We start from the raw sequence: 56,868 nt of genomic DNA, 5'->3' as shown, positions 1-56,868 counted from the left end.
GCGGCCTTCGCGATCACGCGCCGCACCGGCGAGGAACGCGTCCTGCTCCTGAAGGGCGTCGGGCTGGGGCTGCTGCTCGTGGCCGGGCGCAAGACCGGTGACACCTGGCTGCTGATCACCGCGAAGACCCGGCCGAACGTGCTCGACCCGTACGTGGCGACCGCCGACCACGCGCTGGGCAACCCGTCGTGGCTCGCGGGCCGGATCCTCGACGCCAGCGGCTCGCTCGTCCCCTACGTCATCGACCTGGTCTACGCCCAGCTCGCGGTCGCGGCGGTCGCCGTCGCCCTCTACCAGCTGCGCAACGTGGCCACCGAGCGGCGCTTCCCGCGCCACCACCTGGTGCGCACCTTCCTGGTGATCGGCCTCGTCGGACCCGCCTTCTACATGATCTTCCCGGTGGTCGGGCCGATCTTCGCGTACGGCCCCGGCACCTCGGGCACCGGTGGCGTCGAGTGGGCGGTGGCCAACGTGTGGCCGCACACGCTGCCGTCGATCGGCGTCCCGCACCCGGTCCCGTACGACGAGCTCACACCGCGCAACTGCATGCCGAGCCTGCACACGGCGTGGTCCGTCTCGATCTTCATCCACTCCCGCAAGGGCCCCAGGCTGCTGCGCTACGCGGGGACCTTCTGGCTGGTCGCCACGCTCAGCGCGACGCTGGGCTACGGCTACCACTACGGCGTGGACCTCCTCGCGGGCGTGGTCTTCGCGCTCACCGTCGAGGCGGCCCTGCGCACGTACGACCGGGGCTGGGAGCGCTCGGGGGTCCGGCTCGTGGCCTACGGCACGGTGGTCTTCGCCGCGCTCCTGCTCTCGTACCGCTATCTGCCGATGCGGATGGCCGCGCACCCGTGGCTGTTCGGCCCGCTCGTCCTCCTCGCGACGGCCTCGGTGATCTACGGCTACGTGCGGACCACCAGAGCGTGGGAGCCGGAGGCCGCGCCGCCCGCGCCCCCCGCGCTCCGCCCTGAACCGCAGCCCGAACCGGCCTGAGTCAGCGCACGGGCCGGTCGTGCCGCAGGTCGTCGAAGAGCCGGGCCGATTTCTCGACGTCCCACTTCAGCACGTTGCCCTTGGAGGTCGGGACGCCGAAGCCGGACACGGGCACACCGAGCTGTTTGCCCTTCCCGCCCGCGACGCCCTGCACCGCGCGGAACATCCCGCTGAGGTCGCGCAGGCTCATGTCCTTGTCGACGATGAGCGTGTCGAGCCCGGCCTCGGCGGCCGGGCCGATCTGCGTCGGGTCCAGGAGCGTGCCGGGCTCGGCGGCCTGCTGGGCGAGGGCCGAGAGGAACTTCTGCTGGTTCCTCGACCTGCCGAGGTCGCCCTCCTTCTCCTGGTGGCGCTGGCGTACGAAGGCGAGCGCCTGCTTGCCGTTCAGACGGTGACAGCCCTTGCGCAGGTCGGCACCCGACTTCTTGTCCTTGATGTCCCGGTCCAGACACATCCGTACGCCGCCGACGGCATCCACGATGTTCACGAACCCGGCGAAGCCGATCTCCGCGTAGTGGTCGATGCGAAGCCCGGTGTTCTTCTCGACGGTGTGCACGAGGAGTTCGGGGCCGCCGTAGGAGAACGCGGCGTTGAGCTTGTCCCGCTCGGTCCGCTTGTACTTGCCCGTCATGGTGTCCAGGCGTCCCGGCACCGCGACGTAGGAGTCGCGCGGCAGGCTGACGAGGCTGGTGCCGTGGGCGCCGGTGTGCAGCAGCATCATCGAGTCGGTGCGCCGCCCGCCGCCCCCGCCCGCGTGCAGGTCCTGCACGTCGTCGTCGGAGAGCCCGTCGCGGCTGTCGGAGCCCACGATGAGGTAGTTGGTGCCCGCGCCGGCCGGCGGACGGCCCTCGTACGCGTCGAGGTCGACGTCCCGCTGGAGTTGGGACTCGGCCCAGCCGTACGTGCCGCCGACCGCGAGGACCACCAGGCCCACGACGGCGAGCAGCGTCCGCCGCAGCCGTCTGCGCGTCTTCGACCGCCGGGCGTGGGCGCGCCGGGGCCCGTAGCGGGAGCTGGGGCGTTCGGCGAAGTCGGCGAACCGCTCACGCGTGCCGGGGCCTTCCGGGACCGGATCTGTCATGGTCGACTCCCTTGCAGGCTCCGCCGCGCCTCGTCGGGCGGCGTCTCGAGCAGATACGGGTCCGCGGTCCCCGTGCGCTTCATGCTGTGCCACTTCAGGCGGGTGCCGAGCAGCGCCGTGGCCACGGAGTGGATGACCACCAGGTACATCAACTGCCGGTAGACGAACTGCTGGAGCGGCAGCACCCACAGCACCCGCAGCCGTTCGCGGTCGAGCCGCAGCGCGTACGCGGCGGTGACCAACTGGACGGAGAGGAAGCCGAACCAGACGAGGGCGGCCTCGACCGGGTCGCGGAACACCGCGCCGAACAGGGCGAACATGTCCACGACCGGCGCGCACAGCGGCAGCACGATCTGGAACAGCGTGACGTAGAGCATGACGCGGCGCCCGAAGCGCCCCGCGGGCCCGACCTCCACGGCCGCGTGCCGGTGCTTCCACATCGCCTGGAGCGTGCCGTAGCACCAGCGGTAGCGCTGGCGCCACAACTGCCGCACGCTGACGGGCACCTCGGTCCAGGCGACCGCCGACTCCTCGTAGACGACGCGCCAGCCCGCCCGCCAGAGCGACATCGTGAGGTCGGTGTCCTCGGCCAGGGTCTCGTCACTGACGCCGCCGACGCCCATCAGCGCGTCCCTGCGGAACGCGCCGATCGCCCCCGGCACCGTCGGCATGCACTCCAGGACCTCGAACATCCGCCGGTCGAGGTTGAAGCCGAGTACGTACTCCAGGTGCTGCCACTTGCCGAGCAGGCTCTGCCGGTTGCCGACCTTGGTGTTGCCGCTGACCGCGCCGACCGCCGGGTGGGCGAGCGGCTGGACGAGCCGGGCGAGCGCCTCGGGTTCGAAGATGGTGTCCGCGTCGACCATCACCACGATGTCGTGCCTGGCGTGCGCGAGGCCGGTGTTGAGGGCGCTGGGCTTGCCGCCGTTGGGCTGCCGGATCACCGTCACGCGCGGGTCGTCGATCTGCTCGGCGATGTCCGCGGTGGCGTCGGTCGAGCCGTCGTCGATCACGATGATCTGGAAGTGCGGGTAGGTCGACGCGAGCAGCGAGTACACGGTGGCGGCGATGCCCGCCTCCTCGTTGTACGCGGGCACCAGGACCGTCACCGGGTCCCGCACCTCGCGCAGGCGTGGCGCGCCCGGTCTGAACCTGCGCAGCCTGCGCACGTGGAGCCGGGCGAACAGCGCAAACAGGAGCATGCGCACGACGCCGAGCACGCCCGCAAGGGTCAGCGTCCACACCATCACGGTGAGGAAGGCGCGCCCGAGCCGCTGCGACCAGATGAGGCCCTGCCCCTTGATCTCCTGGGCGACCGGCACCTTGTCGACGAAGGAGGGCGTGCCGAGCCCGCCGCTGATGGTCGTGAACCGCCGCACGCTGCGGTCCTCGAGCAGATCCCGCGCCTCGTGGAAGCCCAGGTCGGTCTGGCTGTGCTGGCTCACGAGACCGCGCCACGGCTTGCGGTCCTTGCGGTCGGACGCGACCACGAGGTACCCCTGCTCCGCCGCCCGCCGCGCGGCGGGCCACTGGGGGCCGCAGAGGGTGTCGGCCGCCGTGGTGTGCGGCAGCCGCAGCAGACGCGTGTTGATGCCCGCCGCGCCCGCGAACGCGCTCTGGGTGAGCGAGAGTTCGAGGTGTGCGCGCATCGGCGACGCGACGCCGAAGTCACCGCCGCTGTAGGTGTACGAGCCGATCTCGTGCCCCTCGTACAGGATCCGCCGCATCAGCTTCGGGTGCTCGGCCGCGTCCTTGCCGTAGACGAAGAAGGTCGCCTGCGCGTGGTGGGCGCGCAGCAGGTCGAGCAGGCGCGGCGTCCACACCGGGTCGAACCCGCCGTCGAAGGTGAGCGCGACGGTACGGCGCGGCATGGCCGCGGTGCTGACTCCCTTCGGGCCGAACCGCAGCAGCGGTTTCCCGTCGTCCGCCTCGCGCGGGATCGGCCGGGTGCACGGCGGTTTGGTGCGCGCGGCGTCGATCTGGTGGGTCGTCCACCCCTCGAAGAGGAGGGCGACGGCGACGACCAGGAGCACGAGCAGGAGGACGATCCAGTGTCCGCGCGGCGGGCGGCGGACGGTGGCGCCCCTGCTCACTGCTCAGAGGCTCCGGCCGGGGGCGGGGCGGATCTGCCCGAGCCGTAGGACGAGTTGTCCGCGTCCTGACCGGAACGCGCGCGTCCGCCCCTGCCCGTCGTGTTCGTGGCGTCCGTCGTGTTCGTCTTATCCGTCGTGTTCGTCGTATCCGTCGTGTTGGTCGTACTCGGCGGGTGGCTGCCGACGGGCTGCTGCAGCCCGCTGACCAGCGTGCCGACGAACGCGAGATAGCCGACGCAGGCGGAACCGACGACCAGCGCCATGCCTTGCAGCGTCCGCTTGCGCCAGCCCGACTGGTCGACGAAGACGGGGAGTTGGGGATCCTCCCGTCCGACGCGCTGCGGCTGCGCCTCGCGCGCAGGGGGTATGGGCGACGATCGCCCGTCGTGCGGTGTGCTGGCTATGTGGGGGGTGCCCTGCACTGGTGCTCCTGATCTGCGGCCGCGCACGCGCGACTCTTTGTCCGTGGGGGGTACGGACCCGGGGGCCCGCTGTGCGTGAGACGTCAGGAGCCGCGCCCCGGTGCCATGCCCCGCGCCCTCCCGGGTGGGGCCGGGAAAGCCGCGTACGCATGGGCCCTCACAGGGACCGGAGGCCGGATCGCGGCCGTCAGCCATCACGCAGCCCCCGACCCTACTCGGGCACCCGGGTGGCACGGCAACAGGCTGTCCGGGGGCGGAAGTCGGCCGAGGGCCTGCTGGAGCGGGCCTCGGCGGCGGGACGTGATATTCGCCATGCCCGACGGCCACGGGAGCGTCGACCGCGCCGGTGTGTTTGTCTGGTCGACATGAGCAGCGCTCTTCTCGTGATGGACGTCCAACGGGCCGTCGTGGACGCCGTCGGCGCCGACTCCGGATATCTGGCGCGGCTGCGCGCGGCGATCGACGGGGCACGGGCCGCGGACATTCCCGTGATCCACGTCGTCATCGGGTTCCGCCCCGGTTTCCCCGAAGTCGGCACGCGCAACAAGCCGCTCGCCGCCATCGCGCGGGCCGGGCTCTACGTCGAGGGAGCCCCGGGCACCGAGATCCACCCCGATGTCGCGCCCCGGCCCGGCGACGTGGTGGTCACCAAGCGGCGCGCGAGCGCGTTCTCGGGCAGTGACCTCGACGTGGTGCTGAGGTCACGCGGCATCGACAGCCTCGTCCTCGCGGGCATCGCCACCAGCGCCGTGGTCCTCTCCACCGTGTGCCAGGCGAACGACCTGGACCTCGGCCTCACCGTCCTCTCCGACGGCTGCCTCGACCTGGATCCGGAGGTCCACCGGGTCCTGGTCGAGCGGCTGTTCCCGCAGTGGGCGGACGTGGTGACCGTCGACGAGTGGCTCGAGAAGGCCGCGGCGCGATAGGACAGGAGCGGACATCCATGCGCGGGACTACTACGCCGTGGGCCACGACTACGTCCCGTTCGTGGAGGTCACGCCTTCCGGCGGGGGGCGGGCGGGGTGAGCGTCGACCCTTCGGTCATGTGCGGGCACCGCGCGCCGTCGGCCGGGAAGGCGATCTCCGTCTCCTCCTCCATCGCCGCGAAGAAGCGGCGGCCCTCGGGCGACTGTCGCGAGGTGGACCAGGCGTAGCCCTCGCCCTCGGCGAGGACCGTGTGGAGGGCGTGGCGCGCCAGGCCCTGGCCCTGCCAGTGGGCGGCCACGGCGATGTTGAGGATGTGCCCGATGCGGCACGGGTGGCAGAGCTGGTAGCGCAGACAGCCGATCGAGCGGTTGTGCGGGTCCAGCATCGTGAGGGCCTGGCAGCTCGCCGGGGACGTCTCGGGGACGTGCTCGTAGTGGGCGGCGGGCGGCCGGGCCGGGCGGCTCACGCGGATCTGCCGCCTCGTCTGTGGCTCCCGGCGGTCCTGGTCGCTTCGGCTCCGGTGGTTCCCGCGCCTCCGGCCAGCGCCGTCGCGTCGTGCTTGAAGGCCCATTCCATCGTCGGCTCCATCGCGAAGCGGAACATCCGCCGCACCGGCGGGGTGCACAGGAACGTGATGACCGCTCCCGCGATCAGGGTCACGGTGATCTCGCCGAGCGGCGTGTGCAGCCAGTCCGCCTCGTACCAGCCCCAGAAGCGCGAGCCCTTGGCGAGGAAGCCGTGCAGCAGGTAGCCGTAGAGGGTGCCCGCGCCGAGCGCGGTGAACCAGAGCTTCCGCCCCGGCACCCAGGCGAAGAAGCAGGCCACGAGGACCAGCGAGCAGCCGAACATCGCGAGCGTCATGACGCCGCCCGTCCAGCCGGGCGCCGCCAACTCCTGTGCGCTGTCGCGCCGGTAGAACCAGGCGGCGTTCATCCGCGGCGCCGCCCAGTACGCGAAGAGCAGCGCCGCCGCGAAGACCGGCAGGGCCAGGATCCTGGCCTCCTTCCTGCGCACGAGCTGGAAGTGCTCCGGCTTCAGGACCAGGCCGAGGACGAAGAAGGGCAGGAACTGCAGCACGCGTTGCAGGTCGAGGTCGTCGCCGATGTCCGGGGAGACGGACGCGAGTACGGCGACGGCGAGGGCGATCGGCAGCGGCCAGCGGACGATCTTCCACAGGGGGGTCGTCAGGCGCCAGACGAACAGCGCGATCAGGAACCAGGTCAGGTACCAGGGATCGAGCAGACTGATGGGGTACGTCGGGTCGTCGCCCGCCCAGCGTTTGAAGAACGTGTACGCGACCTCGAAGATCACGTACGGCACGGCGATCCCCGTGACGAGCCGCCTGACGCGGCCCGGGCTCGCGTCGAAACTCCGTGAGAAGTAGCCGGAGATGACGATGAACGCGGGCATGTGGAAGGTGTAGACGGTGAGGTAGAGCGCCGCGGCGGCCCTGCTGTCGCCGCGCAGCGGCTCCCACGCGTGCCCCATCGCCACCAGGACGATCGCCAGGTACTTGGCGTTGTCGAAGAACGCGTCCCTGCGCTTGACGGGTGGGCCGTCCGCCGACGTGCCCGTCGGCCCCGGCGCCACCGGGTTCCGCGCTCCGGCCCGGTCCCGTCTTCCTGCGGCAGGGGACGGCCGTTGGGGCGGGAGCGGCATCGCGTGACGTCCCGTCGACCGCGTCATGTCGCTCACGATGCCTCCCGCAGGGAACCTCGGCCCGCGAAATCACATCTTGGTGGAAATGTGGGTGTCGCGTCGTCGCAGCACATCGCCAGCACCCTAGCCACAGATCTACAGTCGCGTAAAACCTCACTGGTCACGAGCCGTCACTTCACATCTTCTACAGACGCGTAGAAGTAAGCTTCCCGGGCAGCTTTCCCTCACACGAGGGAAAGACCCAACGAAGGGAGAGCGGATTCATGGGCGTCATCGGGTGGATCGTTCTCGGCCTGCTGGCCGGAGCGATAGCCAAGGCGGTGCTGCCGGGGCGCGACCCGGGCGGGCTCATCGGGACGACGCTGATCGGCATCGCCGGGGCGTTCGTCGGGGGCTGGCTCTCGTCGCGGTTCCTGGACCGGCCGGTGGAACGGCAGTTCTTCGACCTCACCACCTGGGGGTCGGCCATCGCGGGAGCCCTGGTCCTGCTCATCGGCTACCGCCTCCTGTTCGGCAACTCGCGCGACTGACCGCCGAGTCCGCCGCCCACCCGGTCCGCGGCCGCCACCCCCCGCTGCTGGAGAAGGAGCACGGTGAGGTCGTCCGCCGGGATGGAGTGCCCGGTGTGCCGGTGGAGCAGACCGAGGAGACGGTCGATCGCCTCGTCGAGCGTGGGGGCGGTCAGGGCGGCCAGGGCGCGCCGGTCGAGGGGGAAGCAGGCACCCTCGGCGTCCCGCGCCTCGGTGAGGCCGTCGGTGTGGAGCAACAGGCGCTGGTCGGGGCGGAGTTGGACGCGGCGTACGCAGGGGTCGGGGTGCAGGCCCAGCGGCGGTGACGCGTGCGGCAGGGCGAGCGGGGTGATGCGGCGGCCGATGCGCAGGGGCGGCGGATGGCCGCAGTTGACCACGTGGATCTCGTCGGGGCGCAGGTCGACGACGAGGAGGGAGACGAAGTCCTCGGGGCCCAGGGCGGGAGCGAGCCTGGCGTCGAGGACACGGGCGAGGCGGGCCGGGTCCTCCTCGGTGGCGGCCGCCTGACGGAACGCGGCCCGCACGGCCTCGGCCAGCGGGGCGGCGGCCGGACCGTGCCCCTTGACGTCGCCGAGGATCAGGCGGGGCCCCGCCGGGGCGCGCACCACGTCGTAGAGGTCGCCGCCGAGCGGCGCGCCCTCGGCGGGACGGGTGCACGCGGCGAGGGTGAGGGAGACCTCCGCCATCAGCTCGGACAGCCCCGGCAGCGGTCGGGCACGGTGCACGCACGCCCCCTTCCCCAGTGCGAATCCCCCAGCATGAACGCGCGTGAACGCGCCCACCCTCACCGACACGGGCCAGGAAGGGCAGCAGGGCACTCTTTCACCCCGGAGGGGCCGGCCGGATCGAAGCGACCGAAGTTCTGCGCGCACGGCCTCCCGTCTGCTAGCACCGAGATCAGCGGGCGGAAGCCGCGGCGTGATCGGGAAAGGGGCGGTGGCGGTGACCACGGAGCGACTGGTGGGAAACCTGCCGGAGGAGACCGGCCGGCTGGTCGGACGGCGGACGGAACTGGCGCAGGTGGTTCGGCTGTGCGAACGGTCGCGTCTCGTCACGGTGACCGGCGTGGGCGGGGTCGGCAAGACACGGCTCGCCCGGCGGGCGGCGGGCGAGCTGCAACCGTCCTTCGCGGACGGCGTGTGGTGGGTGGAGCTGTCCCCGCTCAGCGAGGTGAGCCAGGTGCTGCCGTACGCCATCGCCGAGACGCTCCCGCTGGCCGACCAGTCCACCCGTCCCATGCTGGAGGTGGTGGCCGAGTACCTGGCCGACCGCGAGGTGCTGCTCGTGCTCGACACCTGCGAGCACCTGGTGGAGGCGTGCCGTACGGCGGTGGTGACGCTCCTTGCCGCCGCGCCGGGGCTGCGGTTCCTGGTCACCGGCCGCCGCACGCTCGGCCTTCCGGCCGAGGAGGCCCTCGTCCTCGACCCGCTGCCGGTCCCCGCCGACGACGGCTCCGACGCCGGGGAAGAGGCGGCGGACGCGCTGGTGCTGCTCACCGAGCGGGCCGCCGAAGCCGTACCCGGCTTCACGCTCACCGCGGCCGACCGCGCCGAGGCCGGGCGGCTCTGCCGACGCCTGGAAGGGCTGCCGCTCGCCCTCGAACTGGCCGCCGCCCGGCTGCGCGAGCTGCCGCTCGCCGAGCTCAACCGGCACCTCGCCGACCGCTACGCGACCCTCGGCAACACCGAGGACGAGGACTTCGACGCCGATCCGCCCTGGCACCAGGCGCTGCGCACCGCCATCGGCTGGAGCCACCAGCTGTGCACCCCCGCCGAACGCCTCGCCTGGGCCCGGCTCTCGGTCTTCGCGGGAACCTTCGACACCGAAGCGGTCCGGCAGGTGTGCGCCGACGAGCTGCTGCCCGCCGCCGAGATCCCTGACCTGCTGGGCGCCCTGGTCGACAAGTCGCTGCTCGGCTGGATGCCGACCGGGGCCGGGGAGCGGTACCGGATGCTGGACACCATCCGCGAGCACGGCGCCTTCTGGCTGCGCGGGCTCGGCGAGGAGGACGAGCTGCGCCGCCGCCACCGGGACCACTACCTGGCCCTGGCCCGCTGGGGCGACGCCGCGTGGATCGGGCCCGACCAGTTCGCCTGGTTCGACCGGATGACCGCCGAGCACGACAACCTCCGCGCCGCTCTGGAGCAGGGCCTGACGGAGACGGACGAGGACCACACCGCCCTCGAGCTGTCGGCCGCCCTGTGGTTCTTCTGGTACGGCTGCGGGTTCGTCAAGGAGGGCAGGCACTATCTGGACCGGGCCCTCGCCGCCGACACCGCCCCCTCCCGCGCGCGGGCGCGGGCCCTGTACGCCAGCGGTCCCGTGCTCGTCTACCTGGGCGACCTGCCCGCCCTGGAGGAACGGGCCGCCGAATGCACCGCGCTCGCCGCCTCCTTCGGCGAGACCGAGCAGACCTACGCGACGGCCACCGAGCTGCGGGTGGCCGCCCTGCGCGGCGATCTGGCCCTGGGCGTCTCCCTGGCCGAGGACCTGCTCGCCACGGACTGGCGCGAGGGGCCGCTGGTCCTGTACCCCCTGGCCGCACTCGTCTTCGGGTCCCACACGCTCGTCGCCAAGGGGCGCTTCGAGGAGGCCATCGGCTGGCTGGACGAGCTGAGCGCCGCCTGCGAGGGGAGCGGCGAGCGCTGCATGCGCGCCTGGGGCGACTTCGTCCGCGCCCAGGCCGAGCTGGCACTCGGCCGGTTCAAGGAGGCGCGCGAGCACTCCAGGGCCGCGCTGCTCGTCAAGCACCGGTTGCGCGACGGCGTGGGCAGCGGCCTCGCCCTGGAATCCCTGGCCCGCGCCGCCACCGCCCTCGGCCGGCATCCGGACGCCGCCTGGCTCCTGGGCCTCGCCAGCCAGCTGTGGGACACCCTGGGCCGCTCCCAGGCCGGTGTCCCCTCCATGACCGCAGCGCGCCTGACCTGCGAGCAACAGACCCGTGACGCCCTGGGCGACCACGCCTACGAGAAGGCGTACCAAGGCGGCTACGACACGGACCTGCACGCCGGAGTCGCCCGCGCGCTCACCCCTCGGGAAGGGCACGAGGAGAGCTAGGACGACCGCTCCCCCAGTCTCTCCGCCAGTCGCTCCGCGCCCGCCCCCGTGACCGCCGCGAGCCCCGCCCTTCGCCCCGTCACCACGAGGAGCAGGTCGCCCGCGGGCCCCCGGGCCTCCGCCGGGCCCGCGCCCGTCGACCAGTCCGCGTCGGTCGCCACCAGACGCACCCCGCGCAGTCGCTTCTTCGCTCCGTAGAAGGGGCTGGCCACCACGTGGTCCAGGGCCGCGACCGTCTGCGGCCCCGGCATGGTGCGGGCACGGCCGAGGGGGCGGGCGATGTCCTGGCCGTGGACCAGGAAGTCGGTGAGGGGGTCGAGCGGGGCGGACAGGGGGGCGCGGCGCGGGGAGCCCGCCGTCTCGCGGATCTGCGCGACGAGCTCCGCGGGGGTGTGGCGCGCCGCCCGCTCGCGGGCCTTGTCGTACTCCATGCGCTCCCAGTCGAAACGCGCCCCGATCGCGCCCTTGAGCAGGTCCAGGAGGGTGGTGCGGGTCGAAAGCGTCAGGTGCGCCGCCACGTCGCGCACCGTCCAGCCGGTGCAGAGCGAGTCCCGTCCCCAGTCGTCGGCGTCCAGTTCCTCGAGGAAGTCGGCGATGCCGAGCCGCTCGGCCTTCGTCCACTCCAGTGCCTGTTCACGGTCCATGGCCGTGGCTCCTTCCGCGGTGCTCCGTCGTCCTCGGCTAAGACCGCGGCCGCCCCCCGGACCCATCGACCCAGTAGCGTGACCCGCGTCACATCGCGAGCAAGGGATTCTCCTCCCGCATCAATTGCGCACGTTCCGGAACAGACTCTGCTGCCGGAGCAATCCAGCCGTTAACCTGCAAGAGTGCGGATGCCCCATCCGCCGGGGGAGGTTCTGCCATGCCAGGTGGAAACGGGGACACGCGCGGTGATCACGCCCGCCAAGTGGGCCTGCTGTTGCGTGAGTTGTATGTCAACCGCACGGGCGTCCTGCTGCTCGTCATGAGTCTGGCCGCTGCGGGAATGTACGCCTTGTCGGTGCGCAGCACCGGGCGGACCGAGGAATTCTGGATCGCCCTCGCCACCGGCGTTCTCGGGGCGGCGATATTCGCCTTCGCCCAAGTCGCCCTCACCACGCGGCAGTACGAGCGGTTCCTCGGAAGCACCGTCAAGGACGCCGTGATCGCGGAGATAGCGAAGGCGGGCGAGGAGCTGACCCGCACCTACCGGTCCACGCAGGAGCACTACGTACCGACCACGCAGTACCCGGCCAGCCGGACACCGGACGTCCGGTTCAACAGGGACGTCAATCTGAGCATGCGCTCCTCGACGCAGTACACGTTCCGCGGCCTGACGGGGAAGTACGCGATCTGCCGCCTCGCCTCCCTGAACACCATCCCCAGGGACGTCCGGCTCATCATCGCTGACCCCACGCGGCCCGCGGCCATGGACAGCCGGGCGCGCCGCGAGATGGCCTACCGCGACGGCATGACCTTCGAGCAGGCGCGCCAGGCGCTGGTCGACGGCGTGCACCTCACCCTGGTCGGCGCCTATTTGACCCGCATGCGCTTCGACCGCTGCGAGATATGTCTGACGGCCGACCCGAATCTGGACCGCGTCGAGATCTTCGACGACGACATCTACCTCGCCCTTTTCACCGACACGGAGAACGAGACCTTCCCGTTCCCGCTGGGGCTGCGCTTCAACAAGGGTTCACTGCTGTACCAGACGAACCAGCGGGAATGCAGTCGGCTTCTCGCATCGCCGTACGCGATCAAGTTCGAAGTCCCCAAGAACCTCTCGGAGTTCGAGTACTGCTCTTTCCTCCAGCAGCTCGGCGTGCAGCTCAGCCATGCCGCCTTCCTGGAATTCCGTGACCGGTACGAGGAGTTCCTGCGGGACACCGCGCCTCAGATGATGACGGCGAGCAGCTGATGGCACGGGCCCTTCCCGAGGTGTACGAGCTGGCCGAGGCCCTCGAACGGCTGGCGGGCCCCGACGACGACGGCGGCGAGCACGTCCGCGCCGCCCTGGCGGGGTTCCACTGCCGTCTGGAGGCGCTGCGCCGCAGCCTGAACCGATTACCCAGGACGGCGTTCGAGAGCATGCTCGTCAACTCGCGCGAGACGCCCACCCACTTCAAATGGAATCTCTACCGCGGTCCGTGCTCCGGGCTCACGCTCTGGCTGCACGAGTACAAGCCTCCCGACCTGGTCGACGCGGCCTACGTGGAGGCCCCGCACAACCACCGCTACGGCTTCACCTCGCTGATCCTCACGGGCGGCTATCTGCACACGCGCTTCCTGGTCGAGCCCGCGGGCAGGGACCGGGCGCGCGTCACCGACGTCCGCCCGGAGTTCCTGGCGCCCGGCGCCACGTACACGCTGACCCCCGACGACTGGCACAACGTCACCCGCGCCCGCGAGGGCACCGTGACCCTGATCGCGCAGCAGCGCCCGACGCGCGCGTACAGCACCTCGCTCAGCACGCCATCCGACGTACCGCTCGGTGCGCACACCGGCACGCTGCGTCATCACTATCCTGTGGAAGCCCGTTGGCGCACCTTGCGTTCGGTACTGGGCCACCCCCACGAGAGGAAGAGCCAGTGACCGCACAGGACTTCGAGACCGGGCGCGTGGCCACGCTGCGCGGCATCGTCCGCAAGCTCTGCGCCGAGCACGACGACCGCCTCCCGTTCCACGGCTGGCACCACATCGCCTTCGTCTCCTCCAAAGGGGTGGAGTTCGCCCGGCGCAACGGCTCCGACACCGAGATCGTGGCGGCCGCGGCCCTCGTGCACGACCTCAACTACCTGGTGCGCAAGAACTCCGAACCCTCCGCGGGCGAGTCGCTGCGCGCGCACCACCTGCGCCACAGCGGATTCACCGACGCGGAGATCGACCGCATCGAGGCCGTCATCACCGAGTCCCACACCGCGTCGCGCACCTGCGAGATCTCCCCCGAGGGGGCGGCGCTCAGCGACGCCGACACGCTCTTCAAGGCCGTACCGATCACCCCCGTCGTCCTCTCCCACCGCTATCTCGCGGAGAACGACATCAGCCTGGGGCAGCTGGCCCGCAAGATCGTCGACGAGCAGGCGCCGCTGGTCGAGGAGGGCATCTACTTCTACGACCCGGACGCGCGCGACCGCTATCTGCCGTGGGCGACCGCCAACCTGGACCTGTGGAAGAGCCTGCTCGACTCGCTGGACGACCCGGACGTCAAGGAACTGCTCAGGTCCGTCAACGTCCGCTGACCGCCGACGCCCTTTCCGGTACCGCCCGAGACCGGGACCGAACGGCGAAATCCGGCCGCCGAGGCGCGCAGCGGAGCCGGTGAGAAGACGCAGGTGGTTTTCTCCGTGGACGGGGTAGCGCTTCCCTCTACAGGTTTACGGACCATACTGGTCGGGCCCCGACCACACACAGAACGAATCCATGGCCAAAAACAGCAGCTCAGCGACCACCGTCCCCGACACCGCGTGGCTCGGGCGCGGGCGCCACCTCGGGCCCGAGCCCGAGCAGGACGTCCGACGCAACCTGATCGCCCTCAAGGCGGCCGGGGTGCTCGACGACTTCCTGGAGCTCGAACCCGCCGAAGCGGCGCGCTCCACCGTCCTGCACCCGCGGGACGAGTCCGCCGACCCCGGCCCCGCCGCCCGGCGCGTCTTCGAGGCGCGCTGGCAGGCCGACGACGTCACGGTGCGCGCACAGCTCACGACGTACGACCCGGAGGCCCGCCGCAAGGAGGGCGAGGGCGTCACCTGGGTGCTCGCCGCCGAGGCGGAGCGCGCCTGGGACCTGAGCTGGCCCTCGCCCGCCACCATGTTCTGGCCCGACAGCGAGCGCGTCGCCTGGGACCACGACACGGCGGCCGACGTGCGCCTGCGGACGACGAACCACCTGCCGAAGGACGACGACGAGCTGCGCCGCAGGCTGCGGGAGTGCGCCAAGCAGAGCTGGTACGTCCACGTCGTGGTGCACGAGGCGATGACACCGGACGCGGCGGGCCAGCAGCCCGTCTCCGTCTTCCTGCCGCCGGGCCTGCGCCACCGGGTGGTCGAGCACCGGGGCACTCCGGAGCAGGCGCAGATCGCCGACTTCGCGCTGAAGCGCGAGCTGAGCGTGCGGATGCCGCGCGGCGGCGCCGTCGTCCTGCCCTCGTCCCCGCAGGAGCCCGAGTACGACGTGGACCGCTACACCGTCCGCAGCGTCTTCCTCGACGGCTCGGAGCCCACCGAACTGCTCGACAGGATCAAGGAGTTCGCCGCCCTTCCGCGCCCGCTGCCGGCCGACGCGGAGCGCGCCCTGACGCGGCTGCGCCAGGGCTGGCACCTGCTCACCCAGGACGAGGAGCTGGTCCACGCCCAGGGGATGGTCACCAAGTACGCCGAGGCGCTCGAAGCCATGACGAAGTCCTGCGACCTCTACCGGGAGGCGGCCGAGGCGGCGCAGGCCGCGCTCGCCGAGTCGGCCGGGGGCGACGGCGTGCTCCGCTCCCCCGCGCCCGGCCACGTCAAGGCGGAGGGATCGCCCCTGAGCGCCCTCACGAAGGCGTTCGGCCGCTTCCGGGACCCGAACAAGTAGCGCGGCGGCGATCGCGCCGCCCCCGCGCGCCCGCGACCGGCAGGACGAAGCCGACCTCGGCGCCGCCGCCCCCGTCGGCGGCGGCCGCCGCGAACACCGTGCCCGCGTCGGCCGTGACGATGTCGTGCACGATGGCGAGCCCGAGGCCGGAGCCCGGTGTGGCCTGGGTGCGGGAGCCCCGGTGGAAGCGGCCGAAGACGGCCTCGCGTTCGTCCGGGTCGATGCCGGGCCCCCGGTCACGCACGGAGAGGCGGGGCCCCGCGACGTGGACGGTGACCGGTGTGCCCTCCGGGCTGAACTTCACCGCGTTGCTCAGCAGGTTGTCCACGCAGCGCTGCACCGCCCTCGGCCTGGCCAGGACCGGCAGGGGCCCGTCGGCCGTGACGTCGATGGCGCGTCCCGTCCTGGTGCGGTGGCGGTGCGCGGTGTCCTCGGCCAGGGTCACCAGGTCGACGGCGGCGGGGGCCTCGTCCGTGTAGCGGTCGGTGGCCAGGTCGACGAGTTCGCGTACGAGGTCGTCGAGGGCCGCGGTCTCGGTGACCAGGGTGGTGAGGATCTGCTGCTCGTCCTCGGGCGCGAGCCTGCCCCTGGCCCGTTGCAGCAGTTCGGCGCTGCCGCGCACCGAGGTCAGCGGGGTGCGCAGCTCGTGGCTCGCGTCCTGGACGAGTTGCTGCTGCTGTGCGCGCGAGCGGCGCAGCGCCGTCAGCATCGTGTCGAAGCTGCGGGTCAGCTGGCCGATCTCGTCGGATCCGGCGGGCGGCAGCGGGGCGGACAGGTTTCCGGTGGTGGTGATGTGCGCGGTGGTGCGGGCCAGGTGGCGGACCGGACGCAGGACGCGGCCGAGGACGAGCCAGCTCAGCAGGGCGGAGAGGGCGACGGCGGCCGCGGTGGTCAGGGAGACGCGCCACAGGAACGCGTCGTCGACACGCGCGGCGCCCTCGTAGCTCTGCCCGACCATGACCGCTCCCCCGCCGGGCAGCGGCCGGGTCAGGACGCCGTACTCGGTCCCGTCGACGTCGATGTCGGCGCGGCTCTCCCCGCGCCCCGTCCCGGCCACGCGCAGGGCCGCCTCGGAGACCGGCAACCTCACTGCGCCCGGGGAGAGTTGACGTACGGTCCCCTTCGCCGACACGACCTGTTCGGTCGTGTCCTCGCGGGGCGGCGGGGGCAGCTCGGCGGCGAGCAGGGCGACGACGGTGTCCGCACGGTCGTCGAGCCCTCTTTCGAGCTCGTCGCCGACCAGGCCGCTGACGCCCCGGTAGGACATGACGGCGGCCAGGGCCATGGCGAGCGCGGCGGCCGCGACGACGACCGCGGTGATCTTCGTACGGAGCATCAGGCGGTCCGAACGGTGTAGCCGACGCTGCGCACGGTGTGGATCAGCCGGGGCTCGCCGCCCTGTTCGGTCTTCTGGCGCAGATAGCCGATGTAGACGTCGAGGGACCGCGACGTGGTGTCGAAGTCGAAGCCCCATATGCGCTCGTACATCTGGGAGCGGGTGAGGACCGTGCCGGGATGGCGGAGGAGCAGTTCGAGAACGTCGAACTCGGTCTTGGTCAGGTCGAGTTGACGCTGCCCGCGGAACGCCTGCCGGGACTCGGGGTCCAGAGCGAGGTCGCCGACGGCGAGCGTCCCGGCGTCGGCGGGCGGTTCGGTGCGCCGCAGCAACGCGCGGATGCGGGCGAAGAGTTCCTCGGTCGCGAACGGCTTGGCCAGGTAGTCGTCGGCGCCCGCGTCCAGGCCCGCGACGCGGTCGCCCACCTCGTGACGTGCCGTCAGGACGAGGACCGGCATGCGGTCGCCCCGCCTGCGCAGCATCCGGCACAGTCCGAGGCCGTCGAGCCCCGGCATCACGACGTCCACCACGGCGAGGTCCGGCCGCTCCTGTTCCAGCCTGCCGAGGGCCTCGACGCCGTCGGCGGCCAGGAGCACCCGGTAGCCCTCGAAGCGCAGCAGCTGGTCCAGGGTGCTGCGCACGCCCGGATCGTCCTCGACGACCAGCACCGTCCTGCGGTGCCCCGTTTCCTCTGTCATGTGATCATTTTCGTCGGCGGCGGAAGAGGTCGGGACACCGGCCCGTCAGTCGTGGACGGGCCGCACGGCGATCGGCGGCAGCGCGCGCAGGCACGAGGTGTCGCCGGGCGCTCCGGTGCGCAGGAAGCGGGTGGAGACCCCGGTGACGCAGCCGCTGAGCTCCATCTCGGGCACGTGCCCCGTGTTGCGCACGGAGAAGAACCTGCTGTCGCGGAACTGCCCCGCCGCCGCCTTCCCGTTCGCGTCGGGGGTGTTGGCGTCGAGGTCACCGGAGAGCACGAGGACGGGGACGTCAGGGACCGAGAGCTTCGGCTCCGGAGCGCTCTGCCGCGGCCAGCCGACGCACACGTCACCGCCGTCCGTGGGCCCCTCGGTGAACCCCTCGGCACTGAAGGCCCCGTGCGCACCGGTCCCTGCGCCCTTCAGCGCGGCGCGGTACTGGCGCCGACGGACGTCCTTCGGCGCGCGCTTGTCCCACGCCGTCCGGTAGTCGTTGCAGACGACCGCGATGTACGGCGCCTGGTCCTCCGTGCTGCCCGTGGCCCCGTCCTCCTTGACCAGCGCCCGCAGCGGCGCCGTGTCGCCCTTGGCGAAGCGGTGCAGGGCGTGCGGCAGATCACCGAGCAGCGAGGGCTCGTCCGGCGCCATGCCGACCTCGCGACTGGCCGCCTCGTACATCAGGTTGGCGAGCTTCCCTTCCGTGAACTTCACCTGGTAGGAGCCGTGTTCGGTGGTGATCGGTACGGTCATGGGCCTGGCCCGCAGCCGCGCGGCGGCGGTGGCCAGGTCCTTGACGGCCCGCTTCCCGTCACAGGCGGCGGGAGCACCGCGCTCGCAGACGCGGCGCAGGGCCAGCGACACCGCCTGAGCGCTGGGCCGCGCCAGCGGGTCGAACTCATGGGGATAGGCCCCCGACAGCACGAGGGAGCGCACGCGCTCCGGGTGACGGGCGGCGTACACCGGCATGAGGTAGGTGCCGTACGACAGGCCGTAGAGGCTGAGTTGACGCACGCCGATCCTGGCGCGGACGGCGTCGATGTCGTCGGCGGTGGCCGCGGTGGTGTAACCGGCGGCCTTGGGGCCGAGGTTCTCGGCACACCGCTCGACGGCGGCTCGCTGCCGCGCCCGCGTCCCGAACCGGTACTCGGCGTCGCCGACGCCGCACGGAATCCGCTCCGACCTGCCGGTGCCACGCGGATCGACGAGCAGCAGATCGTGATCCTTCAGGAGATCGCCGAGGCCCAGCGCGAACAACTCCGCCTTCCCGATGGCGACTTCACCGGGCCCACCGGGATTGACGGCGACGGTCCCCGCGGCGGCACCGGGTGCGCTGTGCCGCACGACGGCGTAACTCACCCCGACGTTGCCGAGCTCCGGCTTCCCCGTGACGAGCGGCCGCTCAAGGGACCCGCAGTCGACCCGGTGCCCCGGCACGGTCACGGCCGCACACCACTCGGGCACCGCGGGCACGTCCCCCCGCCCGGCGACGGCCACATCGGGCAACGCGCCCACCACCAACGCCATCGCCCCCACAGCCAGCCCCACCCGCCGCGCCACTCTCTTGTACGCCCTGTCCGCCATGCCCGCTCCTTCGTCTGCCCGGCGTGTGTCCGGTGCGGGTACGACACTGACGTGCGGGTTTCACGGGTTCGGCAGAGCGGTGGCAAAGGAATGTAAGAAACCGTGCGGGCGTGTCAGGGTGCGCAGACGCGGTCCGGCAGGTCACCGGGCAAGCTGCCGCGTTCGTCGGCGGTGAAGTCGCGGCCCATGACGGAACAGAGGTGACGTTGCCAGTCGTCGGGGTCGAGGCGGAGCAGGTTCACGCGGCCGCCCGCCACGGGCGAGTGCAGCACGGCCGCGCCGCCCTTGGTCGCCGCCAGGAAGCCCTGGCGATCCTTGAACTCGTACCACTCCTGGAAGCCGGGATCGTCGGCCTTGAAGAAGCGGACGGAGCTCTTGTCCGCGACGAAGAACCCCGTCCGGCCGAAGCCGCCCGCGGTCCACTTGTACGGGGTCAGCGGGCCGATGGGGCCGACCGTTCTCTTCGCGGGGCGCCCGTACGGCACCGACCACAGTTCCACCATGTTCCCCACGGTGAGCACGGCCGCGTAGCGCTCGTCCTTGAGGAAGACGGCCGCGTTGAGGTCGCGGCCGAGGCGCAGGCGAAGTCGTTCGTTCTCCTTGCCCGTGCGCAGGGCGACGGCGTGTACGTAGGGTTCCCCGTGGACCGTGACCGCCATGTATCCGGGCTCGCGGTGTCGGCCGACCAGGTAGGACGGCTTCTTCTTCGAGTTGAGGTGGAGCGAGGCCAGATCGATCGGCCGGGCCAGCCGTTCGCCCGTGCGGGCGTCCCATTGCTCGACGAGGGTGCCGGAGGTCGTGACGATCCGGTGGTCGTCGAGGAAGGGGTAGATGAGATCGGGCACGCCGTCCTGGCCCACGGGTGGCTTCGCAGTCCGGAACTCCGCGACCTTCCGCAGCGAGGGCAGGGCGCGGACGGTGATCCGGTTCAGGTCCGACACGTCCGCCATCAGTGTCTCGGTGTCGTTGGCCTCGAGCACCTGCTTGGCGTTGGGCGGCTTGGTGGTGCTGCTCCTGCGCACCTGGGCGAGGATCCGTCCGTCGGCCTTCGTCTCCATCACGCTCAGCTTGTCGGCCCTTTCGCCCTGCCGCACCACCATTTTGCCGCCGCCGTCGATGAGTTTCGGAGGACTGAAGGCGGTGACTCCGTCGTCCTCCGCCATCGCCCACCCGGTGACCGCGCGTTCGTTCTTGGCGACCACGACAGGGTGTTCCGGGGTCCCGAGCAGCGGGAGGGAGTCGACCTCTTGCAGGGAGTCGGGGCCGAAGAAGAGCTTGGGCTTCCGTTTCTGCCGGACGGAGAGCAGCTGCCACTCGCCGGTCGTACCGGGCACCGCGAAGTAGTCGCCCTTCCCGTCCACGACGATGTCCGAGCACGATGAGTAGCTCCCGCTCGTGTAGGTGCTCAGCACCCGGCCGTCCACGGTGTCGATGGCGCGATAGCGGGCCCGCTGCTCGTCCCCTTCGGAAGTCTGCCAGCAGACGACCAGCACGCTGCCGTCCGCCGAGATTCCGGATCCGAGCACGTCGGCCTTCTTGGCCAGTTCACGCGTCCTGCCGGTCCGTATGTCGACCGACACCGCCGAGGTCATCGGTTCCGCCCCGGTGCCGCGCATCGCCACCAGGGTGTTCTCGTCCGGGCCGAACCACACCCCCGAGAGCCCGGTCACCCGCTTCGGCAGCTTCCGGGACCTCCCCGTCTCCAGGTCCCACACCTGCCCCGGCCGCTTCGTGGCCGCCGCCGGGACGCCGACCAGCCGTCGCCCGTCGGGGGAGAACGACATGACCCGGGTGCCCAGCAGGTACGCGCCCTGCGAGACGTCCGTGAGCGCGTCGTGGAGCCGGTGGGCGGGTCCGACGAGCCGCTCGCGCGACGGCGTCACCTCATGCCACGTCACCACATGGCCCACGTCGTGCAGATAGGCGATCCGCCGACCGTCCCGGCTGACCACGGGTGCCAGCACGTTCGCGCCGAGACGCAGCTGCTGCTGCCTGACCGCGCCCTTGGCCGTCCGCACGAACAAGGTCGCCCTACCGCTACCGGTCGTCACCAGCGTCACACGGCCGTCCGCGCTCATGGCCGCGTCCGCGATCTCCCCCTCGAAGCCGGTCAGCGTCCACGCCATGTCCCGCATCTCGTCGTTGCGGCGCATGAGCGCGCTGCGGGCCTCCTGGGTCGGCGCGATCTTGTACGCCGCCACGGCGGCCAGCGCCCCCTGGCCTGGATTGCTGCTGTTCAGCTCGTCGGACAAGGTGGCGAGGGTACGGGAACGCCCCTCCGCCTCACGCTGCTCGCGGGCCTGCGACTCCTGGTGCAGGAACGTACCGAGCCCCGCGATCAGCGCGAGGACCAGCGCGATCGCGATCCACCCGGCGCGCACCCCGAACCGCCGCACCCGGCGCCGCCTGCGGGCCAGCGCGATGAACTCGCGCTGTGCCGCGTCCAGTTCACCTTCCCGGCCCGCGAGGCGACTCTGCAGGACGGTGAGCTGCGGCGCCCCGGGCAGCAGTGCGGCCGATCGGCCCGCCGCCGTCCAGCGCTCCCTGTCGTGGTCCAACTCGGCCCTCGCCGACAGGAATTCGGCGTCGGCCGCCGCCTGGTCCCGCAGCGTCGGCCAGTGGGTGATGAGTGCCTCGTGCGCCAGCTCGACGCTCTCCGGGCGCCCCTCTCCCCCGTCGAAGACCAGCAGGCGCCTGCGGCCGAGGGCCTGCGCCAGCGCCCAGCACGCCTCGCCCGCCTCGTCCCGCGTGAGCACGCGCCGCAGCGGTGCGTCGCCGCCCGGCAGCACCCGTACGAGTCCGGTCAGCAGCCGCCGTTCCGTCGCCGTGTCCCCGGGAGCACACCGCAGCCACGCCTCGTTGGCGTACCGCCGCAGCGCACCCGGGACCCGGCCGATCTCGTCGTACCTCTCCTCCCGCAAGCGCCCGGCGACCCGCGACTCCCACAGCTGCTCCAGCACGAAGCCGAGCAGGGGCAGATTGCCGGGCGCGCCGCCCACGTCGTCCAGGATGCGCAGGTCGAGCCCCGGGTCGTAGTCGACCGTGGGGACGCGCCGGAGCGGGGCGGTGATCACCGTGTGGAGCTGCTCGCGCGACATCGCCGTGACGGGGTGCGTCATGCCCCGGTTCAGCGCGGGGCCGAGCGCCGGATGGCTGAGCGCGGTGTCCAGGAAGTCGGCGCGCAGGGTGACGAGCACGCGCAGATCTGCCTGTTGGCGCGACGGGAACAGCAGCTCCACGACCTCGGCGATCTCGGCGGCGTCGACGAGTTCGTCCTTCGGGCGGTTCAGCAGCACCTCGGCCTGGTCGAGCACGACGAGCAGCCGCGCCGTCCTGCGCCCCGTGGCCCGCTGGAAGGCCGCGGCGAGCCCCAGCTCGCGCACCCAGGACTCGACCTGATCGGCGCCGTCCGCCCGCGCGGGACCGTACCGTCCCGATCGCACCAGCTCGTACAGCTCCGTCGCGAGACCCGCCGTCGGCGAGGTGACGTGCCCGCAGTCGATGACGAGGACCTCGTAGCCGTCCGCACGCATCATCGGCACCACTCCGGCGAGCGCGACGGACGACTTCCCGCAGCCCGAGGGCCCGCACACCGTCACGCTCGGCCGGTCGCCGCGCAGCGCGTCGGCCACGGCCGCCACGTCCTCGTCACGGCCGAAGAAGTCCTCCGCGTCGGCCTCCCGGAACGCCGAGAGGCCACGGAACGGCGAGGTCGCCTCGAAGACGCCTGCCAGCTCGGGCAGGTCCTTCACCAGCCTGCTCGTCCGCACCACGAACGCCTGCTGCGCCTCGCGCACCGGCTCGGCCGCCACCAGCAGACCGACCACCGCACCGCACGCCTCGTCCCAGACGGGGCTGCCGCTGAAGCCCCGCTCGACGTAGGTGGCCTCCCCGTCGGCCCGCGACAGCTGCACCCAGCCCCGTCCGGTGCGCCCCCGCAGCCGCCCGTCGTGCCAGATGCCGTCCGGGTGGTCTTCCGTGAATCCCACGGCGCGCGTCTCGTCGTCCCACACGGTCTCGGGGTCGGCCATGGGCACCGGACGCGCCCCCGGGAGCGGGCCGCGCAGCTCCAACAGGGCCACGTCACCGCTCTGATCACCGTTGACCGGAACCCAGCGCCGGACCGCGGCCGTCACTCCTCCCACCGCATTCCGTCCGCTTGCCGCGCCGTCGGCCAGCGGCAGCTCCACGGCGACCTCCGCGCCGGTACCGACCGGGGCGTCGCGCGGGAGGTCGAGGGCGTCGGAGACCACATGGGCGCAGGTGATCACCAGGTCCGGCGCGACGAGGAACCCGGCGCCGCCGATGGCGCCGTCGCGGCCCCTGATCCGTACGACCGCCGCCGCAAGGACCGCGTCGGGCGTCGACGTGCCCCGCGCTAAAGCGTCTCCCGCCACCGCCGACCTCCGCGTGACAGCGAACTCCGAATGGGTCAACTCACCTGTGCAGTATCCCCACTTGAGCCTCGTTCAGCACTGCGGTGCCAGGTCATGCTGACGGAGAAGTTCGCGGCCGCCGACGTACCGGCGATGACGACCTTGGCATCCGCGGACAGGGAGACGCCGAACTCCACCGTCGCCTCGTCCGGCGGGTGCGCCATCTCGCGGCAGCGGGCGACGAAGGTGTCCGCGACGGGGCGTACGACATCGAGCACCTGTCCGAGCGACTGCTCGGCCCGCGCCACGGCACGACCGCCCCTGCCGACCCGCACCAGACTCTCGTCGACTTCGTTCACCTGGACTCTGACGACGTCCTCACCGTCACCCAGCGGCACCTCGACGATGTGGAGTGGCCGACGCTCGCTCAGGGACATGGCGCTCCTTCAGCACGTGGGTGGTGCGCTGCGCTCCGCGTGGTCCTCCGGGACGGCGGAGCCGAGGTTCGCGGGTGATCGTAGCGAAGGCGACCGTCACAGCGGACCCACGCGTCCGCCGGGCATCGCCGCGACCCGCACGTCGAGCATGATGAGATGGCCACCATGAACGATCCCCACACCGACCTGCCGCTCCGCATGGAGCGCAACCTCGCCGAGCACGCCTGCCATCTGCACCGGAACCTGGCGGGCGGATCCGTCGTCGAGAGTGGTGATCTGCTGGTCGCCGACAGCGGGCTCGGGGACGACACCTTCAATATCGTCGCGGCCGCCCGCTTCGGCCCGGATACCGCCCGGGAGCGCATCGCGGAGACGGTCGGGGCGCTGGCCCGCACCGGTCGGCCCTTCTCCTGGTGGGTCGGTCCCGCGTCGGAGCCGGGGGATCTCGGTGAGCGGCTCGTGGCCGCGGGGCTCGTGGAGTCGGAGTCCGAGAGCGGCATGTGGCGGGACCTGGGCGACGCGCTGCCCGAGGCGCACGCCGACGGGCTGGACATCCGCGTGGTGACCAGCGAAGAGCAGCTCGCCGACTACGCCGGGGTGCTGGCGGCGAACTGGGACCCGCCCGCCGCGACCGTGCGTCGCTTCTTCGCCGACACCGCCCCGTGGGCCCTGGCCGCCGACTGCCCGGCCCGCTATCTCGTGGGGTACGTCGACGGCCGCCCGGTCTGCTCGGCCGAGGTGTTCCTGCACGCGGGCGTCGCGGGGCTCTACAACATCGCCACGCTCGCCGCCGAGCGCCGCCGCGGCTACGGCGGTGCCATCACCCTGGCCGCCCTGCGCACCGCGCGCGACGCGGGGTGCGCGATCTCGGTCCTCCAGGCGTCCGACGAGGGCGAACCCGTCTACCGCCGCCTCGGGTTCGCGGGCTGCGGGCGCTTCACGGAGTACGCGATCGGAGCCTGAAGGTTCGGAGCCTGAAGGTCCGGCCCGCGCCGCCTCAGTCCGTGCCCGAGATCCGGCGCCCCCGCCCGTCCGACGCGCCGGTCTCCCCGGGCGCGCGGGCGGCCGTGAGGTGGTCGAGGGTGCCGGTGAGCTGGAGCAGCCGGTCCACGCAGCGGGGGCGGTTGTCGAGCCGGAGGGCGACCCCGTGCGCGTCCGCGACGCGGCGGACCATCAGCAGGGCCGCGAGCCCCATGGAGTCGACGAACGTCAACTCGGTGAGATCCAGGCGGAGTTGCCGGACCGGGGAAGGGTTCCGGTCGATGCGTCCGTGCTCACGGGGGGCGTCGAGCTGTTCCCTGACGGCGGTGACGAGGCTTTCGGTCACCCCGTACTCCAGGCTTCCGCCGACGTGGACGGTGAGCACGCCCTGCTGGGACTCGATGCGCAAGCTGAGACGGGAGACTGGGCGGGTCATGCGTTCTCTCCGGTGTTGGGGCTCTCCTGCCGAGCGCCGACGGCATGTCGTGCGGTGTCCAGCACGCGGGTGGCGCGCGGGAAGTCGGACAGTCTGCGAGCCAGGACGTCCAGGGCGATGAGCAGGCTGTGGGCGGGTACGTGGCGTGCGGTGAGGATGTCCGCCGTCCAGTCGAGGAACCTGGTGAAGAGCTCGGCGTCGTCCAGGTACAGCGCCGTGGCCAGGTAGTCGACGATGTGGGCGATGTCCTCCGCGGTGTGCTGGCGTTGCTGCACGGTGTAACGCGCCATCGGCGGGAAGAGTTGCTCAAGTTCGTGGAGCACTTCCTTGACCAGTTCGCCGCGGGTGCGCGCGACCATCGAGTATTCCTGGTCGACGAGGTGCGGCAGGTCGTCCACGGCCTGGTGGATCGCCACCTGCGGGCGGACGGGGGCCTGTTCGAGCAGATCGGCCGCGTCCCGCGCGTCGCCCGCCCAGGCGTCGGCGCCGAGCATCTCCGCGTACCGCCCACCGGGCCCGAAGGCCGCGCCGCCGACGAGCACCGGCATGCCGACGGCCTGGCAGGCGGTCAGCGCGGCGTGCGCGAGGGGCAGGTTCGTCGGGATCGACGAGGACAGCGCCACCACGTCGGGCGCCTGCTCGTGCAGATGTCTGACCAGGTGGGGCGTAGGCGTGTGGGCGCCGAGGAAGTCGACCCGCCAGCCGCGCAGGCGCAGTACCTCGGCGAGCAGCCGGGCGGGCAGGGCGTGCCACTCGCCGTCCACACAGGCCACCGTGATCCGTCTGTTCCGCCGTTCCCCTGACGGGGGTTCGGGGGCGTGGGCGCCCGCCGTCAGCGTGATGACGCGTTCGTTGATGGCCGTCGCCGCGTGCTCCTGGGCGACGCTGATGCGGTTCGCCGCCCATTCGACGCCGACCCTGGCCTGCACGGGCGCGATGAGGTCCAGAAGGACGCTCTCGAACCCGGCGCCCGCCTCGACCGCGGCCCGCACGGTGCCGAGGGCCCCCGCCTCGTCGCCGTCGCGCACGTCGCGCCAGAGCTGGGCGCGGGCCGGTGCGAGCGTCGCGGCCGGGTCGAGCGGCCCGTCCGGCCCGTCCGGTGCGAACGGGGCCGCCCGGCCCGCCGGTCCCCGTGGAGTCTGCGTGCCGGCGGTCATCCGGTGTACCTGCCTCGGGTGTGTCCGTCCACGGCGCTGAGGTGCTGATGGCGCGGCACGGCTATGGCGACCACGGCCATGTCGTCGTGCGGTCCGCGCCCCACCCACTGCGAGGCGAGCATCTGCACCCGCTCGACGACGGCCTCGGCCAGCATCCCGAAACACTCCGAAAGCGCCCATGACAGACGCTCCTGCCCGAACATCTCCGTGCCCAGCGGCCCGCCCCTGGCCTCGACGATCCCGTCGCTGAACAGCAGGCACACCTCACCCGGCTTGAGCCTGACCCGCGCCGTGTTCGAGGTGACCTCGGGCAGGGCGCCGATCAGCGTGCCCTTCGTCTCCGCCTCCACGACACTGCCGTCCGCGCGGGCGATCAGCGGCGGCGGGTGGCCCGCGCTGGTGACGCGCAGGTCGACGCAGGTGCCGCGGCGGATCACGGAGGCGAGCGCCAGGGTGGCGAACCGGGTGTGCTGGGACCCCAGGAGCGACTCGTTGAGCAGCGCGAGCAGCCGCTGGTGGTCGTCCCCCATGGGTCGCAGCGCCTGCACCGTGTTGCGGATCTTGCCGGTGAGAGCGGCCGCTTCGAGGCCCTTGCCGCAGACGTCGCCGAGCACGACGAGCGTCTCGTCCTGCGGCGTCTGACCGGCGTGTACGTCGTAGAAGTCGCCGCCGACCTGTTCGCCCGCGCCCGCCGCGCGATATCCCCCGGCGAACTCCACGCCGTGCACCGTGTGCAGGTCGGGCGGGAGCAGGTCCCGCATGAGCGTACGGGAGATGGCGCTCTGCTCCGCGTAGAGTCGGGCGGCGGAGACCGCGGCGCCCGCGCGGGCCGCGAAGATCCGTGCGAAGACCTCCTCGGCCTCGGTGAACGCGCTGCGCTCGGTGGACCGCAGCAGCATCAGGACCCCCGCGGGCACGCCGTGGCCGGGCAGCGGGGTGATCACCACCGAGCACACGGGGCCCTCGAAGTGCGCGGGCACGGCCCAGTCCGGCAGCGAAGCGGGGTCGATCCAGCGCGAGGGCACGGGCGGGAAGCCCTGCATCGCCTCGCTGAGGCCCGGCACCTCCGCCAGGTCGAGGGTGAGATCGGCGTGCGTCACCTCGCCCTCGGGTCCGGTGTACGTCACGGGGTGGGCGCTGCCGCGGCCCGGCGCGATGACGAGGGCCGCGTCACACAGGTGGCCCGCCGCCATGGCGGCCGTCACCTCCATGCACCGCTCGACGTTGAGGGACGCCGACAGCTTCTGGGAGACGTCGGCGAGCAGCGCCGTGCGGTGGCGTTCCGCGCGCAGATCGTCCTCGGCCCTGCGCAGGGGCGTGTCCTCCGCGAGCCACCAGGCCCAGTGCCGGTCGTCGAGCCGCGCCGCGTGGGCCGCGAAGCTGCGTTCACCGATCCGCCCGCGTACGGGGTCGCGCTCCGTCCGTGCCTCGTCGGTGAGCCGGACGTGCGCGTCGGCGAGCCACTTCGGTACGGCGTCGTGGAGTTCGGTGCCGCACGCGGCGTCCGGCAGGAGGAGTCTGCCCGCCTCGTTCGCGGCCGCGACCCGGCCGACGCCGTCGGCCACGACCACGGCGTGCGGCGCGGTGGCCCAGGCGTCGGCCAGGGCCGGCGGCGCGGTGCGCGTCGTCGTGTCGGACTGTTTCGGTGCGTTCATGTCGATGGGCACGCGGTACGAACCCCTCATCCCTTCGGCATCGCGTTCAGCGGGCGTACCACGACCGTCTCCCTTCCGTACCGGTGGACGCGGAAGGATCGCGGAGGATCCACCCCATGGGTGGAGAGAACTTCGCACTGTACAACCCGCGCTTCGCGCACATCAGTTCACGTCCCGAGCATCAGGTCAGGGGCAGCGACACGGTGATGCGCTTGCCGCCGTCCCGATCCAGGACGAGGGTGACCTCGGTGGCCAGTTCGCGGATGAGCGCCCAGCCGTACCCGCCCTCGCCGCCCGCCGGCGTGGCACTGCGGCGCCGCGGCAGGTCCGACGAGCGGTCGCCCACGGTCACCCGGACCTCTCCGGCCCACGCGCCGACCTCGAACCGGGTGACGCCGCCGCCGTGTCGCGTCGCGTTGGTGAACAGCTCCGAGACGGCGATCAGGAGGTCGGCAAGGACGCGCTCGCCGAGCACGGACCCGCATCGGTCCGCCCGTTCCTGCAGCACGCGCATCACGTGTCCGCGCGCGTCGCCCGCGGTGGCCGGAAGCGGCACGGCGGCGGGCAGTTCGGCGAGCGGCCCGCACGCGCGGGTCGCGTCGGAGGGGGCATCGCAACTCTTGTGACTCACACGCAGGACTCCCTCACCGGGCCGGGGCCAGGGCCGTGTCGAGGTCCCCGGCCAACTCGAAGAACGCGGCGGTGCCCGTCACGTCGAACAGCCGGTGCACCACAGGACGGTAGGGGCCACACACCACCAATCGCTTTCCGCTCGAACGGTGTTGCCGCTGTGACTCCAGGAGGACGTGCAGCACCGAAGAGTCGCCACGCATCTTCACAGCGCTTCACCCTCCGTCATGGGCAACTCCCCTGGTGGACGAAAGAACGCCCCCTGTCGACAGTCTGAGCGATTCTCAGTACCCAGTGAAACGCGGAGCACGCATCCGCGCTCCGGGTGGTTCGAAGTGGTGGTCGGCATGGGCTAAGATTTCATCTGCCACCTCGCGCCGGAACATCCGGTCGGGGGACCGGCGTTGGTCGTCCAAGGAAAGACGCCCCGCTTCCTGTGGGGAAATGCAGGTGCAAGGCCTGCCCAGCGCTCCAGAGCTCACGACAGAGGCCCTGGACTCCACACTTCGGAGTCCGGGGCCTCTGTCGTTCCTCGCGCCATCATCCCTCCGGGGGACGACAGACATCAGAGCGCCCCGTCCGGGTATTCGGAGCCAGAACCGGACCAGGAGGAATCTGCATGAACACGTCCCTGGAAGAGCTGCTCGATCAGGTGCGCGAGCGCGGTGACTTCATCGACCGTCAGCAGGCGGCGGGTGCCGTGGAGAACGTTCTGGTCATCCTGGGTGCCCACCTGGTGGGCGACGACCGCACCGATCTGGCCCGGCTGCTTCCCCAGCAGTGCGGGGCCCTCCTCGCCGACGCGGAACCCGCGAGCGAGCCGTTGACCGCGACGGAGTTCGTCGACGCGGTGGCCTCGCGCACGGGGGACGACACGGCCGGTGCGCGCCGCACGGTCACCGCCGTACTCGGCACGCTCGCGGAGGCGGCGGACGACGCGCTGCTGCGCCGCATCCTCATCCAACTCCCGCCGGGCCACGCGGGCCTGTTCGGCTGCACCGAACCGGGCTGAGCCGCTGGGCACGGACCTACCTGGAGGCACTGATGGCACGGAGAGGTCGTTACGAGAAGACATACGAACCCAAGGAAACGCTGTCCCCGTGGGCCAGGGCGGCGACCATGCTGGTGGCCTTCGTCGGCATGGTCGCGTTCGCGGTGGTGCTCGCCCGCCTGACCCTTGAGCCGTCCGCGGCCTCCGAGGCGCTGACCCACAGCAACTTCACCCCGGGCGACTCCATCGGTGAGTACCTCGAACAGCCCGCCTTCCGCGACACCGTCAAGCAGCTCGGCGGGAACATCCTGCTCGGCGTGCCGTTCGGCCTGCTGCTGCCCGTGATACTCCCCCGCACCCGTGGTCTGGTGCGGGTCGGCGTCGCCACGGCGCTCACCATGGTGCTCGTCGAGCTGGCGCAGGGCGCGTTCGTGACCGGACGCACCTTCGACATCGACGACGTCATCCTCAACACGGCCGGGGCGCTGCTGGGTTACCTCGTCCTGGGCCGTCGGCTCGGCCGCGCCGTGCACCCCCGACGGCACCACTGGTGGCACCGCTTCACGAGGCGGAACGCGACCGACGTCTGAGCCGCCGACTCCTGAGCGGGGGCGGGCCGTCGGACCGGGGCAGGTCGTCGGCTACCGCTCGGCGGGAGTCGTCGGCCGCTCCGCCGCCGTCCCGGCCTGCTCCGTCCTGACGACCGTCGCCTCGGGCGCCGCCTCGCCGTCGGCCTTCATCGCCTTCGCCTCGCTCTTGAGGATCCGCATGGACTTGCCGAGCGAGCGTGCCGTGTCCGGCAGCTTCTTCGAGCCGAACAGCACGACGACCACGATCGCCACGACCAGCAGGTGCCACGGCTCCAGTGCGTTGCGGAGCAACCCACCCACCTCATTTCCGCCTCTTGATGGTTGCTACATTGCGCAACTGTACAACTAAGGGGCGGGTCAGTCCTCCCCTCCGCAGGAGCGATTCGAGGACGCACTCATGACGACAGGCCGACAGGAGACCCCGGCCCGCCGCAGGCGGAAGGCCCCGCCGTCCCGGCACGGCAAGAAGCGGCGCAGGAGGCTGCGGCTCGTGCTCGGCATCGCGCTGTCCCTGCTCGTGCTGGCCCTGGCCGGTGGCGGATGGATCTATCTGCGGCTCTCGGGGAACATCGAGACGTTCGGCGCCGAGGGGCTCGCCAAGAACCGTCCGGACGCCGCGTCGTCCAAGGGCGAGAACGTCCTCGTCATCGGTTCCGACGCGCGCACCGGCGGCAATTCCGCGCTCGGCGGCGGGGACAAGGAGGACATCGGGCGCTCCGACACCGCGTTCCTGCTGCACGTCTACGCCGATCACCGGCATGCCGTCGCCGTCTCCATCCCGCGCGACACCCTGGTGACCATCCCGTCGTGCAGACTCCCCGACGGGAGCTGGACGCCGGAGCGGCCCGACACGATGTTCAACGCGGCCTACTCGGTGGGCCAGACCGCCAAGGGCAATCCGGCCTGCACCCAGAACACGGTCGAGAAGCTGACCGGGCTGCGCGTCGACCACACCGTCGTCATCGACTTCAAGGGCTTCGCCGCGCTCACCGACGTCGTCGGCGGCGTCGACGTGTGCCTGCCCAAGGACGTCTACCAGGGCAATCTCAATCCGAACCGCACCACCCGCGGCAAGAAGCTGTTCAGCAAGGGCGAGCAGAGCGTGTCGGGGCAGAAGGCCCTGGACTACGTACGCATCAGGCACGGCATCGGCGACGGCTCCGACATCGGCCGCATCAAGCGCCAGCAGGCGTTCGTCTCCAGCCTGCTCAAGAAGGTGAAGGACGAGGGATTCACGCCGACCAAGCTGTTTCCGCTCGCCGAGGCGGCCACCGAGTCCATGACCGTGGACCCGGGCCTCGGCTCCGCCGACAAGCTCCTGTCGTTCGCGATGTCGCTCAAGGACATCGACCTGCACAACACCCGGTTCATCACGATCCCCTGGCGGTACGAGGGGCAGCGCGTCGCCGTCGTCCAGCCGGACGCGGACGCGCTCTGGGCCTCGCTCAAGGACGACCGCACGCTCGACGGCACCGACGCGGGCGGCGCGCACAAGGAGGCCGGGGCGAAGAAGCGGAAGCCTGCGTTGGGGGACGGGATCCGTGTCGCCGTCCAGAACGGCACCACCACCGACGGGCTCGCCGCGCGGGCCGCCAAGACCCTCACGAAGCACGACTTCACCGTCACGGCCACGACGGACGCGGCGAGCAGGGAGCACACCACCACCGAGATCCAGTACGGCCCCGGCGCGGGACAGAAGGGCCGGGCCGAGGCCCTCGCCACGCTCTTCCCCGGAGCCGAGCTGAAGCCCGCGTCCGATCTGACGCCCGACGCGGGGCTCCGGCTCGTCCTCGGCAGTTCCTACCGGGGCGAGGCTCCCTCCGACCTCACCAAGGACACCCGCTCGGCCGCCGACAACCCGTGCTCGGACCTCTCCTACGGCTGAGCCCTCCGGACGCCGACGAGCACCAGGGCGTACACCGCGAGGATCCCCGCGAGCAGCCCGTAGTACGGCAGCGGGAGCGAGGTCAGGCCGAGCGGGCCGCCCAGCGGGGTGAGCGGCAGCAGGACGCCGATCGCGGCGAGCGCGGCGGCGGCCGCGCGCAGGGGCCCCGGCGCGGGGCGCGGGCCCGTGCGCAGGAGCAGGATCACCAGGGCCTGGGCGAGCAGGTTCTCGGTGAACCAGCCGGAGTGGAAGGCGGCCGCGTCGCCCCACGCGCCCGCGGTGAGCGCGAGCGCGCCGAACGTGGCGAGGTCGGCGAGCGCGCCGAGCAGGCCGAATCCGGTGATGAACCGCAGGAAGGAGCGGGGGCGCAGGACGGTCGGGCGGCGGGTGGTGGCGGGCGCGGGGCGGTCGTGGGCGAACGCGAGCTGGGCCGCGTCGAAGCACAGGTTCTGCACCAGGACCTGGACCGGGAGCATCGGCAGGAACGGCAGGAGCAGCCCCGCGGCGAGCATCGCGATGACGTTGCCGAGGTTCGAGGACAGCGTGATCCGCAGATAGGTGGCGATGTTGCCGCTGCTGAGCCGGCCTGCGGCGATGGCGTGGCCGATCGCCGTCAGGTCCTTGTCGGCGAGCACCACGTCGGCGCTCTCGCGGGCCACCTCGACGCCGCCGCGCGGGCAGATCCCGACGTCCGCCGCGCGCAGCGCGGGCAGGTCGTTGACGCCGTCGCCGAGGAACCCCGTGGTGTGGCCGTGCCCGCGCAGGGCCGCGGTGATCCTGGCCTTGTGCTCGGGGGTGCAGCGGGCGAAGACGGTGGTGGTCGCGGCGAGTGCGGCGAGCTCCTCGTCGGCGAGCGCGTCGATGCGGTCGGCGCCCACGACCTCACCGGGGTCGAGGCCCAGGTCACGGCAGGCGCGGGCGGCGGTGGCCGGGTGGTCGCCGGTGAGGACCTTGACGGTGACGCCGCGCTCGGCGAGGCCCGCGAGGGCGTGCTCGGCGCCGGGCGCGAGCGCGTCGCGGAAGGCGACGAGGCCGCGCAGGGTCAGGCCGCGCTCGACGGCCGGGGTGTACGCGCCCGTGCGGGCGGGGCGCTCGGCGGTGGCGACGGCGATCACGCGCAGCCCGGCCTCGGCCCGGCGCCCGGCGGTGGCGAGGACCTCGGCGCGCTCGCCGTCGCTCAACGCGCAGCGTTCGACGACCGACTCCACGGCGCCCTTGACGATCAAGGTGTGTCCGCCGAGGGCGCCGGGCGTGCGGACCACGGCGGTGGACACGCGGCGTTCGGGGGTGAAGGGCAGCGCGGCCACGCCGTCGTACGCCATCGCCTCCTCGGGGTCGACGGCGTCGAGGAGCGCCTCGTCGAGGGCGTCGGGTGCGGGCAGGTCGGCGAGTTGCAGGGTCCACCAGGCGTTCGCCGCGGCCCAGCCGAGGACGTCGGGCGCGTGCCGCCCCGCGGCGTCGTAGGCCCCCGCGACCTCGGGCCTGTCCTGGGTGAGCGTGCCGGTCTTGTCCACGCACAGCACGTCGACCGCCCCGAGGTCGTGCAGGGCGGGCAGCCGTCTGACGATCACTCCATGGGTACGGGCGAGCAGCGCGGCGCCCCGTGCCAGGCAGGTGGTGACGATGACCGGGAGCATCTCGGGCGTCAGGCCGACCGCGACCGCCACGGCGAACGGCAGCGTCTCAAGGCCCCGGCCGCGCAGCGCCGCGTTCGCCATCAGGACCAGTGGCGGGGTGATCAGCATGAAGCGGATCAGGACCCAGGAGATGCCGTGCACGGAGCGGTCGAAGGCGGTCGATGCCCGTGGTCCGGGGCCGGTGTGGGCGGCGGCGAAGCGGGTGTCGGCGCCGGTGGCGACGACCACGGCGGCGGCGCTGCCGGAGGCGACGCTGCTGCCCTGGAAGCAGAGGTGCGGCGGGGTGAACGCCCCGTCGGCCGCGACCGCATCGGGGCCGGGCGGGTCGGACGCCGCCTTGGCGACCGGGGCGGATTCGCCGGTGAGCGCCGACTGGTCGACGGTGAGTCCGTGCGCGCGCAGCAGCCGTACGTCGGCGGGCACCAGGTCGCCGGGGCCGAGCCTGATCACGTCGCCGGGCACCAGTTCGTCGACGGGGGTCTCACGGGTGCGGGGCTCGGCGTCGGCCGTGTCCCTGCGCCGCACGGTGGCGGTGCTCGCGACGAGGTCGCGCAGGTGCCGCACGGCGTTCTCCGCGCGATGCTCGCCGTGCGAGCGCAGCACGCAGCTGACCGCGACGAGCGTGAGGATCACACAGGCGGTGCCCCAGGAGGCGACGGCGGCGGAGACCAGGCCGAGGACGAGCAGGACCGCGGTGAACGGGTCGCGCAGGCTGCGGAGGAGGCGGACCGGCCAGGAGACCGTGCGGTGGGCGGGCAGCGTGTTCGGGCCGTGCAGGGCGAGGCGGTCCGTGGCGTCCTGTTCGGTCAGGCCGCGCGGGGTGGTGTCCAGGGAGCGCAGGACGTGCAGGGGAGTGAGGTCGCCGGGGCCCGCGCCGGGCAGCGGGTTCTTCCGTGCCGCACGCGGTGCCAGGCGCTCAGGCACTGGTCCCGCGCAGTCGGCGCACCGGCGCGGCGTCCTGCCCCGCGCGCTCGGTGAGCTGGCCGACCATCAGCCTGACCACGGTCACGATGTCCGGGTCGTCGACGTAGTACACCTGGCGGCGGCCCTCCCTGCGGGCCCGCACCAGGCCCGCGAGCTTCAGCTTCGACAGGTGCTGGCTGACGGCGGGCAGCGCGCCGCCGACCCGCTCCGCGAGGCCCGTCACATCGCTCTCGCCCTCGGCGAGGAGCCACACGATGTGCAGCCTGGCGGGGGCGGCGAGCAGTCCGAACGCCTCGGCCGCCCGGCCGAGCACATCGCTCGACGGGCCCTCCTGCCGCTCGGCTCCCCCGGCCCGTGCCGTCACTGTCCGCTCCCGACTTCTCTGCTGTCTCTGGTGTCTCTGCTGTCCCGGTCCCGGTCCCGGTGTTCCGGCGTTTCCGCCCAAGTCTAGGGCGCGGTACGGGCCCGATCCGATGGCCGGGATCGCGTGGCCGGGAGCCGTCCTCATGATCAAAAACGTGTCGGGTTAGCATATGAGCGCCGCCTAGCTCGAAAGATAAACTCGTGACTGTCAATGACGACTCGTTCACCAACTGGAAGACCCGCGAGGAGATCGCGGAGTCGATGATCCCGCTCATCGGGAAGCTGCACCGGGAGCGGGACGTGACGATCCTGCTGCACAGCCGCTCCCTGGTGAACAAGTCTGTGGTCAGCATCCTCAAGACCCACCGCTTCGCCCGCCAGATCGCCGGCGCCGAGCTCTCGGTCACCGAGACGATGCCGTTCCTCCAGGCGCTCGTCGACCTCGACCTCGGCCCGTCCCAGATCGACCTCGGCATGCTCGCCGCGACGTACAAGGCCGACGACCGCGGCCTGTCGGTCGCGGAGTTCACCGCGGGCGCCGTCGTCGGCGCCACCGGCGAGAACAAGATCGAGCGCTGCGAGCCGCGCGACGTCGTCCTCTACGGCTTCGGCCGCATCGGCCGTCTCGTCGCCCGGCTGCTCATCGAGAAGGCCGGTTCCGGCAACGGCCTGCGGCTGCGCGCCGTCGTCGTCCGCCGGGGCGGGGAGCAGGACATCGTCAAGCGCGCCTCGCTGCTGCGCCGCGACTCCATCCACGGCCAGTTCCAGGGCACGATCACCGTCGACGAGGCGAACAGCAAGATCATCGCCAATGGCAACGAGATCAAGGTGATCTACGCGGGCGACCCGTCGGAGGTCGACTACACGGCGTACGGCATCAAGGACGCCATCCTCATCGACAACACCGGCAAGTGGCGTGACCGCGAGGGCCTCTCCCAGCACCTGCGCCCCGGCATCGACAAGGTCGTCCTCACCGCGCCCGGCAAGGGTGACGTCCCGAACATCGTGCACGGCGTCAACCACGACACGATCAAGCCGGACGAGCAGATCCTGTCCTGCGCGTCCTGCACCACCAACGCGATCGTGCCGCCGCTGAAGGCGATGGCGGACGAGTACGGGGTGCTCCGCGGGCACGTGGAGACGGTCCACTCGTTCACCAACGACCAGAACCTGCTCGACAATTACCACAAGGCCGACCGTCGCGGCCGTTCCGCGCCGCTCAACATGGTGATCACCGAGACCGGTGCCGCGTCCGCCGTCGCCAAGGCGCTGCCCGACCTCAAGGCGCCGATCACGGGCAGCTCGATCCGCGTCCCCGTCCCGGACGTCTCGATCGCGATCCTCAGCCTGCGGCTCGGCCGCGAGGCCACGCGCGACGAGGTCCTCGACTACCTGCGCGACGTCTCCCTGACCTCGCCGCTCAAGCGTCAGATCGACTTCACCAGCGCGCCGGACGCGGTCTCGAACGACTTCATCGGCTCGCGCCACGCCTCGATCGTCGACGCGGGCGCCACCAAGGTCGACGGCGACAACGCGATCCTCTACCTCTGGTACGACAACGAGTTCGGCTACTCGTGCCAGGTCATCCGGGTCGTGCAGCACGTCTCCGGCGTGGAGTACCCGACGTACCCGGCACCGGCGGTCTGATCCTCCGGTCCCGATCCTCAGCACCGGCGCGCGCTCCTCGTTGTCCGAGGGGCGCGCGCCGCGTTGTAGCTTGTGGCCCATCGTCTTCGGAGGGGCTCGGGCATGACAGAGGTGGACGTGGAACTGGTGAGGTCACTGCTGCGCGAGCGGCAGCCGGACCTCGCGGAGCTGAGCCTGCGGCTCGTCGACGGCGGCTGGGACAACCAACTGTGGCGCCTGGGCGAGGAGTTGGCGGTGCGCCTGCCGCGTACGCCGCGCGGGCCCGACCTGCTGCGCAAGGAGTACGCGTGGCTGCCCGCCCTCGCGCCTCGGCTGCCGCTCCCCGTGCCCGTGCCCGTACGGATCAGTGAGCCGTCCGCGCGCTTCCCCCAGCCGTGGACCGTCGCGGCGTGGGTGCCGGGCGAGCCCGCCGACAAGACCGTGATCAGCCGCACCGCCGACGCGGCGGGGGCCCTCGCCGACTTCCTCCGCGCGCTCCACGAGGAGGCGCCCGCCGAGGCACCCGCCAGCGCCGACCGCGGCGTTCCGCTCAAGAGCCACGCCGCCGGGTTCGATGCGGCGTTCGAGGAGATGACCGCCGCCGAGTCCCTCCCCTCCGGGGCCGTCGACACGCTCAGGGACATCTGGGAGGACGCCCTCGCGGCGCCCGCCTGGGAGGGGCCCCCGCTGTGGCTGCACGGCGACCTGCACCCCGCGAACGTGGTCGTCGCCGACGGCACGCTCGCCGGAGTGATCGACTTCGGCGAGGTCTGCGCGGGCGACCCGGCGACGGACCTCGCGTCCGCGTGGCAACTCCTCCCGGAGGGCGGCGCGGCCCCCTTCCTCACCGCCTACGCACGCGCCGACGAGGCGATGGTCCGGCGCGCCAAGGGGTGGGCCCTGCGTACTTCCCTCGGCCTGCTCAGCGTCGGACGCGCGGGCGAACGGGGTCTTCCCGGTGGCAAGACGACGTGGGGGACGGCGGGTCGGAGCACGCTGAAGAGGCTGCTGGCCTCCGTCTGACGGGGGCTCCCCCGGCCGGCCACGCCCGGTCGTCCACCGTCAGGAAGGGCTCGCCCACCACCGTCGACGGAGTCGATCCCGTGAACTCCATGACGTCCCTGTGCAGATGCGACTGGTCGAAGTAGCCACTGTCCGCCGCGACGTGGGCCGCGCCCCGGCCCTCGACCATCCGGTGCACCGCGCGGTCGAAGCGGACCAGTTTCGCCGCGCTCTTCGGTGGCATGCCCACGGACGCGTGGAACCGGGACCACAGGCGTTTGCGGCTCCAGCCGAGTTCCGCCGCCAAGCGGTCGACGCGGGCGAGGCCCCCGCTGGCCACGATCCGTTTCCAGGCCCAGGCCACCGCCGGGTCCACCGGCGGGCTCGTGGCGCGTCGGCGGGCGAGCAGCTCGTCCATGAGCGTGAAGCGGGCCTGCCACGAGGGGAGTTCGCTGAGCCGCTCGCGCGTCCGTGCCGCCTCTTTGCCCCACAGGTCGTCGAGGGAGACCGCGGCGCCGGTCAGTTCGGCGGGACCGACACCGAGGAGCGTGCCCGCGATCACGGGCGACAGGCGCACCTGCACACACTCGACCCGTTCGCCCCACGCCCGCACCACTCCCCCGGAGCCGAATCCGGGCCCGGCGACGAGACTTCCCCGGTGCAGCCGCCCCGATCCGTCCTCCACGGTGGGCTCGCCCGCGCCGAACTCCAGGATCAGCATCACGGCCGGGTGCGGAACGACCCGTAGCCCACCGGCGAGCGCCCCCGGCACCCGGAACCCCGCCATGTCGACACCGGCGACCGGGCCCGGCCGCCTCGGACGTGCGACGTCCCACGCGGCGGGATCGTCACGCGCACCGGTGGTGGACCCCATCGTCGAATGCTAAGCGGCGCCACGCGGGCCGGGGAAGGAACATTCGTCCAATCCTCGGGCGCCCGGCGCGAGTCACCGTGGGCCCATGACTCCTCATGGTGACCTCCACGTCAGGCGGGACGGCCCGCGCGACGCCCCCGCCCTCCTCCTCATCCACGGCAGCGCCACCTCAAGTCGCGCGTGGGACGCGCTCGTCCCTTTCCTTTCCGCGTCCCATCACGTCATCCGGATCGACCTGCCGGGGCACGGCCGTTCACCCGAACCCGTCGGCCGCGCCTATGCGACCCCGACCCAGGCGGCCGCCCTCGGCACCGCGCTCGACCGGCTCGGCGTCGAGCGCGTCGTCGCCGTCGGCCACTCCAGCGGCGGCTACGCCGCCACCGCCCTCGCCGAGCTGCGGCCCGGCCTGGTGTCCGCGCTCGTGCTCATCAACACCGGCCCCGCCATGGACGCCTTCACGGGACCGGAGCCCGCCCCGATCGACCCCGCGCTCTGGCCGCCGACCGACGAGCAGATCCGCGGTTTCGCGAGCACCGGATTCCGCGCGGGCTTCCAGGTCCCCCAGGAACTCGTCGAGGAACTCCGCGCGATGTCCCCCCACGCGTTCACCGCCTCGATGCGGGCGTCCACCGCGTACCTGACGGAGCAGGCGCTCCCGACCCGCCTGACGGCCGTCGGCAAGCCACTACAGGTGATCTTCGGCGACCAGGACCACAGATGGCGCCCCGCGTCCGCCGACGACTACCGCGTGGTGCCCGACGCCCGGGTGACCATGCTCCCCGGAGCCGGACACACCCCCATCCTGGAGGAGCCCGAGCGGACCGCCGCGCTCGTACTGGGCTTCACCGGGACCCACAGCGAGTCCTCTAACAAGGGCCTCGACGCACTGAGTTGAGGGTCAGTCTGGTCGACCTGCGCCGCGTCCAGGGCGCTCTCGTCGCCCTCGGCCCATGCCTCCACGATGCGGTCCCACCGGCGGATGTTCAGGGTGCGGAACTCCAGGACGCGGCGTCGACGTGTTCGAGGTTCTTCCGCGAGGGGCCGCGCCTGCCCTTGAGCCACGCCTTGAGCGTACGGTCGGTGATGGTGAGTCCGGTCATCGCGCGCGGCGGCGCGGGCGTGCTCGGAGCGGGTCAGGTAGCGCAGCCGCGCCATGAGGCCGCGCCGCGCGGAAGTACGCGTACTTGTGCCGGACCTCCCCCGTCGGCTCGCGGCCCGACTCCCAGCCGCCGACCGTGGTCGGGCTGACGCCGATGGCCCTGGCGACCTGTGCCTGCGACAGGTGCAGGGCCTCGCGCAGTGCGCGGCGTTCGGCGACGGGCGGGAGTTCCGTCTCGGGGCCGCTGGCGGCCAGCAGCGCGTCGATGGCGTCGAAGTCACTCACCGGCAGCACGTGCACGCAGGTGGCGGATTACGCATGTCTTCTGCGTGTCGCGCACCTCGGAGGCGCACCTGGGGGCGGAGGGTCCGGCCCGGGGTAGGGCCGGTTATCGGCCTGGCGGTCATGTGGAGCCGGGCGTAGAGAAAGGAGTTCACCCCTCGGGAGGCCGCATGGACAGGACCACGGACAAGCCCATGGACAGGACCATGGACAAGGGAACGTTCCGGGACAGGTTCAAGAATCAGGCCGTGGTGGTCTCCGGGCTGCCGCGCGGCACAGGGCGGAGCCTCGCCGAGCGGGCCAACGCGGCGGCGGGACCCGGCGACGCCGCGCTGCGCACGAAGGCCGAGTTCGGTGTGCTGTTCGACCTGTTGCTCGCCGAGCAGGGCGACGTGGCGGGCGCCGAGGGCAAGCTCGTGCTCCAGGACGCGCAGGGGCGGCCCACCGGGATCGGGCAGCTCGTCCAGGCGTACCTCGACGCCGCGCAGGACAAGAAGGAGTTCTTCGCCCACGGCCTGTACCGGGTCGGGGTCACCGGGTGGCCGCCCGGCCTGCTGACCGCCGACGAGGTGATCGTGGCGCCGCCCGGGGCCCGGCTGACGATCGCCAGGAGCGAGGACCCGGACGCGGAACTCCTGTCGACGTCGGCGTTCTCACTCGTCAACAGCGGCAACATGACCGCCCACGCGCCCAAGCGGTCGTGGAAGATCGACCTGGAGATCGGGACCGGCGAGGACCGGCTGCACGGCATGGAGCGGATCAACCTCAAGGCGATGTACAACGACCCGTCGCAGATGCGGGAGGCCGTGGCCTGGCGGCTCCTGGAGCGGGCCGGGATCCCGGCGGCGCAGCACACGTACGCGACGCTCTCCCTCAACGACCGCTACATGGGCCTGTTCTCGGTGATCGAGCAGGTCGACAAGAAGTTCCTCAAGGACCAGTTCGGCAAGAACGCGGAGGGCAACCTCTACAAGGCGTACTACGGCGACGTCGGCGCGGCGACCCTGGAACACCGCGCCGGCACGGACGGCTCGGACGGCGGCCGCCAGTACTTCACCACCGGCAGCCTGGAGGACGACCGCACCTACCGCCTCAAGACGAACGAGGACGACCCGACCGCCAACACCTACGACGACCTGGCCGTGCTCGTCAGGGCCGTCAACGGGGTCGGCCTGCCGGGCGGCGAGAGCCGGTTCGCCTCCGACGCCTTCCGGTCCTCGGTCGAGGGCGTCATGAACGTCCGGGCGTTCCTGCGCTGGGCCGGGGCCAACGTGCTGCTCGGCAGCTGGGACAACTACTTCGCCACCCCGGCGAACTACTACCTCTACAACTCGGGGCGGCTCGGGGACCCTTCGGGCTTCGTCGACCGCCCGTACTTCACCTTCGTCCCCTGGGACTACGACAACAGCTCGGGCATCGACTTCTTCGCCACCCAGTGGCAGTACACGGACCTGCTCGACTGGCCCGCGATGAGCCGCAACTACTGCCGGATCACGCACGCCCCGCACGAGACGTCGCACCTGCCGCTCTTCACCAACCTGCTGCGGCACCACGACTTCTGCCAGTACTACCTGGACCACCTGGAGTTCCTGCTCGACACCGAGTTCGGCCCCGAGCGGGTGGCCGAGCTGATCGGCGCGGAGGGCTCGGGCCGCACCGACGGCCTGTGGCAGCTCATCTCGGACGCGGCGTACGCGGAGTCCGACAGCCCGCACGGAAAGCCCTTCACCGGGCGGCAGTTCACCAACGACGAGGTGTACAGGGCCGCGTACCGGCAGTGGGAGCTGAGCCGGGTCTCGCAGTTCACGTACGGGATCTTCCACTACACGCGGATGCGCTACGACAGCGCGCGGCAGCAGCTCGCCGAGCTGCGCAAGACCTATCCCAACGGCGCGAGCGGCGCCGTCTTCCCCGGCGTCCTGGAGGTGCTGCCGTCATGACCACGGCCAAGAAGCAGAAGACGAAGGCCGGGTCGGCCAAGGTGTCGGCCGAGCTGCGCCTCCTGAAGGAGGCGAAGATCAAGGACCTGATCGGCGACGCCGCGGGCGACCGCCTGGAGGCCAGCGGCGTGCTCTACCGCGACGGCGTCTTCCTCGTCGTCTGCGACAACCTGCCCTTCTTCCTGCGGATCGGCGGCGAACTGTCGCCCAAGGCCCCGGAGAACGGCGCGCTCGGCACCGAGCGAGGCAAGGCCACGAAGAAGAAGGGGAAGAAGGACAGCCAGAAGGAGGCAGCGGCCGAGGTCGAGGGGTACGAGGATCTGGCGTACGACCCGTCGGGCGAGCGCCACTTCGCGCTGAGCGAGGCCGTCCCCGTCGCACCCGAGGGGTTCCGCGCCCGGGTCCACGAGTACGACGCCCGGCTGCGCCCGCGCGGCTCCGCGACGCTCGACTTCGCGCTGTCCGACGCCAACAAGGGCCTGGAGGGCCTGGAGTGGGTGGAGCGGGACGGCACCGGGTACCTGCTCGGGCTCTGCGAGGGCAACCGCTGTACGGGCGGCAAGGAGGGACGCAAGCCGGGCGGCGGCCGCATCCAGGTCTTCCGGCGCGGCGCCGAGCAGTGGGACCGCACGGACACCATCCGGCTGCCCGCTTCCCTGCCCTTCGAGGACTACAGCAGCGTCTCGGTGCGCGACGGCAGGATCGCCGTGCTCTCGCAGGCGTCGTCGGCGCTGTGGGTGGGTCGCCTGTCGCCCAGGAAGTGGCAGGTGGACGAGGGGACGGTCTACGCGTTGCCGACGGACGACAAGGGCCGCACCGTCTACGGCACGGCGGAGGGCGTGTCCTGGATCTCGCGGGACCACGTCGTGGTGGTGTCGGACCGGGCGAAGAAGGGCCGGGCGAACGACCACTACCGCGCGAAGGACCAGTCGATCCACGTGTTCCTGATCCCCTCCGGGGGCTGACGACCCCTCACTGAACGGCAGGTGGACCGGTAGGCCGGTGGACCGAAGGGCCGGTGACGGGCGCGATGCCGCTCGTCACCGGCCCGTTCCGTGCGGACACCTCGGCGTTCGATGACCGTGCCGGGTCGCGGCACGCGCGCTGGCCGGATCGCCGCCGCGCAGGGGGAATCAACCGGCCGGTAGGTGAGGCGGTAAGAGGCCGGTCAGGAACCCTCCGATTCGATCGTGACAATGGCAGGAAACGGGTTGCGTGCGGCCACGCCCGTTCGCTGCCCTGCCCGTTCGCCTTTTCGCCGTGCACATGCCGGAGGCACGGTGTCCGAAAACGATGGAGGCCGTCTGGAACCTCGTATATCTGTGGTTACACCTGGGACTGCTGTTGATTGACGAACCATCAGATGGTCCGCGCCTTTTTTCGGACAGTCCCTTGAGTTTCGATTTCTCGTTGAATCGGCAGCGCCTACGGTTGTCGCTGTGGGGGCACAGACCGTGCCGGGGGAGATACGCTGCGCAAGGGGTTCGAGGGGGAATGCCGTGCGGCCTCCGCCGAACGCGGGCTGCCGGAAAGGTCATTGCGGTCCGGTTCGACCAGCCGGACCGTGAGCCTTTGGTCGACGATCTCCGCGAAGAGGAACGCAGGACGAACTCCGCACCAACACCCGGGTGCCGTAAGCCCCGCACACCCACGTCGGGCCACACATCCATGTCGGACTACTACGGGGGATTTCCAAGGGGGGGACCCTAGTGACGGAATCTCGGTCGAGTGATCCCGGATCCGAACAGAGCGGCTTATTGCTCGAGGCATTCGATCCGCAGTTGTTCCGGGAGAACTCAGAAACCGCTCTCTCCAAGCTCGAGAAGCACCTGTCGGACATCTCCATCAGGGGCCTGGAGCTGATCGATCCCGCGAAGTTGACCGAGGCCGCGAGGGCCTTGATGACGACGGACCACGAGAGCGTCGCCGCCTTCGACGAGGAGAGGCTGGCGGGGATCATCGACCTGTACATCAGGACGGGGATCCAGGTGCAGTCGCCCGGATACATGGGGCGGCAGTTCTCCGCCCCCGTGCCGGTCGCGGGCGTCATGGACTTCGTGAGTTCCATGATCAGCCAACCGGCCTCGTTCTACGAGGCGGGCCAGCTGCCCAACGCCGTCGAGCGCATCATGGCCACCGAGCTCAACCGGTTCATCGGCTGGGACCCGGAGCGCTTCACCATGGTGACCACCTCCGGAGGCTCGCTCGCCAACCTCACCGCGCTGCTCGCCGCACGCAACGAGAAGCTGCCCGGCTACTGGTCGGAGGGGGGTTCGGCGCTGCGCGGCCAGCCGAGGCCGGCGATCGCGGTGGGCGCCGACGTGCACTACAGCATCGCGCGGGCGGCCGGCGTCATGGGCATCGGCGACGCACAGCTCGTCCGCCTGCCGCTCAACCGGCGCCAGCAGATCGACGTGAGCGAGGTGCGCGCGACCCTGGCCGCGGCCGAGCGGCAGAACCTGAGGGTGTTCTGCCTCGTCGTCTCCGCGGGCAGCACGCCGGTGGGCGCGTTCGACCCGATCGACGAGCTCGCGGACATCGCCCGCGAGAGGGGCCTGTGGCTGCACGTCGACGGCGCCCACGGCGCGAGCCTGCTGGTCTCCGACGCGCTCCGCGGCAAGCTCCGGGGCATCGAGAAGGCGGACTCGCTGACGTGGGACGCGCACAAGATGATGTTCGTCCCCGCACCCTGCACGATGCTCTTCTACCGGAACAAGGAATCGAGCCTCGCGGCATTCCGGCAGAAGGCCAGCTATGTGTTCGAGGAGGAGCAGGACATCTACACCGCCTTCGACAGCGGAGGCAAGAACTTCGAGTGCACCAAGCGCCCTATGATCATGACGCTCTGGGCCCTGTGGGCGCTCTATGGAAGGGCGCTGTTCGCGGAGAAGATCGAGTATCTCTGCCGACTGACGCAAGAGGCCCATGACGTCCTGCGGGCCGACCCCGACTTCCAGACCCTGCACCGCCCGGAGGCCAATATCCTGTGCTTCCGTTACCACCCGGCGGGGCTCGACAGAAAAGAAGTGCACCGCCTTCAGGTCGCCATCCGAAATCGCATCAAACTCGAGGGGAATTTCTTCATCTCGAAGGTGGATGTCGACGGCGTGGCTGCACTGCGCGTGGTCATGATGAACCATCAGATCACCGGCGAACACTTCCGGATGCTGCTCACCGAAATCCGGAGAACCGGGCAGGACCTGCTCAACAGCGAAGAGGGAACAGCAAAAGCGTAGAGGGGACGGATGTTGAGTACATCTCACGCTCCACAGGCAACGCGCGTTCCACAGGCCGCACCGGCTCCCGGCGGTGCGAGAGAACTTGCCAACTGGCTCATACCGGACTGGGAGTTGCACCCGGAATCGGTGGAAGCCGTCACCGTACTTCCCTCCTTCGCGAGCAAGATGCGCGAATGCGAGCGGGTCTGCCAGACGCTCTACAGCGAGATCCCGCACGAGGTCCAGGACGCCCTCGTACAGCGCCGTCTCCAGCAGATGGTCAACACCGCGATGCTCAACCCGCTCTGGCGCGAGCGACTGCGCGGCGCGGGCGTCACCAGCGCCCCCACGACGTACGAGGAGTGGCAGCGCGTCCCGCTCTCGGACAAGGACGTCCAGCGGGACTTCTTCATGGACACCCGGCCCGGTCTGGTGGTCCCCCTCACCCGCGGCGACTTCGAGGTCGTGGCCAGCGGTGGCACCAGCGGCGGGCGACCGCTCGAAGTCGTCTACGCCCTGCGGGAGTTGCGCGACACCTATGAGATCGCCGGCCGTTTCATGGGCGCCTATCAGCTGGCCGGGCACCTCGCGGGCACCGACCCCAAATGGCTGTTCACCACGCTGGCCGACTACCAGATGTGGAGCAGCGGCACCATGGTCGGCGGCGTGCTGCAACAGGTGCCCGGCGTGAACTACGTCGGCGCGGGGCCCGTCACCGCACCCGTCCTCGAGCACATGTTCTCCTACCGGGGCCCCAAGGCACTGATGGGCATCTCCGCGGGCATCGCGATCCTCGCCGAGCTCGGCGCGGGCATGCGCCAGGAGTACCGGGAGAGCTTCCGCGTCGCCCTGTACGGCAGCGGCGTGCTGCCCCACCGCAAGCGGGTCGAACTCCAGGCGCTCTACCCGAACCTGGCGATCCTCAGCTACTTCGCCGCCACCCAGGCGGAGACGATCGGACTCCAGCTCGACGCCGCGTCGCCCTATCTGTCGTCGGTGCCGGGCCTGCACTACATCGAGATCGTCGACGAGGAGGGGCGGCCCGTCCCCGAGGGCGAGGAGGGCGAACTCGTCGTCACCCGGCTGCACGCGCACGAGGCACCGCTGCTCCGGCTCAAGCTGGGCGACCGGATGATCCGCAGGCCGCGTACGGAGGGACCCGGTCTGAAGACCCAGCAGTTCGAGTTCGCGGGCCGCACCGGCGACGTGCTGCACATCAACGACAGCCAGTACTCGGCGGCGCGCGCCTACACCGCGGTGTGCGACGAGCTGAAGGCGGCCGACGTCGTCGACCTGGCCGAGGTGGCGCACGACGTGCAGTTCGTCAACTTCCGCGAGGGCAAGACGATCACGCTCTTCGCCGCGGTGGACGACGTGCTCGGCCTGACCTACCGTTCGGACGCCGTGCTCGGTCCCTACGGCGCGCAACAGCTGTTCGTGAACGCCCTGCCGCGCGCCCTGTCCCTGTTCAACCACGGCGAGGCGAACGCCGCGTCGATCGAGCGGACCGGCTACACCTTCCAGCTCAAGTTCGTGCCCAGGCTCTCCGCGGAGATCGAGCGGACGGCTGTCGGGAAGGTCCCGCTGGTGCGGGACCGCGGCTAGGCGCGGGGCACCGCGCGCAACCACCAGGTGCGAGGACAGGAGTGGAATGACCGTGAGTGGAACCAAGTCACAAGTGAACATCATCGCCGTCGTGGACGTCATCGGGGCGCTGTCCACCAAGTCGCTGCAGGACGGCAATCTCTGCATGATGGACGACGGCTCCGGCAACAGCTCCCATCAGGGGACGCCGAACCTCGTGACCGTCGTCAGGCCCGGCCAGACCGTCTCGTGGACCGCGCTCGCCGTGGACCTGCAGACACCGGTGGAGATCAAGAACATCTCGTTCGTCCCGGCGAACGGGCAGCAAGGCCAGCGCGACCAGAGCGGCCTGCAAGGACAGCAGCAGGGGCAGCAGGGACAGCCCGGTGCGTACGGGCAGCCCGGCCAGTCCGGCCAGACCGCATACGGCCAGAGCACGTACGCCCCAGGAGGAGCCACCGGCCACGTCGCATCCGACCGCGGCTCGACCGCCCACGACCAGGAGGGCGGCGACCCGGCGAGCGCCAAGCTCGACCTCGACGTGTGGACCGGCGTGGTGCCGTCCTGGATGGCACGGGGCGTGCCGTACACGTACCGCCTGGAACTCCAGATGTACGACGGCGTCGACAGCATCATGCACGTCGACTCCCCCGCGTTGATGTGTCAGTAGCGGCCGGCCCGACAACGGCGACGACGGCAAAGCCGGGAACGACGACGAAGGCGGAATCATGCCCCAACAGTTGGCGATCATCGTGCTCGTGGACGTCGGCAACGCGCTCACGTCCAACACCCTCGACGGCAACACCTACCTGTTCGACAACATGAAGCTGCACGGCTCCGAGAACCAGGGCACCGACGGGCTCGTGACCGCGATCCACGGGTCGTACTGGCGGGACGGTTCGCAGGCCAGTGAGCAGGTGCTCAACTGGCTGCCGTACAGCCTGGGTTCCATCCCGCCCACCGTGCCGCGCGGCTACGAGGTCGAGCGGGCCCGGCAGAGCGACGAGCAGGCGCTCGCCGAACTCCAGGACCTGGCCGCCAAGTCCACGGTGCCGAGCGCCGACGCGGCGGCCGAGCTCAACCGCATCCGCAAGACCGTGGGCACCCGGGTCAAGACCACCCGGCGCACCCGCGGCCGGATGTCCGGGCAGAAGGTCGTGGACATCACGGGCCAGGTCGTCACCGAGGACGCCACGGCCGCGGCCAGCTACCCCGCCCCCGTGATCACCGACATCTACGGCGAGGCCGTGGACGCGAAGATCATGTACCCGGCCGAGTACGGCTCCCCCGACATGGTCACCGACGGCTGGTACTGGTCGGCATCGGTCGACACCTCCCGGCCCGGGACGTACTCGTACACGATGCGCATCCAGCTGCACCGGCTCGCGCAGACGAACGGCGAGCTCCGGTGGGATCCGGTGAACCTGACCTGCTCCTCGGCCCTGAAGATCACCTCGGAGCCGCGGCGCAACGCCTTCACCAAGGCGGGCATCGGCCAGCTGCCGATCCCGACCACCCCGCCCGCCCAGCGCGGCTGAGCATCCCCCACCGGACGAGGAGGAACAGATGACCACCAAGCCGAGGCGGGAGACCGTCGCGAAGCGGCCGATCTCCATCACCGCCGTCGTGGACTGCGTGGGCGCCCTGGCGGCCGGCAATCTCCGGGGCCACCTGTACATGTACGACACGAACAAGGCGGGCGGCTCCACCGGGTTCGGCAGCGAGGAGCTCCAGACCAAGGCCGGGCGCGGGGACCAGATCCTGTGGAACTGCCTCGCCCTGGAGTGTGAGGCGTACGTCGCCATCGAGGACATCGTGATCGACCGCGAGGTGTGCGAGCCGGAGCGGAAGGTGTACCCCGGCACCGACGTCGCGTACTGGATCGGCACGGTGAAGAAGGCCGACGCCGGGCCGATCACGTACCAGCTCAAGTTCAAGCTGGGCACGAGGGACCAGCCGATCAGCACCACCCTGTCGTCGTCCCTCGTCGGCTAGGGGCCAGGCAGTCATGGCGGCGTACGCGAAGGAGGCACGGTGAGCACCACTACGCGCAGTGGCGTGGAGAAGCAGAATCCCGGCCAGCTGAACTCGGTCCAGCTCAACATCGTGACGCTCATCAACATGGAGCGGGCGACGGACACGGGCTCGCTGAGCGACGCGATGTACATGATGGACAACAGCATCGGCGGCAAGGGCCAGGGCACGCCCTCCCTCGAAACGGTGTGCAAGCAGGGGCAGGTCATCAACTGGATCGTGCGCCCGATCGACATGGAGAAGCGCCTGGACGGCACCTGGCCCCCCATGCCGAAGATCAACAACATCGTCTTCCTCGACACCGAGCTGGGTGACGAGGAGGACGTGGCGGAGCGCAGGATCTTCAACGAGCTGAAGATCTACGGGATGCCCGACCGCATGCGGGACAAGTACACACCGGTCTACTACTACTGGGCGGGCACGGTGATGAGCACCGCGAAGCCCGGCCTGTACCGGTACCGGCTCGTGCTGGAGCTGGAGCAGGAGGGCAAGAAGGAGAAGCTCTACCTGAACACGTCGATCCACCCCTCGATCAGGGTCATCCCGACCTGATCCCGGCGGGCTGAGCGGACGCGGAACGAGGAGCGGCACGGGAAACCGGGCCGCTCCTTTTCCGCAGGTGGGACCCGGTGCGGGGAGCACAAGGGGCACTATGAATGAGGTGTATACCCCACATGTATAGTGCTCGCATGTCTGCCGTGAACATGATCTCCCCCCACAAGACCACCCGATCGGCGAAGAGGTTGCGTCGCACCGCGTCCGCCCTCGCCGCGGGGGCCGCCCTCGCCCTCGCGATGACCGGGTGCACCAAGCTCGACACCACGTCCCCCGCCACGGTCCGCAAGGACGCGGCGGACGCGAAGGCCGCGGACCAGGGCACGTTCGGCACGGTCGACTGCCGCAAGGCCAAGTGCGTGGCGCTGACCTTCGACGCGGGGCCCAGCGAGAACACGCCGAGGCTGCTGAAGATCCTCAAGGAGAAGAAGGTGCCCGCCACCTTCTTCACGCTCGGCAAGAACCACATAGAGAAGTACCCCGAGCTCGTGAAGCAGATGGACGCCGAGGGGCACGAGGTCGCGAGCCACACCTGGTCGCACAAGATCCTCACGAAGATCGACGCCAAGGAGGCGCGCAAGGAGCTCGAGCGCCCCAACGAGGCGATCGAGAAGCTCATCGGCAAGAAGCCGACGCTGATGCGCCCGCCGCAGGGCCGTACCAACGACGACATCAACAAGCTCTCCAAGGAGCTCGGTCTCGCGGAGATCCTGTGGTCGGTGACCGCCAAGGACTACACGACCAATGACTCCAAGCTGATCGAGAAGCGCGTCCTCGACCAGACCAAGCGGGACGGCATCATCCTGCTGCACGACATCTACAAGGGCACCGTCCCCGCCGTGCCCGGTGTCATCGACGGGCTGAAGAAGCGCGGCTTCGTCTTCGTGACCGTGCCGCAGCTGCTCGCGCCGGGCAAGGCCGAGCCGGGCAAGATCTACCGCTAGGTGCCGCCCCCGGGGCGCGCGTCACCACGTGAGGTGCAGCGCCTCGGGAGCCCGGTGGATCAGGGTCGGCCGCATCGTGACGGCCGGGCGGTCGTCGGCGAGCCGGAGACCAGGCAGGCGCCGGGTCAGCAGCTCCAGGGTGATCCCGAGCTGCTCGCGGGCGAGCTGGGCGCCCACGCAGGCGTGTGCGCCGAGGCCGAAGGCGAGGTGGCGGGCGCCCTGCCGCCGCTCGATGTCGAAGACGTCGGGACTCGGATGCAGGGCGGCGTCCCGTCCGGCCGCCCCGAAGGCCACCAACACCTCGCTGCCCTCGGGCAGTTCGGTGCCCGCCAGGGCCACGTCCCGGGTGGTGACGCGGCGGAAGGCTTGCAGGGGCGCGTCGTAGCGCGCCGCCTCCTCGATCACCGCGGGGATCCGAGCGGGCTCCGCCGTGAGCCGCTCCCACTGGTCCGGGTGGCGCAGCAGGTGGAGCACCGTGGTGCCGATCAGGGCCGTGGTGGTGAGGTGCCCCGCGATCAGGAAGTTCTGCAGCTGCGCGACGAGTTCGTGGCGCTGTTCGAGGGTGAGGGGCTCGTCGGCGGGTCCTGGCGCGAGTGCGGCGACGAGCTCCGTGCACAGGTCCTCGCGCGGGGCCGCCCTGCGGTCGCACACATAGCCGTCCAGGATCTGTTGCATCGTCACGATGTCCTGGGAGGTGGCCACTTGACCGGCCTCGTCCATCGGCGGGAAGAGCAGCCGCTCGGCCTGGTGCCCGCCGTGCACGACCTGCGGTACGTCGGCGGGGTCGAGCCCGGCGAGACGCCCCACGACGTCGCCGGGCAGCCGCCGGGCGTACGCCTCCATCAGTTCGACGCGCCCCTCCCCCACGAAGGAGTCGACGAGCTCCTCGGCCCGCTCCCTCGCGTACGGCACCACCTGCGCGACCCGCGCCGCCGAGAGCCCTCGGATCAGAGGCGCGCGCAGCCTCCGATGCTCGGCGCCGTCCGCGCTCACCGCGTCGCGGCGGCCGCCGAAGCCCTCGCCGAGGACGGCGAACGCCTCGGCCGACGGGCGCACGTCGCCGCGCAGCACCTGGGCGGACGAGAAGTCGTCGGGGCGGCGCAGGACCTCCCTGACATCGGCGTCGCGGGCCACCAGCCAGGCGTCGAACTCGGGGACGAAGGTGAGTCCGGTGGCGGCGCGGGCGCGGGCGTAGAGCGGGTAGGGATCGCGCATCAACGCGTCACGGCTGTCCTGCTGTTGACGGTCCACGAGGTCCTCCGGGCGCCGTTCGTACGACCCTGCCCGCCCATCGTGGCGGAGGCCCCGGCGGGGCGGAAGAGCGCATCGGGGCGTGGACCTGGCAGGCTCGGGGGCGTGGCTCACTTCCAGTTCACCAGGGACGTGCCCCTGCCCCCGGCCGAGACCTTCTCCCGGCTGACCGCGTGGGAGCGGCACGCCGACGCGGTCCCGCTGACCCGGGTGCGCGTCCGCACGCCGGGACCCACGCGCGTCGGCACGCTCTTCACCGCCCGCAGCGGGCTCGGCCCCCTCGGCTTCGACGACGTGATGGAGATCGTCGCGTGGCACCCACCCCTGGGCACCGCCCCGGGCCGCTGCCGCCTGGAGAAGCGGGGCACGTTCGTGACGGGCTGGGCGGAGATCGAGGTCTACCCGTACGACACGGGTTCCAGGGTGATCTGGCGCGAGGACCTACGGGTACGCGCGCTACCAGCCCTGTTCGACGGCGCCCTGGCCGCGATCGCGACGCGCATGTTCACCAGAGCGGTGACCCACCTGACGACGGGCTAAGGGGCGCGGGGAACGGCGCGAAGGGGCGCGGGGAACGGCGCAAAGGGAGCGCGGGGAACTCCGCAAAGGGGCGCGGGGAACGGCGCGCCCAGCCACAACGAACCCGCACCCGGCAACGAACTCCGCTCGGGCAACGCCCGCCCCCGCAGGGAGCGCGGGGAACTCCGCAAGGGGCGCGGGGAACGGCGCGCCCAGCCACAACACACCCGCACCCGGCAACGAGCCCCCTCAGGCCACAGACCCAATCCGCCCCGAAGCCCTCCGCGCTCCATCCGGATGGATGGGCGTGTGCGCCCCGGTAAGCGAAACCCCACTCCCGCCCCGCCGATTCGCGACGATCTCCGAGGCGATGGACAGCGCCGTCTCCTCAGGGGTCCGCGCGCCGAGATCGAGCCCGATGGGCGACCGCAGCCGCGCGAGCTCCAGCTCGGTGACGCCCACGTCCCGCAGCCGCGCGTTGCGGTCCTCGTGCGTACGACGCGACCCCATCGCGCCGACGTAGGCGACGGGCAGCCGCAGCGCGTGCCGCAACAACGGCACGTCGAACTTGGCGTCGTGCGTCAGCACGCACAGCACCGTGCGGCCGTCGGTCTCCGTCCGCTCCAGGTACCGGTGCGGCCAGTCCACGACGATCTCGTCGGCGTCGGGGAAGCGGACGGCGGTGGCGAAGACGGTCCTGGCGTCGCAGACCGTGACGTGATACCCGAGGAACTTCCCGATCCGCACCAACGCCGACGCGAAGTCGATCGCACCGAACACGATCATCCGCGGCGGCGGCACGCTCGACTCGACGAGCAGCGAGAGCGGCTGACCGCAGCGCGAGCCGTCCGCGCCGATCTCGACGACGCCGGTCTGTCCCGCGTCCAGCATGGCGCGGGCCTCCCCCGCCGCCGTGCGGTCCAGCTCGGGGTGCCCGCCGAGCCCTCCCTCGTACTCCCCCGAGGACTCTCCCGTGGACTCCAGCGAGGACTCCTGCGAGGACTCTCCGGAGGCGCGTACGAGAAGGGCGCGGCCCACGAGTTCCGCGGGCCCGGACGTGACGCGGGCGATCGCCGCGGCCTCCCCCGAGGAGGCGGCGGCGAGAGCGGCCGCGAACACGGTTCTGGTCGCCGAGTCCGCGCGGACCGGGGTGACCAGGATGTCGATGATTCCGCCGCAGGTCAGACCCACGGCGAAGGCGTCCTCGTCGCTGTAGCCGAAGCGTTCGAGGACGGTCTCGCCGTCTTCGAGTGCCTGTCGGCACAGCTCGTAGACGGCGCCCTCCACACATCCGCCGGAGACCGAGCCGATCGCCGTGCCCTCGCTGTCGACGGCGAGCGCGGCACCCGGTTGCCGGGGCGCGCTCCCGCCGACGGCCACCACGGTGGCGACGGCGAAGTCACGTCCCTGCCCGACCCACCGGTTCAGCTCGTCGGCGATGTCCAGCATGTCGGCCTCCTGCTAAGTCTCGGGATGGGCGGAGGGCTCAGCGCCTCAGTGGACGCCCAGCCATCCTTCGATGGGGTTGAGGGCGAAGTAGACGATGAAGATCACCGTCAGGCCCCACATGAAGGCGCCGATCTCGCGCGCCTTGCCCTGCGCGATCTTGATGGCGACCCAGGAGACGACGCCCGCCGCGACACCGGTGGTGATGGTGTACGTGAAGGGCATGAGCACCACGGTCAGGAAGACCGGGATGGCGGTGGCGCGGTCGGCCCAGTCGACGTGCCGTGCGTTCATCATCATCATCGCTCCGATGACGACGAGCGCGGCGGACGCGACCTCCTGCGGGACGATCGCGGTGAGCGGCGTGAAGAAGAGGCAGGCCGCGAAGAACAGTCCGGTGACGACCGAGGCGAGGCCGGTACGGGCGCCTTCGCCGACGCCGGTCGCGGACTCGACGAAGACGGTCTGTCCCGAGCCGCCCGCGACGCCGCCGATGGCACCGCCCGCGCCGTCGATGAACAGCGCCTTGGACAGGCCCGGCATGCGGCCCTTGTCGTCGGCGAGGTTGGCCTCGGTGCCGACGCCGATGATGGTGGCCATCGCGTCGAAGAACCCGGCGAGCACGAGGGTGAAGACGATCATGCCGACGGTCATCGCGCCGACCTCGCCCCAGCCGCCGAACTCGACGTCGCCGAAGAGCGAGAAGTCGGGGGACGAAACGGCGCTGCCGTGCAGTTCCGGCGTGCCGTTGGCCCACTGCTTGGGGTCGACGACGTCCAGGGCGTTGAGGACGACGGCGACGATGGTGCCGGTGATGATGCCGATCAGGATCGCGCCGGGGATGTCACGCGCCTGGAGCATGAAGATCAGGAGCAGGGTGCCCGCGAAGATCAGAACGGGCCAGCCCTGGAGCTCTCCCGCGGGGCCGAGCGTGAGCGGGGTGGCCTTGCCCTGGTGGACGAAGCCGCCCTTGACCAGGCCGATGATGGCGATGAAGAGCCCGATGCCCATGGTGATGCCGTGCTTGAGGGCGAGCGGGATCGCGTTCATGATCATCTCGCGCAGACCGGTGATCACCAGGAGCATGATCACCACGCCGTACATCACACACATGCCCATGGCCTGCGGCCAGGTCATCTCGGGTGCGACCTGCGAGGAGATCACGCCGGACACGGAGAGTCCGGCGGCCAGGGCCAGCGGCACCTTGCCGACGAAGCCCATGAGGAGCGTGGTGAGCGCCGCGGCGAACGCCGTCGCGGTGATCACGGCCTTGGTGGCCATGGTGTCCCCTGCCACGTCCTTGCCGGACAGGATCAGGGGGTTGAGCAGGAGGATGTACGCCATCGCCATGAAGGTGGTGACGCCGCCGCGTATCTCACGCGCGACCGTGGATCCTCGCCCGGATATGTGGAAGTACCGATCGAGCCAAGACCTTCCGGCGGGGACGCGCGAGCCGGGGCCCGCGTCCTCTGCGGTGGTCTTCGGCTCCACAGACTGGGTCATGGTGCCTACTCCCAAGGTTCACAGGGGCACCCGCTGACTGCGGGATTTGGGATGGTGCGTTGGCTGCACGACCCGGGGGACGGCCCGAGACGAACGACATCTCCCTCAAGGAGAAGGGGAGTTGAGCTCCGAGCGGTGTGGGCGACGGAAGTGTGACGTTCCTGGGAGGCACACACCGCTCGGAGAACCTTGCGCCGGTCCCCGAGCGGAGGACCGGTCCCTCAGCGAGGGATCACGTGCCGGTGAGGTGCTCAGGGCGTACCGGCGTCTTGTTGAGCTCCAGGCCCGTCGCGTTCCTGATGGCCGCGAGGACCGCAGGGGTGGACGACAGGGTCGGGGCCTCGCCGATGCCACGGAGCCCGTAGGGCGCGTGCTCGTCGGCGAGTTCGAGCACGTCGACCGGGATGGTCGGGGTGTCGAGGATGGTGGGGATCAGGTAGTCCGTGAACGACGGGTTCCTGACCTTGGCGGTCTTCGGGTCGACGATGATCTCCTCCATGACCGCGACGCCCAGGCCCTGGGTGGTGCCGCCCTGGATCTGCCCGATCACGGACAGCGGGTTGAGCGCCTTGCCGACGTCCTGGGCGCAGGCCAGTTCGATGACCTTGACCAGGCCCAGCTCGGTGTCGACCTCCACGACCGCGCGGTGCGCGGCGAAGGAGTACTGGACGTGGCCGTTGCCCTGCCCGGTGACCAGGTCGAAGGCCACGGTGGGGCGGTGGCGCCACTCGGCCTCGATCTCGACGGTCTCGCCTTCGAGGACGTCGACCAGGTCGCGGAGGACCTCGCCGCCGTCGGTGACGACCTTGCCGCCTTCGAGGAGCAGCTCGGCGGTGGCCCAGGCGGGGTGGTACGAGCCGAACTTGCGGCGGCCGATCTCCAGGACCTTCTCGCGCACGAGCTCGCAGGAGTTCTTGACCGCGCCGCCGGTGACGTACGTCTGACGGGACGCGGACGTCGAACCCGCGCTGCCCACCTGGGTGTCGGCGGGGTGGATCGTCACCTGCGTGACGCCCAGCTCGGTCCGCGCGATCTGCGCGTGGACGGTGACGCCGCCCTGGCCGACCTCGGCCATCGCGGTGTGCACGGTCGCGACCGGCTCGCCGTTGATGACCTCCATGCGCACCTTGGCGGTGGAGTAGTCGTCGAAGCCCTCGGAGAAGCCGACGTTCTTGATGCCGACCGCGTAGCCCACCCCGCGGACGACGCCTTCGCCGTGCGTGGTGTTGGACAGGCCGCCCGGCAGCTGGCGCACGTCGGCGCCCTCGCTGGACTCCCACTGGCGCTCGGGCGGCAGCGGGCGGGCCTTGACGCGGCGCAGGATCTCGGCGACCGGGGCGGGCGAGTCGACCGGCTGTCCCGTCGGCAGGAGCGTGCCCTGCTCCATGGCGTTGAGCTGGCGGAACTCGACCCGGTCCATGCCCACCTCGTCGGCGAGCTTGTCCATCTGCGCCTCGTAGGCGAAGCAGGCCTGGACGGCGCCGAAGCCGCGCATCGCGCCGCACGGGGGGTTGTTGGTGTAGAGGGCGATCGCCTCGATGTCGACGTCGTCGATCACGTAGGGGCCGACCGAGAGGGACGAGGCGTTGCCCACGACCGCCGGGGAGGCCGACGCGTAGGCGCCGCCGTCCAGGACGATCTTGCACTTCATGTGCGTGAGCTTGCCGTCCTTGGTGGCGCCGTGCTCGTAGTAGAGCTTCGCCGGGTGGCGGTGGACGTGGCCGAAGAAGGACTCGAACCGGTTGTAGACGATCTTGACCGGCTTGCCGGTGCGCAGCGCCAGGAGGCAGGCGTGGATCTGCATCGAGATGTCCTCGCGGCCGCCGAACGCGCCGCCGACGCCGGAGAGCGTCATGCGCACCTTCTCCTCGGGCAGGCCGAGGACGGGGGCGATCTGGCCGAGGTCCGAGTGCAGCCACTGGGTGGCGACGTACAGCTCGACGCCGCCGTCCTCGGAGGGCACCGCGAGGCCGGACTCCGGGCCGAGGAAGGCCTGGTCCT

Annotated in this window: 50 protein-coding genes and 2 pseudogenes (2 of these 52 cut by a window edge); 25 read left to right on the top strand and 27 right to left on the bottom strand. The window is 71.3% G+C overall.

The window, feature by feature from the left end; genetic code table 11:
- A protein-coding gene (locus KY5_RS32720; RefSeq protein ID WP_098247618.1) for a phosphatase PAP2 family protein crosses the window boundary here: on the top strand, positions 1–996 show its 3' portion. Its footprint begins 342 nt before the window's first position; only the last 996 of its 1,338 coding nucleotides appear in the window; the start codon falls outside the window, past its left edge; its stop codon occupies positions 994–996.
- Between the two features lies 1 nt (position 997).
- On the opposite strand, the gene KY5_RS32715 is transcribed toward KY5_RS32720, so the two are convergent.
- From KY5_RS32715 to KY5_RS32705, 3 genes are read right to left on the bottom strand one after another with little or no spacing between them, the layout of a single operon-like run.
- Positions 998–2,077, bottom strand: coding sequence for an LCP family protein (locus tag KY5_RS32715; RefSeq protein WP_098245590.1), 1,080 nt, complete (start codon positions 2,075–2,077; stop codon positions 998–1,000).
- Positions 2,074–4,170, bottom strand: a complete 2,097-nt coding sequence (locus KY5_RS32710) for a bifunctional polysaccharide deacetylase/glycosyltransferase family 2 protein (RefSeq protein ID WP_098245589.1) — start codon at positions 4,168–4,170, stop codon at positions 2,074–2,076. Before KY5_RS32710 ends, KY5_RS32715 begins: the two co-directional genes overlap by 4 nt.
- Complete coding sequence (locus tag KY5_RS32705) at positions 4,167–4,592, bottom strand: hypothetical protein (protein WP_098245588.1); 426 nt, start codon at positions 4,590–4,592, stop codon at positions 4,167–4,169. Before KY5_RS32705 ends, KY5_RS32710 begins: the two co-directional genes overlap by 4 nt.
- Before the next feature lie 365 nt (positions 4,593–4,957).
- Here KY5_RS32705 and KY5_RS32700 point away from each other — a divergent pair, with 365 nt between their 5' ends.
- Positions 4,958–5,518, top strand: coding sequence for a cysteine hydrolase family protein (locus KY5_RS32700; protein ID WP_098245587.1), 561 nt, complete (start codon positions 4,958–4,960; stop codon positions 5,516–5,518).
- Between the two features lie 68 nt (positions 5,519–5,586).
- Here KY5_RS32700 and KY5_RS32695 read toward each other — a convergent pair whose 3' ends face one another.
- Together KY5_RS32695 and KY5_RS32690 are read right to left on the bottom strand one after the other, a co-directional pair.
- On the bottom strand, positions 5,587–5,985 hold the full coding sequence (locus KY5_RS32695; RefSeq protein ID WP_098245586.1) for a GNAT family N-acetyltransferase: 399 nt from the start codon (positions 5,983–5,985) through the stop codon (positions 5,587–5,589).
- Positions 5,982–7,205 carry an acyltransferase family protein gene (locus KY5_RS32690; protein WP_098245585.1) on the bottom strand — a complete coding sequence of 408 codons (1,224 nt, stop codon included), beginning with the start codon at positions 7,203–7,205 and terminating at the stop codon, positions 5,982–5,984. Before KY5_RS32690 ends, KY5_RS32695 begins: the two co-directional genes overlap by 4 nt.
- Positions 7,206–7,441: 236 nt before the next feature.
- On the opposite strand from KY5_RS32690, the gene KY5_RS32685 reads away from it, so the two are divergent.
- Positions 7,442–7,708, top strand: a complete 267-nt coding sequence (locus KY5_RS32685; RefSeq protein WP_098245584.1) for a GlsB/YeaQ/YmgE family stress response membrane protein — start codon at positions 7,442–7,444, stop codon at positions 7,706–7,708.
- Here KY5_RS32685 and KY5_RS41550 read toward each other — a convergent pair.
- Positions 7,675–8,433, bottom strand: coding sequence for a PP2C family protein-serine/threonine phosphatase (locus KY5_RS41550; protein WP_107645718.1), 759 nt, complete (start codon positions 8,431–8,433; stop codon positions 7,675–7,677). The two genes, KY5_RS32685 and KY5_RS41550, sit on opposite strands and share 34 nt — an antisense overlap.
- Before the next feature lie 217 nt (positions 8,434–8,650).
- Here KY5_RS41550 and KY5_RS32675 point away from each other — a divergent pair, with 217 nt between their 5' ends.
- On the top strand, positions 8,651–10,765 hold the full coding sequence (locus tag KY5_RS32675; protein ID WP_159072647.1) for an ATP-binding protein: 2,115 nt from the start codon (positions 8,651–8,653) through the stop codon (positions 10,763–10,765).
- On the opposite strand, the gene KY5_RS32670 is transcribed toward KY5_RS32675, so the two are convergent.
- The gene (locus KY5_RS32670) at positions 10,762–11,409 is read right to left on the bottom strand and encodes a maleylpyruvate isomerase family mycothiol-dependent enzyme (protein WP_098245581.1); all 648 of its coding nucleotides are present in this window, start codon (positions 11,407–11,409) and stop codon (positions 10,762–10,764) included. The genes KY5_RS32675 and KY5_RS32670 overlap by 4 nt on opposite strands.
- A gap of 218 nt (positions 11,410–11,627) precedes the next feature.
- On the opposite strand from KY5_RS32670, the gene KY5_RS32665 reads away from it, so the two are divergent.
- The 4 genes from KY5_RS32665 (at position 11,628) to KY5_RS32650 (ending at position 15,313) form a co-directional block, all read left to right on the top strand.
- Positions 11,628–12,662: a hypothetical protein gene (locus KY5_RS32665; RefSeq protein WP_159072646.1), complete on the top strand. Its 1,035-nt coding sequence runs from the start codon at positions 11,628–11,630 to the stop codon at positions 12,660–12,662.
- Positions 12,662–13,336, top strand: coding sequence for a hypothetical protein (locus KY5_RS32660; protein ID WP_098245579.1), 675 nt, complete (start codon positions 12,662–12,664; stop codon positions 13,334–13,336). Before KY5_RS32665 ends, KY5_RS32660 begins: the two co-directional genes overlap by 1 nt.
- The gene (locus tag KY5_RS32655; RefSeq protein ID WP_098245578.1) at positions 13,333–13,983 is read left to right on the top strand and encodes an HD family phosphohydrolase; all 651 of its coding nucleotides are present in this window, start codon (positions 13,333–13,335) and stop codon (positions 13,981–13,983) included. The genes KY5_RS32660 and KY5_RS32655 overlap by 4 nt, the downstream gene beginning before the upstream one ends.
- A gap of 181 nt (positions 13,984–14,164) precedes the next feature.
- Positions 14,165–15,313 carry a hypothetical protein gene (locus tag KY5_RS32650; protein WP_098245577.1) on the top strand — a complete coding sequence of 383 codons (1,149 nt, stop codon included), beginning with the start codon at positions 14,165–14,167 and terminating at the stop codon, positions 15,311–15,313.
- On the opposite strand, the gene KY5_RS32645 is transcribed toward KY5_RS32650, so the two are convergent.
- The 5 genes from KY5_RS32645 to KY5_RS32625 form a co-directional block, all read right to left on the bottom strand.
- Entirely contained in the window at positions 15,273–16,649 is a 1,377-nt protein-coding gene (locus KY5_RS32645; protein ID WP_098245576.1) for a HAMP domain-containing sensor histidine kinase, read from the bottom strand. The two genes, KY5_RS32650 and KY5_RS32645, sit on opposite strands and share 41 nt — an antisense overlap.
- Entirely contained in the window at positions 16,649–17,347 is a 699-nt protein-coding gene (locus KY5_RS32640; RefSeq protein WP_098245575.1) for a response regulator transcription factor, read from the bottom strand. Before KY5_RS32640 ends, KY5_RS32645 begins: the two co-directional genes overlap by 1 nt.
- A 45-nt stretch (positions 17,348–17,392) precedes the next feature.
- The gene (locus KY5_RS32635) at positions 17,393–18,928 is read right to left on the bottom strand and encodes an alpha/beta fold hydrolase (RefSeq protein ID WP_234362967.1); all 1,536 of its coding nucleotides are present in this window, start codon (positions 18,926–18,928) and stop codon (positions 17,393–17,395) included.
- A 113-nt stretch (positions 18,929–19,041) separates the two neighbouring features.
- Positions 19,042–23,325: a serine protease gene (locus KY5_RS32630; protein WP_098245574.1), complete on the bottom strand. Its 4,284-nt coding sequence runs from the start codon at positions 23,323–23,325 to the stop codon at positions 19,042–19,044.
- 35 nt (positions 23,326–23,360) lie between these two features.
- Positions 23,361–23,741 (bottom strand): CU044_2847 family protein, encoded by a 381-nt coding sequence (locus KY5_RS32625; protein ID WP_098245573.1) that lies wholly within the window; start codon positions 23,739–23,741, stop codon positions 23,361–23,363.
- Positions 23,742–23,939: 198 nt separating this feature from the next.
- Between KY5_RS32625 and KY5_RS32620 the strand changes: the two genes are divergently transcribed.
- Positions 23,940–24,704: a GNAT family N-acetyltransferase gene (locus tag KY5_RS32620; protein ID WP_098247616.1), complete on the top strand. Its 765-nt coding sequence runs from the start codon at positions 23,940–23,942 to the stop codon at positions 24,702–24,704.
- Positions 24,705–24,738: 34 nt separating this feature from the next.
- Here KY5_RS32620 and KY5_RS32615 read toward each other — a convergent pair whose 3' ends face one another.
- The 5 genes from KY5_RS32615 to KY5_RS41945 all read right to left on the bottom strand — a co-directional run bounded on the left by KY5_RS32615 (position 24,739) and on the right by KY5_RS41945 (position 28,809).
- The gene (locus KY5_RS32615) at positions 24,739–25,158 is read right to left on the bottom strand and encodes an STAS domain-containing protein (protein ID WP_098245572.1); all 420 of its coding nucleotides are present in this window, start codon (positions 25,156–25,158) and stop codon (positions 24,739–24,741) included.
- Positions 25,155–26,315, bottom strand: coding sequence for a cobalamin B12-binding domain-containing protein (locus tag KY5_RS32610; RefSeq protein WP_098245571.1), 1,161 nt, complete (start codon positions 26,313–26,315; stop codon positions 25,155–25,157). Before KY5_RS32610 ends, KY5_RS32615 begins: the two co-directional genes overlap by 4 nt.
- Positions 26,312–27,970, bottom strand: a complete 1,659-nt coding sequence (locus tag KY5_RS32605; protein WP_098247615.1) for a PP2C family protein-serine/threonine phosphatase — start codon at positions 27,968–27,970, stop codon at positions 26,312–26,314. Before KY5_RS32605 ends, KY5_RS32610 begins: the two co-directional genes overlap by 4 nt.
- Before the next feature lie 181 nt (positions 27,971–28,151).
- Positions 28,152–28,601, bottom strand: coding sequence for an ATP-binding protein (locus KY5_RS32600; protein ID WP_234362966.1), 450 nt, complete (start codon positions 28,599–28,601; stop codon positions 28,152–28,154).
- A gap of 13 nt (positions 28,602–28,614) precedes the next feature.
- On the bottom strand, positions 28,615–28,809 hold the full coding sequence (locus KY5_RS41945; protein ID WP_159072645.1) for a hypothetical protein: 195 nt from the start codon (positions 28,807–28,809) through the stop codon (positions 28,615–28,617).
- A gap of 410 nt (positions 28,810–29,219) precedes the next feature.
- Here KY5_RS41945 and KY5_RS32595 point away from each other — a divergent pair, with 410 nt between their 5' ends.
- The gene (locus KY5_RS32595; RefSeq protein WP_098245570.1) at positions 29,220–29,612 is read left to right on the top strand and encodes a DUF2267 domain-containing protein; all 393 of its coding nucleotides are present in this window, start codon (positions 29,220–29,222) and stop codon (positions 29,610–29,612) included.
- A 32-nt stretch (positions 29,613–29,644) separates the two neighbouring features.
- Positions 29,645–30,181 (top strand): VanZ family protein, encoded by a 537-nt coding sequence (locus KY5_RS32590; RefSeq protein ID WP_234362965.1) that lies wholly within the window; start codon positions 29,645–29,647, stop codon positions 30,179–30,181.
- A gap of 51 nt (positions 30,182–30,232) precedes the next feature.
- On the opposite strand, the gene tatA is transcribed toward KY5_RS32590, so the two are convergent.
- On the bottom strand, positions 30,233–30,472 hold the full coding sequence (gene tatA, locus KY5_RS32585) for a Sec-independent protein translocase subunit TatA (RefSeq protein WP_098245568.1): 240 nt from the start codon (positions 30,470–30,472) through the stop codon (positions 30,233–30,235).
- Between the two features lie 106 nt (positions 30,473–30,578).
- Here tatA and KY5_RS32580 point away from each other — a divergent pair, with 106 nt between their 5' ends.
- The gene (locus KY5_RS32580; RefSeq protein ID WP_098245567.1) at positions 30,579–32,066 is read left to right on the top strand and encodes an LCP family protein; all 1,488 of its coding nucleotides are present in this window, start codon (positions 30,579–30,581) and stop codon (positions 32,064–32,066) included.
- Here KY5_RS32580 and mgtA read toward each other — a convergent pair.
- Together mgtA and KY5_RS32570 are read right to left on the bottom strand one after the other, a co-directional pair.
- Positions 32,057–34,627, bottom strand: a complete 2,571-nt coding sequence (gene mgtA, locus KY5_RS32575; protein WP_418952835.1) for a magnesium-translocating P-type ATPase — start codon at positions 34,625–34,627, stop codon at positions 32,057–32,059. The two genes, KY5_RS32580 and mgtA, sit on opposite strands and share 10 nt — an antisense overlap.
- Complete coding sequence (locus tag KY5_RS32570; protein WP_234362964.1) at positions 34,620–34,991, bottom strand: ArsR/SmtB family transcription factor; 372 nt, start codon at positions 34,989–34,991, stop codon at positions 34,620–34,622. The genes mgtA and KY5_RS32570 overlap by 8 nt, the downstream gene beginning before the upstream one ends.
- A gap of 200 nt (positions 34,992–35,191) precedes the next feature.
- On the opposite strand from KY5_RS32570, the gene KY5_RS32565 reads away from it, so the two are divergent.
- Together KY5_RS32565 and KY5_RS32560 are read left to right on the top strand one after the other, a co-directional pair.
- The gene (locus KY5_RS32565) at positions 35,192–36,637 is read left to right on the top strand and encodes a glyceraldehyde-3-phosphate dehydrogenase (protein ID WP_098245565.1); all 1,446 of its coding nucleotides are present in this window, start codon (positions 35,192–35,194) and stop codon (positions 36,635–36,637) included.
- A 102-nt stretch (positions 36,638–36,739) separates the two neighbouring features.
- Positions 36,740–37,639 (top strand): aminoglycoside phosphotransferase family protein, encoded by a 900-nt coding sequence (locus KY5_RS32560; protein ID WP_098245564.1) that lies wholly within the window; start codon positions 36,740–36,742, stop codon positions 37,637–37,639.
- Here the strand turns inward: KY5_RS32560 and KY5_RS32555 are convergent.
- Positions 37,539–38,405, bottom strand: coding sequence for a helix-turn-helix domain-containing protein (locus KY5_RS32555; RefSeq protein ID WP_098247612.1), 867 nt, complete (start codon positions 38,403–38,405; stop codon positions 37,539–37,541). The genes KY5_RS32560 and KY5_RS32555 overlap by 101 nt on opposite strands.
- A gap of 172 nt (positions 38,406–38,577) precedes the next feature.
- On the opposite strand from KY5_RS32555, the gene KY5_RS32550 reads away from it, so the two are divergent.
- On the top strand, positions 38,578–39,387 hold the full coding sequence (locus KY5_RS32550; protein WP_098245563.1) for an alpha/beta fold hydrolase: 810 nt from the start codon (positions 38,578–38,580) through the stop codon (positions 39,385–39,387).
- Between the two features lie 8 nt (positions 39,388–39,395).
- Here KY5_RS32550 and KY5_RS42765 read toward each other — a convergent pair.
- Positions 39,396–39,677: pseudogene (locus KY5_RS42765) on the bottom strand (transcriptional regulator); the annotation flags it as partial.
- Positions 39,678–39,738: 61 nt separating this feature from the next.
- Positions 39,739–39,876: pseudogene (locus KY5_RS43285) on the bottom strand (hypothetical protein); the annotation flags it as partial.
- Positions 39,877–40,043: 167 nt separating this feature from the next.
- Between KY5_RS43285 and KY5_RS32540 the strand changes: the two are divergent.
- The 9 genes from KY5_RS32540 (at position 40,044) to KY5_RS32500 (ending at position 50,148) form a co-directional block, all read left to right on the top strand.
- The gene (locus KY5_RS32540) at positions 40,044–41,813 is read left to right on the top strand and encodes a CotH kinase family protein (protein ID WP_098245562.1); all 1,770 of its coding nucleotides are present in this window, start codon (positions 40,044–40,046) and stop codon (positions 41,811–41,813) included.
- Positions 41,810–42,778, top strand: coding sequence for a hypothetical protein (locus KY5_RS32535; protein ID WP_098245561.1), 969 nt, complete (start codon positions 41,810–41,812; stop codon positions 42,776–42,778). Before KY5_RS32540 ends, KY5_RS32535 begins: the two co-directional genes overlap by 4 nt.
- A gap of 744 nt (positions 42,779–43,522) precedes the next feature.
- Positions 43,523–45,049, top strand: coding sequence for a pyridoxal phosphate-dependent decarboxylase family protein (locus KY5_RS32530; protein ID WP_159072644.1), 1,527 nt, complete (start codon positions 43,523–43,525; stop codon positions 45,047–45,049).
- A gap of 129 nt (positions 45,050–45,178) precedes the next feature.
- Positions 45,179–46,636 (top strand): hypothetical protein, encoded by a 1,458-nt coding sequence (locus KY5_RS32525; RefSeq protein ID WP_098245559.1) that lies wholly within the window; start codon positions 45,179–45,181, stop codon positions 46,634–46,636.
- A 52-nt stretch (positions 46,637–46,688) separates the two neighbouring features.
- Positions 46,689–47,285, top strand: coding sequence for a hypothetical protein (locus KY5_RS32520; protein ID WP_159072643.1), 597 nt, complete (start codon positions 46,689–46,691; stop codon positions 47,283–47,285).
- 58 nt (positions 47,286–47,343) lie between these two features.
- Positions 47,344–48,153 (top strand): hypothetical protein, encoded by an 810-nt coding sequence (locus KY5_RS32515; protein ID WP_098245557.1) that lies wholly within the window; start codon positions 47,344–47,346, stop codon positions 48,151–48,153.
- 28 nt (positions 48,154–48,181) lie between these two features.
- A complete protein-coding gene (locus tag KY5_RS32510; RefSeq protein ID WP_098245556.1) occupies positions 48,182–48,610 on the top strand; it encodes a hypothetical protein in 429 nt (142 codons plus the stop codon).
- Between the two features lie 39 nt (positions 48,611–48,649).
- The gene (locus KY5_RS32505) at positions 48,650–49,201 is read left to right on the top strand and encodes a hypothetical protein (RefSeq protein WP_159072642.1); all 552 of its coding nucleotides are present in this window, start codon (positions 48,650–48,652) and stop codon (positions 49,199–49,201) included.
- Between the two features lie 137 nt (positions 49,202–49,338).
- Positions 49,339–50,148, top strand: a complete 810-nt coding sequence (locus KY5_RS32500; protein WP_234362963.1) for a polysaccharide deacetylase family protein — start codon at positions 49,339–49,341, stop codon at positions 50,146–50,148.
- A 21-nt stretch (positions 50,149–50,169) separates the two neighbouring features.
- Here KY5_RS32500 and KY5_RS32495 read toward each other — a convergent pair whose 3' ends face one another.
- The gene (locus KY5_RS32495; protein WP_418952834.1) at positions 50,170–51,399 is read right to left on the bottom strand and encodes a cytochrome P450; all 1,230 of its coding nucleotides are present in this window, start codon (positions 51,397–51,399) and stop codon (positions 50,170–50,172) included.
- 105 nt (positions 51,400–51,504) lie between these two features.
- Here KY5_RS32495 and KY5_RS32490 point away from each other — a divergent pair, with 105 nt between their 5' ends.
- Positions 51,505–51,939 (top strand): SRPBCC family protein, encoded by a 435-nt coding sequence (locus KY5_RS32490; RefSeq protein ID WP_098245554.1) that lies wholly within the window; start codon positions 51,505–51,507, stop codon positions 51,937–51,939.
- Between the two features lie 228 nt (positions 51,940–52,167).
- Here KY5_RS32490 and KY5_RS32485 read toward each other — a convergent pair whose 3' ends face one another.
- From KY5_RS32485 to KY5_RS32475, 3 genes are all read right to left on the bottom strand, one after another.
- Complete coding sequence (locus KY5_RS32485) at positions 52,168–53,367, bottom strand: XdhC family protein (protein ID WP_098245553.1); 1,200 nt, start codon at positions 53,365–53,367, stop codon at positions 52,168–52,170.
- Between the two features lie 45 nt (positions 53,368–53,412).
- A complete protein-coding gene (locus KY5_RS32480) occupies positions 53,413–54,867 on the bottom strand; it encodes an NCS2 family permease (protein ID WP_098245552.1) in 1,455 nt (484 codons plus the stop codon).
- 232 nt (positions 54,868–55,099) lie between these two features.
- Positions 55,100–56,868, bottom strand: partial view of a xanthine dehydrogenase family protein molybdopterin-binding subunit gene (locus tag KY5_RS32475; RefSeq protein ID WP_098245551.1) — the 3' portion only. 613 nt of this gene lie beyond the right edge of the window; only the last 1,769 of its 2,382 coding nucleotides appear in the window; its start codon lies beyond the right edge, outside the window; it ends in the stop codon at positions 55,100–55,102.

Origin of the sequence: Streptomyces formicae, assembly GCF_002556545.1 — a bacterium.
Taxonomy (GTDB): domain Bacteria; phylum Actinomycetota; class Actinomycetes; order Streptomycetales; family Streptomycetaceae; genus Streptomyces; species Streptomyces formicae_A.
Note: the sequence above shows the minus strand (reverse complement) of the source record. Positions and strands in the feature narration are given on the sequence as shown.

What these genes read in the sequence shown, in the direction of transcription:
- KY5_RS32715 (WP_098245590.1), bottom strand. Translation starts at nt 2,077, where the DNA reads ATGACAGATCCGGTCCCGGAAGGCCCCGGCACGCGTGAGCGGTTCGCC.
- KY5_RS32700 (WP_098245587.1), top strand. Translation starts at nt 4,958, where the DNA reads ATGAGCAGCGCTCTTCTCGTGATGGACGTCCAACGGGCCGTCGTGGAC.
- KY5_RS32690 (WP_098245585.1), bottom strand. Translation starts at nt 7,205, where the DNA reads ATGACGCGGTCGACGGGACGTCACGCGATGCCGCTCCCGCCCCAACGG.
- KY5_RS32685 (WP_098245584.1), top strand. Translation starts at nt 7,442, where the DNA reads ATGGGCGTCATCGGGTGGATCGTTCTCGGCCTGCTGGCCGGAGCGATA.
- KY5_RS32670 (WP_098245581.1), bottom strand. Translation starts at nt 11,409, where the DNA reads ATGGACCGTGAACAGGCACTGGAGTGGACGAAGGCCGAGCGGCTCGGC.
- KY5_RS32665 (WP_159072646.1), top strand. Translation starts at nt 11,628, where the DNA reads ATGCCAGGTGGAAACGGGGACACGCGCGGTGATCACGCCCGCCAAGTG.
- KY5_RS32660 (WP_098245579.1), top strand. Translation starts at nt 12,662, where the DNA reads ATGGCACGGGCCCTTCCCGAGGTGTACGAGCTGGCCGAGGCCCTCGAA.
- KY5_RS32650 (WP_098245577.1), top strand. Translation starts at nt 14,165, where the DNA reads ATGGCCAAAAACAGCAGCTCAGCGACCACCGTCCCCGACACCGCGTGG.
- KY5_RS32645 (WP_098245576.1), bottom strand. Translation starts at nt 16,649, where the DNA reads ATGCTCCGTACGAAGATCACCGCGGTCGTCGTCGCGGCCGCCGCGCTC.
- KY5_RS32640 (WP_098245575.1), bottom strand. Translation starts at nt 17,347, where the DNA reads ATGACAGAGGAAACGGGGCACCGCAGGACGGTGCTGGTCGTCGAGGAC.
- KY5_RS32635 (WP_234362967.1), bottom strand. Translation starts at nt 18,928, where the DNA reads ATGGCGGACAGGGCGTACAAGAGAGTGGCGCGGCGGGTGGGGCTGGCT.
- KY5_RS32625 (WP_098245573.1), bottom strand. Translation starts at nt 23,741, where the DNA reads ATGTCCCTGAGCGAGCGTCGGCCACTCCACATCGTCGAGGTGCCGCTG.
- KY5_RS32620 (WP_098247616.1), top strand. Translation starts at nt 23,940, where the DNA reads ATGGAGCGCAACCTCGCCGAGCACGCCTGCCATCTGCACCGGAACCTG.
- KY5_RS32615 (WP_098245572.1), bottom strand. Translation starts at nt 25,158, where the DNA reads ATGACCCGCCCAGTCTCCCGTCTCAGCTTGCGCATCGAGTCCCAGCAG.
- KY5_RS32610 (WP_098245571.1), bottom strand. Translation starts at nt 26,315, where the DNA reads ATGACCGCCGGCACGCAGACTCCACGGGGACCGGCGGGCCGGGCGGCC.
- KY5_RS32605 (WP_098247615.1), bottom strand. Translation starts at nt 27,970, where the DNA reads ATGAACGCACCGAAACAGTCCGACACGACGACGCGCACCGCGCCGCCG.
- KY5_RS32595 (WP_098245570.1), top strand. Translation starts at nt 29,220, where the DNA reads ATGAACACGTCCCTGGAAGAGCTGCTCGATCAGGTGCGCGAGCGCGGT.
- KY5_RS32590 (WP_234362965.1), top strand. Translation starts at nt 29,645, where the DNA reads ATGGCACGGAGAGGTCGTTACGAGAAGACATACGAACCCAAGGAAACG.
- KY5_RS32580 (WP_098245567.1), top strand. Translation starts at nt 30,579, where the DNA reads ATGACGACAGGCCGACAGGAGACCCCGGCCCGCCGCAGGCGGAAGGCC.
- KY5_RS32560 (WP_098245564.1), top strand. Translation starts at nt 36,740, where the DNA reads ATGACAGAGGTGGACGTGGAACTGGTGAGGTCACTGCTGCGCGAGCGG.
- KY5_RS32555 (WP_098247612.1), bottom strand. Translation starts at nt 38,405, where the DNA reads ATGGCGGGGTTCCGGGTGCCGGGGGCGCTCGCCGGTGGGCTACGGGTC.
- KY5_RS32550 (WP_098245563.1), top strand. Translation starts at nt 38,578, where the DNA reads ATGACTCCTCATGGTGACCTCCACGTCAGGCGGGACGGCCCGCGCGAC.
- KY5_RS32540 (WP_098245562.1), top strand. Translation starts at nt 40,044, where the DNA reads ATGGACAGGACCACGGACAAGCCCATGGACAGGACCATGGACAAGGGA.
- KY5_RS32535 (WP_098245561.1), top strand. Translation starts at nt 41,810, where the DNA reads ATGACCACGGCCAAGAAGCAGAAGACGAAGGCCGGGTCGGCCAAGGTG.
- KY5_RS32515 (WP_098245557.1), top strand. Translation starts at nt 47,344, where the DNA reads ATGCCCCAACAGTTGGCGATCATCGTGCTCGTGGACGTCGGCAACGCG.
- KY5_RS32510 (WP_098245556.1), top strand. Translation starts at nt 48,182, where the DNA reads ATGACCACCAAGCCGAGGCGGGAGACCGTCGCGAAGCGGCCGATCTCC.
- KY5_RS32500 (WP_234362963.1), top strand. Translation starts at nt 49,339, where the DNA reads ATGTCTGCCGTGAACATGATCTCCCCCCACAAGACCACCCGATCGGCG.
- KY5_RS32485 (WP_098245553.1), bottom strand. Translation starts at nt 53,367, where the DNA reads ATGCTGGACATCGCCGACGAGCTGAACCGGTGGGTCGGGCAGGGACGT.
- KY5_RS32480 (WP_098245552.1), bottom strand. Translation starts at nt 54,867, where the DNA reads ATGACCCAGTCTGTGGAGCCGAAGACCACCGCAGAGGACGCGGGCCCC.